This window comes from Brevundimonas sp. LPMIX5 (assembly GCF_003576505.1).
In the GTDB taxonomy this organism is placed as follows: Bacteria; Pseudomonadota; Alphaproteobacteria; order Caulobacterales; family Caulobacteraceae; genus Brevundimonas; species Brevundimonas naejangsanensis.
Genome location: NZ_QWTZ01000014.1, coordinates 106855 through 163445, shown reverse-complemented (window position 1 = coordinate 163445; position 56591 = coordinate 106855). Strand labels below are relative to the sequence as shown.

Annotated in this window: 52 protein-coding genes, 2 tRNA genes and 1 other RNA gene (2 of these 55 only partly in view); 19 read left to right on the top strand and 36 right to left on the bottom strand. The window is 67.5% G+C overall.

Annotated elements, in window-relative coordinates:
* From D1604_RS13075 to murC, 3 genes are all read right to left on the bottom strand, one after another.
* Positions 1 to 458: the 5' end (the start) of a D-alanine--D-alanine ligase gene (locus D1604_RS13075; protein ID WP_024354774.1), read on the bottom strand. 481 nt of this gene lie to the left of the window's left edge; 458 of the gene's 939 nt are visible here — the first part of the coding sequence; it begins with the start codon at positions 456 to 458; its stop codon lies off the left edge, out of view.
* 289 nt (positions 459 to 747) lie between these two features.
* Complete coding sequence (murB, locus tag D1604_RS13070) at positions 748 to 1656, bottom strand: UDP-N-acetylmuramate dehydrogenase (protein ID WP_119413652.1); 909 nt, start codon at positions 1654 to 1656, stop codon at positions 748 to 750.
* 153 nt (positions 1657 to 1809) lie between these two features.
* A complete protein-coding gene (gene murC / locus D1604_RS13065) occupies positions 1810 to 3255 on the bottom strand; it encodes a UDP-N-acetylmuramate--L-alanine ligase (RefSeq protein WP_119413651.1) in 1446 nt (481 codons plus the stop codon).
* Positions 3256 to 3401: 146 nt separating this feature from the next.
* Here murC and D1604_RS13060 point away from each other — a divergent pair, with 146 nt between their 5' ends.
* The 4 genes from D1604_RS13060 to D1604_RS13045 all read left to right on the top strand — a co-directional run bounded on the left by D1604_RS13060 (position 3402) and on the right by D1604_RS13045 (position 10118).
* On the top strand, positions 3402 to 5483 hold the full coding sequence (locus D1604_RS13060) for a catalase (protein WP_119413650.1): 2082 nt from the start codon (positions 3402 to 3404) through the stop codon (positions 5481 to 5483).
* Positions 5484 to 5607: 124 nt separating this feature from the next.
* Positions 5608 to 6687, top strand: a complete 1080-nt coding sequence (locus D1604_RS13055) for a site-specific DNA-methyltransferase (RefSeq protein ID WP_119413649.1) — start codon at positions 5608 to 5610, stop codon at positions 6685 to 6687.
* Between the two features lie 100 nt (positions 6688 to 6787).
* Positions 6788 to 7879, top strand: a complete 1092-nt coding sequence (locus tag D1604_RS13050) for a glycosyltransferase family 4 protein (RefSeq protein WP_024354779.1) — start codon at positions 6788 to 6790, stop codon at positions 7877 to 7879.
* A gap of 91 nt (positions 7880 to 7970) precedes the next feature.
* Positions 7971 to 10118, top strand: a complete 2148-nt coding sequence (locus tag D1604_RS13045; RefSeq protein ID WP_119413648.1) for an amylo-alpha-1,6-glucosidase — start codon at positions 7971 to 7973, stop codon at positions 10116 to 10118.
* On the opposite strand, the gene mutY is transcribed toward D1604_RS13045, so the two are convergent.
* Positions 10115 to 11137, bottom strand: coding sequence for an A/G-specific adenine glycosylase (mutY, locus tag D1604_RS13040; RefSeq protein WP_119413647.1), 1023 nt, complete (start codon positions 11135 to 11137; stop codon positions 10115 to 10117). The two genes, D1604_RS13045 and mutY, sit on opposite strands and share 4 nt — an antisense overlap.
* A gap of 21 nt (positions 11138 to 11158) precedes the next feature.
* Between mutY and D1604_RS13035 the strand changes: the two genes are divergently transcribed.
* The 5 genes from D1604_RS13035 (at position 11159) to smc (ending at position 17198) form a co-directional block, all read left to right on the top strand.
* Positions 11159 to 11716 (top strand): DUF721 domain-containing protein, encoded by a 558-nt coding sequence (locus tag D1604_RS13035; RefSeq protein ID WP_119413646.1) that lies wholly within the window; start codon positions 11159 to 11161, stop codon positions 11714 to 11716.
* Between the two features lie 104 nt (positions 11717 to 11820).
* Entirely contained in the window at positions 11821 to 12456 is a 636-nt protein-coding gene (locus D1604_RS13030) for a thioredoxin domain-containing protein (RefSeq protein ID WP_024354783.1), read from the top strand.
* 24 nt (positions 12457 to 12480) lie between these two features.
* Positions 12481 to 13083, top strand: coding sequence for a thioredoxin domain-containing protein (locus D1604_RS13025; RefSeq protein WP_119413645.1), 603 nt, complete (start codon positions 12481 to 12483; stop codon positions 13081 to 13083).
* A gap of 7 nt (positions 13084 to 13090) precedes the next feature.
* A complete protein-coding gene (locus tag D1604_RS13020) occupies positions 13091 to 13747 on the top strand; it encodes a DsbA family protein (protein WP_119413644.1) in 657 nt (218 codons plus the stop codon).
* A 10-nt stretch (positions 13748 to 13757) separates the two neighbouring features.
* Positions 13758 to 17198, top strand: a complete 3441-nt coding sequence (smc, locus tag D1604_RS13015) for a chromosome segregation protein SMC (RefSeq protein WP_119413643.1) — start codon at positions 13758 to 13760, stop codon at positions 17196 to 17198.
* 43 nt (positions 17199 to 17241) lie between these two features.
* On the opposite strand, the gene D1604_RS13010 is transcribed toward smc, so the two are convergent.
* Positions 17242 to 18102, bottom strand: a complete 861-nt coding sequence (locus tag D1604_RS13010) for a WecB/TagA/CpsF family glycosyltransferase (RefSeq protein ID WP_119413642.1) — start codon at positions 18100 to 18102, stop codon at positions 17242 to 17244.
* Between the two features lie 85 nt (positions 18103 to 18187).
* On the opposite strand from D1604_RS13010, the gene D1604_RS13005 reads away from it, so the two are divergent.
* Positions 18188 to 18634: a hypothetical protein gene (locus D1604_RS13005; protein ID WP_119413641.1), complete on the top strand. Its 447-nt coding sequence runs from the start codon at positions 18188 to 18190 to the stop codon at positions 18632 to 18634.
* Between the two features lie 16 nt (positions 18635 to 18650).
* Here D1604_RS13005 and D1604_RS13000 read toward each other — a convergent pair whose 3' ends face one another.
* From D1604_RS13000 to D1604_RS12925, 16 genes are all read right to left on the bottom strand, one after another.
* Entirely contained in the window at positions 18651 to 19778 is a 1128-nt protein-coding gene (locus D1604_RS13000) for a mechanosensitive ion channel family protein (RefSeq protein WP_119413640.1), read from the bottom strand.
* 63 nt (positions 19779 to 19841) lie between these two features.
* Positions 19842 to 20927, bottom strand: a complete 1086-nt coding sequence (murG, locus tag D1604_RS12995; RefSeq protein ID WP_119413639.1) for an undecaprenyldiphospho-muramoylpentapeptide beta-N-acetylglucosaminyltransferase — start codon at positions 20925 to 20927, stop codon at positions 19842 to 19844.
* A 14-nt stretch (positions 20928 to 20941) separates the two neighbouring features.
* A complete protein-coding gene (gene ftsW / locus D1604_RS12990) occupies positions 20942 to 22123 on the bottom strand; it encodes a putative lipid II flippase FtsW (protein WP_024354789.1) in 1182 nt (393 codons plus the stop codon).
* A complete protein-coding gene (locus tag D1604_RS12985) occupies positions 22120 to 23649 on the bottom strand; it encodes a Mur ligase family protein (protein WP_119413638.1) in 1530 nt (509 codons plus the stop codon). The genes ftsW and D1604_RS12985 overlap by 4 nt, the downstream gene beginning before the upstream one ends.
* Positions 23650 to 23653: 4 nt before the next feature.
* Complete coding sequence (gene mraY, locus D1604_RS12980; protein ID WP_024354791.1) at positions 23654 to 24763, bottom strand: phospho-N-acetylmuramoyl-pentapeptide-transferase; 1110 nt, start codon at positions 24761 to 24763, stop codon at positions 23654 to 23656.
* A gap of 12 nt (positions 24764 to 24775) precedes the next feature.
* On the bottom strand, positions 24776 to 26218 hold the full coding sequence (locus D1604_RS12975; RefSeq protein ID WP_119413637.1) for a UDP-N-acetylmuramoyl-tripeptide--D-alanyl-D-alanine ligase: 1443 nt from the start codon (positions 26216 to 26218) through the stop codon (positions 24776 to 24778).
* Entirely contained in the window at positions 26211 to 27683 is a 1473-nt protein-coding gene (locus tag D1604_RS12970) for a UDP-N-acetylmuramoyl-L-alanyl-D-glutamate--2,6-diaminopimelate ligase (protein ID WP_119413636.1), read from the bottom strand. Before D1604_RS12970 ends, D1604_RS12975 begins: the two co-directional genes overlap by 8 nt.
* On the bottom strand, positions 27680 to 29458 hold the full coding sequence (locus D1604_RS12965) for a peptidoglycan D,D-transpeptidase FtsI family protein (protein WP_119413635.1): 1779 nt from the start codon (positions 29456 to 29458) through the stop codon (positions 27680 to 27682). Before D1604_RS12965 ends, D1604_RS12970 begins: the two co-directional genes overlap by 4 nt.
* The gene (gene ftsL / locus D1604_RS12960; RefSeq protein WP_119413634.1) at positions 29455 to 29850 is read right to left on the bottom strand and encodes a cell division protein FtsL; all 396 of its coding nucleotides are present in this window, start codon (positions 29848 to 29850) and stop codon (positions 29455 to 29457) included. Before ftsL ends, D1604_RS12965 begins: the two co-directional genes overlap by 4 nt.
* A complete protein-coding gene (gene rsmH / locus D1604_RS12955) occupies positions 29847 to 30809 on the bottom strand; it encodes a 16S rRNA (cytosine(1402)-N(4))-methyltransferase RsmH (protein ID WP_119413633.1) in 963 nt (320 codons plus the stop codon). Before rsmH ends, ftsL begins: the two co-directional genes overlap by 4 nt.
* On the bottom strand, positions 30806 to 31282 hold the full coding sequence (locus D1604_RS12950; RefSeq protein WP_087138949.1) for a division/cell wall cluster transcriptional repressor MraZ: 477 nt from the start codon (positions 31280 to 31282) through the stop codon (positions 30806 to 30808). Before D1604_RS12950 ends, rsmH begins: the two co-directional genes overlap by 4 nt.
* Before the next feature lie 337 nt (positions 31283 to 31619).
* Positions 31620 to 31998: RNase P RNA component class A (gene rnpB / locus D1604_RS12945), an RNA gene on the bottom strand.
* Between the two features lie 264 nt (positions 31999 to 32262).
* A complete protein-coding gene (locus D1604_RS12940) occupies positions 32263 to 33024 on the bottom strand; it encodes an N-acetylmuramoyl-L-alanine amidase (RefSeq protein WP_119413632.1) in 762 nt (253 codons plus the stop codon).
* 10 nt (positions 33025 to 33034) lie between these two features.
* Positions 33035 to 33358, bottom strand: a complete 324-nt coding sequence (locus tag D1604_RS12935) for a hypothetical protein (protein WP_233552086.1) — start codon at positions 33356 to 33358, stop codon at positions 33035 to 33037.
* Between the two features lie 119 nt (positions 33359 to 33477).
* Complete coding sequence (gene sppA, locus D1604_RS12930) at positions 33478 to 35277, bottom strand: signal peptide peptidase SppA (RefSeq protein WP_119413630.1); 1800 nt, start codon at positions 35275 to 35277, stop codon at positions 33478 to 33480.
* Positions 35278 to 35605: 328 nt separating this feature from the next.
* Positions 35606 to 36364, bottom strand: a complete 759-nt coding sequence (locus D1604_RS12925) for an SIMPL domain-containing protein (RefSeq protein ID WP_119413629.1) — start codon at positions 36362 to 36364, stop codon at positions 35606 to 35608.
* 190 nt (positions 36365 to 36554) lie between these two features.
* On the opposite strand from D1604_RS12925, the gene D1604_RS12920 reads away from it, so the two are divergent.
* Together D1604_RS12920 and D1604_RS12915 are read left to right on the top strand one after the other, a co-directional pair.
* A tRNA-Ile gene (locus D1604_RS12920) sits at positions 36555 to 36630 on the top strand.
* Positions 36631 to 36710: 80 nt separating this feature from the next.
* On the top strand, positions 36711 to 37376 hold the full coding sequence (locus D1604_RS12915) for a ribonuclease HII (protein ID WP_119413628.1): 666 nt from the start codon (positions 36711 to 36713) through the stop codon (positions 37374 to 37376).
* 18 nt (positions 37377 to 37394) lie between these two features.
* Here the strand turns inward: D1604_RS12915 and D1604_RS16045 are convergent, their stop codons facing one another.
* From D1604_RS16045 to D1604_RS15770, 7 genes are all read right to left on the bottom strand, one after another.
* Positions 37395 to 37517: a hypothetical protein gene (locus tag D1604_RS16045; RefSeq protein ID WP_255413964.1), complete on the bottom strand. Its 123-nt coding sequence runs from the start codon at positions 37515 to 37517 to the stop codon at positions 37395 to 37397.
* Positions 37518 to 37706: 189 nt separating this feature from the next.
* Entirely contained in the window at positions 37707 to 38747 is a 1041-nt protein-coding gene (locus D1604_RS12910) for a DNA adenine methylase (protein WP_119413627.1), read from the bottom strand.
* A 9-nt stretch (positions 38748 to 38756) separates the two neighbouring features.
* Entirely contained in the window at positions 38757 to 40223 is a 1467-nt protein-coding gene (gene pyk, locus D1604_RS12905; protein WP_024354804.1) for a pyruvate kinase, read from the bottom strand.
* Between the two features lie 138 nt (positions 40224 to 40361).
* A complete protein-coding gene (locus tag D1604_RS12900) occupies positions 40362 to 42095 on the bottom strand; it encodes an alkaline phosphatase family protein (protein ID WP_306460738.1) in 1734 nt (577 codons plus the stop codon).
* A 71-nt stretch (positions 42096 to 42166) separates the two neighbouring features.
* Positions 42167 to 42298 (bottom strand): putative transporter small subunit, encoded by a 132-nt coding sequence (locus D1604_RS15955; protein ID WP_003169726.1) that lies wholly within the window; start codon positions 42296 to 42298, stop codon positions 42167 to 42169.
* Between the two features lie 12 nt (positions 42299 to 42310).
* Positions 42311 to 44011: a sodium:solute symporter family protein gene (locus D1604_RS12895; protein WP_119413625.1), complete on the bottom strand. Its 1701-nt coding sequence runs from the start codon at positions 44009 to 44011 to the stop codon at positions 42311 to 42313.
* Positions 44012 to 44583: 572 nt separating this feature from the next.
* A tRNA-Leu gene (locus tag D1604_RS15770) sits at positions 44584 to 44698 on the bottom strand.
* Positions 44699 to 44829: 131 nt separating this feature from the next.
* Here D1604_RS15770 and D1604_RS15765 point away from each other — a divergent pair.
* The 5 genes from D1604_RS15765 to D1604_RS12870 all read left to right on the top strand — a co-directional run bounded on the left by D1604_RS15765 (position 44830) and on the right by D1604_RS12870 (position 46425).
* Positions 44830 to 44991 carry a hypothetical protein gene (locus tag D1604_RS15765; protein ID WP_158584942.1) on the top strand — a complete coding sequence of 54 codons (162 nt, stop codon included), beginning with the start codon at positions 44830 to 44832 and terminating at the stop codon, positions 44989 to 44991.
* 29 nt (positions 44992 to 45020) lie between these two features.
* Positions 45021 to 45167, top strand: coding sequence for a hypothetical protein (locus D1604_RS12890; protein WP_158584941.1), 147 nt, complete (start codon positions 45021 to 45023; stop codon positions 45165 to 45167).
* Between the two features lie 322 nt (positions 45168 to 45489).
* Positions 45490 to 45762, top strand: coding sequence for a hypothetical protein (locus D1604_RS12880; protein WP_119413622.1), 273 nt, complete (start codon positions 45490 to 45492; stop codon positions 45760 to 45762).
* 122 nt (positions 45763 to 45884) lie between these two features.
* Positions 45885 to 46058: a hypothetical protein gene (locus D1604_RS15760; RefSeq protein ID WP_155802421.1), complete on the top strand. Its 174-nt coding sequence runs from the start codon at positions 45885 to 45887 to the stop codon at positions 46056 to 46058.
* A 73-nt stretch (positions 46059 to 46131) separates the two neighbouring features.
* Positions 46132 to 46425: a hypothetical protein gene (locus D1604_RS12870; RefSeq protein WP_119413621.1), complete on the top strand. Its 294-nt coding sequence runs from the start codon at positions 46132 to 46134 to the stop codon at positions 46423 to 46425.
* Positions 46426 to 46494: 69 nt separating this feature from the next.
* Here the strand turns inward: D1604_RS12870 and D1604_RS12865 are convergent, their stop codons facing one another.
* Positions 46495 to 46992 (bottom strand): YciE/YciF ferroxidase family protein, encoded by a 498-nt coding sequence (locus D1604_RS12865; protein ID WP_119413620.1) that lies wholly within the window; start codon positions 46990 to 46992, stop codon positions 46495 to 46497.
* Positions 46993 to 47650: 658 nt separating this feature from the next.
* On the opposite strand from D1604_RS12865, the gene D1604_RS12860 reads away from it, so the two are divergent.
* Positions 47651 to 48205, top strand: coding sequence for a hypothetical protein (locus tag D1604_RS12860; RefSeq protein WP_119413619.1), 555 nt, complete (start codon positions 47651 to 47653; stop codon positions 48203 to 48205).
* 159 nt (positions 48206 to 48364) lie between these two features.
* Here the strand turns inward: D1604_RS12860 and D1604_RS12855 are convergent, their stop codons facing one another.
* Both D1604_RS12855 and D1604_RS12850 read right to left on the bottom strand, forming a co-directional pair.
* Positions 48365 to 48595 (bottom strand): hypothetical protein, encoded by a 231-nt coding sequence (locus tag D1604_RS12855; protein WP_147399927.1) that lies wholly within the window; start codon positions 48593 to 48595, stop codon positions 48365 to 48367.
* Positions 48596 to 48922: 327 nt separating this feature from the next.
* Positions 48923 to 49360 (bottom strand): M15 family metallopeptidase, encoded by a 438-nt coding sequence (locus D1604_RS12850; protein ID WP_119413617.1) that lies wholly within the window; start codon positions 49358 to 49360, stop codon positions 48923 to 48925.
* 514 nt (positions 49361 to 49874) lie between these two features.
* Here D1604_RS12850 and D1604_RS12845 point away from each other — a divergent pair.
* Positions 49875 to 50063, top strand: coding sequence for a hypothetical protein (locus D1604_RS12845; RefSeq protein ID WP_003164070.1), 189 nt, complete (start codon positions 49875 to 49877; stop codon positions 50061 to 50063).
* A gap of 136 nt (positions 50064 to 50199) precedes the next feature.
* Here the strand turns inward: D1604_RS12845 and D1604_RS12840 are convergent, their stop codons facing one another.
* The 5 genes from D1604_RS12840 to D1604_RS12825 form a co-directional block, all read right to left on the bottom strand.
* Positions 50200 to 50712, bottom strand: coding sequence for a hypothetical protein (locus D1604_RS12840; protein WP_119413616.1), 513 nt, complete (start codon positions 50710 to 50712; stop codon positions 50200 to 50202).
* On the bottom strand, positions 50709 to 51044 hold the full coding sequence (locus tag D1604_RS12835; protein ID WP_233552085.1) for a hypothetical protein: 336 nt from the start codon (positions 51042 to 51044) through the stop codon (positions 50709 to 50711). Before D1604_RS12835 ends, D1604_RS12840 begins: the two co-directional genes overlap by 4 nt.
* A gap of 80 nt (positions 51045 to 51124) precedes the next feature.
* On the bottom strand, positions 51125 to 51499 hold the full coding sequence (locus D1604_RS15675; protein WP_147399925.1) for a hypothetical protein: 375 nt from the start codon (positions 51497 to 51499) through the stop codon (positions 51125 to 51127).
* A gap of 25 nt (positions 51500 to 51524) precedes the next feature.
* Positions 51525 to 51767, bottom strand: coding sequence for a hypothetical protein (locus D1604_RS12830; RefSeq protein ID WP_119413615.1), 243 nt, complete (start codon positions 51765 to 51767; stop codon positions 51525 to 51527).
* 24 nt (positions 51768 to 51791) lie between these two features.
* Positions 51792 to 56591 carry the 3' portion of a coiled-coil domain-containing protein gene (locus tag D1604_RS12825; RefSeq protein ID WP_119413614.1) on the bottom strand. 177 nt of this gene lie beyond the right edge of the window, so 4800 of the gene's 4977 nt are visible here — the last part of the coding sequence; the start codon falls outside the window, past its right edge — the gene reads right to left on this strand; it ends in the stop codon at positions 51792 to 51794.

Below are 56591 nucleotides of genomic sequence, written 5' to 3'. Positions count from 1 at the left end.
ACCAGGAAGACGCCGACGGACGAGCCTTCGGCGTTCGGCTTGACCACATAGGGCGGGTCAATGACGTGACGCGACGCCACCTCGTGCCGGTCGAACAGGCCGCCGCCGGGCACGATGACGCCCGCCGCGTGCAGAACGGCCTTGGACTTGTCCTTGTCCATCGCCAGGGCGGAGGCAAGGACGCCGGAATGGGTATAGGGCAGCCTCAGCGTCTCGAGGATGCCCTGGACGCAGCCGTCCTCGCCCCATTTACCGTGCAGGGCGTTGAAGACGACGTCTGGTTTCAACGCCGTCAGCACCTGGGCCAGATCGCGCCCGGCGTCGACGCGCGTGACCTTGGCCGCCTGCCCTTCCAGAGCATCCGCGCAGCCGCGGCCCGAGGACAGCGAGACCTCGCGTTCCGACGACAGGCCGCCCATCAGGACGGCGACATGGAGGGTGTTCAGGGGCGCACGCATGGCAACATCCGAAGACTAGCCCGTCCCTATGCCCTGAATACGGTTAACCGGTTGGAAACGATACGGGTCGCTGGAAGGAAATTCGCAAGATTTCCACCCTCTCCCTATGGGAGAGGGCTTGAGCCTCCAAGAGCGCAGCGATTGGAAAAGGCGAAAGGGTGAGGGTTCGCGGCGACAGAAAGAAACGCGGCGGCTTACGCCGACTGACGGGACAAACCCCTCACCCTTTCGCGCAAGAACGATCGCCTTCGGCTCTCGTGCGCTCAAGCCCTCTCCCGCCGGGAGAGGGTTATTTGCGCCCGATCCGACGGATTTCCCAGTTCAACTGCACGCCCGTCTTCGCCAGCACGTCGGCGCGGACAGCTTCGCCCAGCCCTTCGATGTCGGCCGCCGTGGCCTCGCCGGGGTTGATCATGAAGTTGGAGTGCAGTTCGCTGAACTTGGCGCCGCCTCCGGTGACGGCGTGCAGCTTGCCGCGCCAGCCCGCGTCGTCGACCAGCTTCCATGAGGAATGGCCGTCCGGGTTCTTGAAGGTCGAGCCGCCGGTCTTTTCGCGGATCGGCTGGGTCTTCTCGCGACGCTCGGTGATCTCGCTGATGCGGGCGGCGACGGCCTCGGGCGCGTCGGGCGTGCCGCGATAGGTCGCCTCGATCCAGATGATGTCGGCCGGGGCGTTGGAGTGCCGGTAAGTGTAGCGGAAGTCGGCCAGGGCCAGGTCGACCCGCTCGCCCCTGCGGTTCAGGCCCCAGGCGGACACCAGCACGTCCTTCGTCTCCGCGCCGTAGCAGCCCGCGTTCATCGTCAGGGCGCCGCCGATGGAGCCGGGGATGCCCGCATAGAACTCCAGCCCAGCGATGCCCGCCTTGGCCGAGGCGCGCGCCACCATGCTGTCCAGCGCGCCCGCGCCCGCCGTGACGGTGTCGCCCTCGGTCGTCACCTGGCCCCAGGCGCGGCCCGCCAGCCGGATCACCACGCCCTCGACCCCGCCGTCGCGCACGATCAGGTTGGAGCCGACGCCAATCGCCGTCACCGGCACGTCCTCGGGCAGGGCCTTCAGGAAGGCGGCCAGATCTTCGGCGTCCGCCGGAATGAACAAGGCGTCGGCCGCGCCGCCGACACGGAACCAAGTGTAAGGCCCCAGCGGCTCGTTCAGCAGCAGCTTGCCGCGCACGGCGGGGAGGTTATCGCGCCAGGACATATTCGTTTCCGCTCATCCCGGCGGACGCCGGGACCCAGTGCTTTGGCTGCATCCAGCCGTTTTGACGTTCAACCCGATGTAGGGCGGCAAGGCTTCGTCGTGAAGCTCTCACTCGATCCCGGGCGTCCGCCGGGATGAGTGGGAGCGTGAGATTCAGCCCAGCGCCTCCAGCTGCGCCGGCAGGGCGTAGGCCCAGCTGGTGATATCGCCCGCGCCCAGCAGGACGACCAGATCGCCCGGCTTCGCCTCTTCGCGGATGACGCGCGGCAGGGCGGCGGCGTTCTCCAGCGCGGCGACGTGGCGGTGGCCGTAGCGGCGGACGCCCTCAACCAGGGCGTGCTTGTCGACACCCTCGATCGGCTGTTCGCCCGCCGGATAGACATCGGCGACCAGCACGCTGTCCGCGTCCGAGAAACAGGTCGAGAAATCCTGCATCAGATCGCGCAGGCGGGTGTAGCGATGCGGCTGGACCACGGCGATGACGCGGCCGGGATTGTCCGCGTTGTGGACCACCTGACGTGCGGCCTTCAGCACGGCGGCGATCTCAACCGGGTGGTGGCCGTAGTCGTCGATGACCCGCACGCCATGGGCCACGCCCGTGGTGGTGAAGCGGCGCTTGACCCCGCCGAAACCGGCGAGTCCTGAGCGGATGGCATCCTCGTCCACCCCGATCTCGCGCGCCACGGCGATGGCGGCCAGGGCGTTGGAGACATTGTGCCAGCCCGCCATGGGGAGATGCAGGTCCTCGATGCGCGCAGGCTCTTCCAGAGCATCCATGCCCTGACGCTGGATCACCACGTCGAAGCGCGATCCGTCCGGGTCCATCCGCACATTGTCGGCGCGGACCATGGCCTGCGGATTGAGGCCGTAGGTGACCAGACGGCGATTGTCGATCTGGGCCGCCAGCTTCTGCACCTCAGGGTGATCGAGGCAGACCACGCCGAAGCCATAGAAGGGAATGTCCTCGATGAAGTCGCAGAAGGCCTTCTTCACCGCATCGAAGTCGCCGTAGTGGTCCAGGTGCTCCGGGTCGATGTTGGTGATGATGGCGACCGTGCATTTCAGGCGCAGGAAGGAGCCGTCGCTCTCGTCCGCCTCGACCACCATCCAGTCGCCGTCGCCGACCTTGGCGTTGGTGCCATAGGCGTTGATGATGCCGCCGTTGACCACCGTCGGGTCCAGCGACCCGGCGTCCAGCAGGGCCGCCACCATGGAGGTCGTCGTCGTCTTGCCGTGGGTGCCGCCGACGCCGATCGAGAACTGCAGCCGCATCAGCTCGGCCAGCATCTCGGCCCGGCGCACCAGAGGGATGCGGCGTTCGCGCGCCACCGCCAGCTCGGGGTTGGTCGCCTTGACCGCCGTGGAATAGACCACCGCCGAAACGCCCTCGGTCACATGGGCGGCGTCGTGGCCGATGTAGATGCGGGCGCCCAGTTTCTCGAGCCGCTCGGTGTTGGCGCTGGCCTTGGCGTCCGAGCCCTGCACCTGATAGCCGATCTTCAGCATGATCTCGGCGATGCCGCTCATGCCGATGCCGCCGATGCCGACGAAGTGGACGGGCCCAAGGGCGAACGGAACGGGGCGAAGACGACGGATCATGCACGCCTCATAGCCGCACCGTCGCCGACTGCGAAGACGCCCAGGACGCCTGCGCGGCATTATATGTAAAATCGGCTAGACACGGCACCCAATTGCGCAGACCGAACGTTCGTTGCTCGCCACTGACGGCTAGGAGGAGCGACGCGGTGCCCGAAAAATCGACAAACCAGGACATCATCGGCCAAGGCGGGGAGTTGCATCAGCAGGCCTCGACGCCCCAGGCGCGGCTGACCACCAACCACGGGACGCCGATCAGCGACAACCAGAACTCGCTGAAGGCCGGGCCGCGCGGGCCGACACTGCTCGAAGACTTCATCCTGCGCGAGAAGATCCAGCATTTCGACCACGAGCGCATTCCCGAACGCATCGTCCACGCGCGCGGCTCGGCCGCGCACGGCGTGTTCGAGCTGACCGAGAGCCTCGAACAATACACCACAGCCAGGATCCTCACCGAGGTCGGCGAGAAAACCGAACTGTTCGCCCGCTTCTCGACCGTGGCGGGCGGCGCGGGTTCGATCGACACGCCACGCGACGTGCGCGGCTTTGCGGTGAAGTTCTACACCAAGGAGGGGAACTGGGACCTGGTGGGCAACAACATCCCGGTCTTCTTCATCCAGGACGCGATCAAGTTCCCCGACCTGATCCACGCCGTGAAGATGGAGGCGGACCGCGGCTATCCGCAGGCCGCGTCCGCCCACGACACCTTCTGGGACTTCGTCGGCCTGATGCCCGAGACCACCCACACGGTGATGTGGGCCATGTCGGATAGGGCCATCCCGCGCTCCTTGCGCATGATGGAAGGTTTCGGCGTCAACACCTTCCGCCTGGTCAACGCCAAGGGCGAGTCGCACTTCGTCAAATTCCACTGGCGGCCCAAGCTGGGAACGCAGGCGACCTGCTGGGACGAGGCGGTGAAGATCGCCGGGGCGGATCCCGACTTCCACCGCCGCGACCTGTTCGACGCCATCGACCAGGGCGACTTCCCCGAGTGGGACTTCGCGGTGCAGGTGCTGACACAGGCCGAAGCCGACGCCCTGCCCTTCGACATCCTGGATGCGACCAAGATCATCCCGGAGGAAATCCATCCGCTCAAGGTCATCGGGCGCATGACGTTGAACCGGAACCCCGACAACTTCTTTGCTGAAACGGAGCAGGCCGCCTTCCTGCCGACCAACATCGTGCCGGGCATCGACTTCTCGGACGACCCGCTGCTGCAGGGGCGGCTGTTCTCCTATCAGGACACCCAGCTGTCGCGGCTGGGCACGGTGAATTTCCACCAGATTCCGATCAACCAGGCCAAGGGCTGCCCCTTCCAAAACTTCCAGCGCGACGGCCATATGCAGACCCAGGTCCCGACCGGCCGCGCCAACTATGAGCCCAACAGCCTGGCTCAGGCGGGAGAGGACGGCGGCCCCCGCGCCGACGCCGAGGGCGGCTTCACCAGCTTCCGCGAGCCGGTGGAGAAAGAGAAGGTGCGGCTGCGCTCCGAGACCTTCGCCGACCACTACAGCCAGCCTCGGCTGTTCTTCGCCAGCCTGGCGGCGCCGGAACAGGCCCACCTGGCTTCGGCCATCGTGTTCGAATTGTCGAAGGTCTCGCTGGAACACGTGCGGAACCGCGTGATGGGCAATCTGCGCAACGTCGATGAAGACCTCGCCAAACGAGTCGCCGAGGGCCTGGGCATGGCTCTGCCCGAAAAGACCCCAGCGGCGGCCGAGCCGATCGACCTGGACCCGTCGCCCGCCGTGCGTCTGATCGGCAAATACCCGGACAGCCTGAAGGGGCGGAAGGTCGGCGTCCTGGTCACCGACGGCGCCGACGGCGCCGTGGTCAAGGCGGTGCAGGACGCGGCCAAGGCGGCCGGCGCAGCGGTGGAGATCATCGCGCCCAAGCGCGGAGGGGCCAAGCTGAAGGACGGCTCTACGCTGAAGGCGGATCATCAGTTGGCGGGCGCGCCCTCGGTGCTGTTCGACGCGGTGGCCCTGGTGCTGTCGGCCGACGGCTGCAAGCAGTTGCTGACCGAAGGCGCAGCCATCGACTTCGCCAAGGACGCCTTCGGCCACTTGAAGGCCATCGGTCATACGCCCGAAGCCCAACCCCTGCTCGACAAGGCCGGAGTCGAGGGGGACGCCGGCGTGATCGACCTCTCGACCGGCGCCGACGCCTTCATCAAGCCCGCAGCCACACGCCAGTGGGACCGTGAGCCCAAGGTCCGCACCCTGGCTTGACGCCATGAAATGGGGCGGCCGCCGCGCGCCGCCCCATTTCCTTCGCCTCTTCTGAATCTTGGTTACTCTGCCTTAACCGTAAGGATTCACCATAAGCGCCTCATCTGTCCGGGGCCGCTTATCCATGTCCGAGTTGAAGACCGACGTCATCCTGCGTGGCGACTGCATTGAGGTGCTGAAGGGCCTGCCGGACAAGTCGGTGGACATGGTCTTCGCCGACCCGCCCTATAATCTGCAGTTGGGCGGCGACCTGCTGCGTCCCGACAACTCCAAGGTCGACGCGGTCGACGACGACTGGGACAAGTTCGACAGCTTCGCCGCCTATGACGCCTTCACCCGCGCCTGGCTGGGCGAGTGCCGCCGCGTGCTGAAGGACGAGGGATCGCTCTGGGTCATCGGCAGCTATCACAACATCTTCCGCCTGGGCGCAGCGATGCAGGACCTGGGCTTCTGGGTGCTGAACGACATCATCTGGCGCAAGTCGAACCCGATGCCGAACTTCAAGGGCACGCGCTTCACCAACGCGCACGAGACCCTGATCTGGGCCGCCAAGTCGCGCGATCAGAAGCGCTACACCTTCAACTACGACGCGCTGAAGGCCTTCAACGAAGACACCCAGATGCGCTCAGACTGGACGCTGGCCCTTTGCACCGGCCACGAGCGGCTGAAGGACGACGACGGAAACAAGGCCCATCCGACCCAGAAGCCCGAGGCCCTGCTGCACCGCGTGCTGCTGTCGGCCAGCCGCGTCGGCGACGTGGTGCTGGACCCCTTCTTCGGCACCGGCACGACGGGGGCGGCGGCCAAGCGTCTGGGCCGCCACTTCATCGGCATCGAGCGCGATGAGACCTACGCCAGGCTGGCTGAAAAGCGCATCAAGGCGGTCATCCCCGCCGCGCCGGAAGACCTGGTCGTCACCGGCTCCAAGAAGACCGAGCCCAAGGTGCCGTTCGGCGCCCTGGTCGAGGCAGGGCTGCTGGCGCCGGGCGACAAGCTGTACTGCCCCAAGGGCGAACGCGAGGCGCGGGTGCGGGCTGACGGTTCGCTGGTGTCCGGCGCCCTGACCGGCTCGATCCACAAGTTGGGTGCCCTCCTGGAAAACGCTCCGGCGTGCAACGGCTGGACCTACTGGCGCTTCAAGACGGACACTGGCCTGCGCCCCATCGACGCCCTGCGCGCCGAGATCCGGGCCGGGATGCAGTAAGCAAGACTGGGGACTATCGTTCCAGCAACGCTGGAACCCCGGAGAACCTGGGCGGATTGAGGTTTCGGCGCCGCGTATCAACGCGGCGCAGGAGCCAGTCATGAAAATTGCTCAAGTCACGCCTTTGTATGAGGCCGTGCCGCCCCGACTTTACGGCGGCACGGAGCGGGTGGTGGCCCACCTGACCGACGCCCTTGTCGACCTTGGCCACGACGTCACCCTGTTCGCCAGCGCCGATGCCCGCACCCGCGCCCGCCTGGTCCCTGTCCGCGATCAGGCCATCCGTCTGGACCCTGCGCCGCTGAAGTCAGATCTCGCGGCGCATATGGGTCAGTTGGCCGAAGTGCTGGACCGCGCCGACAACTTCGACATCATCCACTTCCACACCGACATGATCCACTTTCCCTTCTTCGAGGGCTGGGCTGACAAGACGGTGACAACCCTGCACGGACGGCTGGACCTGAAAGACCTGGCGCCTGTCTATGAGCGTTGGTCGGAGTTCGGCCTGGTGTCCATTTCCGACGATCAACGTCGCCCCCTGCCCCATGTGAACTGGCGCGCCACCGTGCATCACGGCATGCCCGGCGACCTCTATCGATTCTCGCCCCGTTCGCAGGGCTATCTGGCCTTCCTGGGCCGCATCTCGCCGGAAAAGCGGCCGGATCGCGCCATAGAGATCGCCGCCCGGCTGAACAAACCGCTGAAGATCGCAGCCAAGGTCGACGCGGCCGACCGCGTCTATTGGGAGACGGTGATCGAGCCGCTGGTGCGAGACAATCCTCTGGTCGAGTTCGTCGGCGAGATCGGCGATGCGGACAAATCGGCCTTCCTCGGCGGCGCCGAGGCGCTGCTGTTCCCCATCGACTGGCCCGAGCCCTTCGGCCTAGTGATGATCGAGGCCATGGCCTGCGGCACGCCGGTCGTGGCCTTCGCCTGTGGTTCAACGCCTGAAATCATCGAGGACGGCGTCACCGGCTTTCTGGTCTCGACAATGGAGGAGGCGGTCGCCGCAACCGCCAAGGCGTTTCAACTGAACCGCGAAGAAATCCGCAGCCGTTTCGACCTGCGCTTCTCGGCTACGGCGATGGCGCGTCGCTATCTGGACGTCTACGGCGGGATTCTGGCGCGACGACCCTTTGCTGCGCCTATGCGGGTTCTGGAGGAAGAGAAGACCTTCGCCGCCCTGGCCTGACGAGCCTCGCCGTTTTCATCTGAACTGAATTGCGACCCCGACCGTTCGCTTCGAACCAGGCGGGGGAGCTGAACCGCAAGCGGAGACGCTTATGGACGACGCCTATTCGGTCCAGGCCACGGCCGCCGACACCAATGATCAGGACGGGCTTGAGACCCTGATGGCCCTGAAGGACGGCGACGCCTTCCTGGTCGCCGATCACTGGGGGGATGTAAAGGCGGGCGCCGACGGCCTGTTCGAGCGGGACACGCGGCTGCTGTCGCGCTTCGTCCTGACGGTCGGACGGACGCGGCCGTCGCGGCTCAGTTCAGGCGTGACCAAGGACAATGTCTTCTTCACCTGCCACTCGACCAACCGGCCCCTGCCGCCGATGGGCGGGCGCTCGGCCCCGGCGGGGGTGCTGCATCTGGAGCGGCGGCGCTTCATATGGGACCGGAGGCTGTTCGAACGGGTGCGGATGGTCAACCACGGCGTCGAGGACATCCTGCTGCCGCTGACGTTCGAGTTCGACGCCGACTTCGTCGACATCTTTCAGGTGCGCGGCACGCCGAGAAGCAAGCGCGGCGAAATCCATCCGCCGGTGATCGACGGCCGGCGCGTCACCTTCAGCTATACGGGGCTGGACGGGGTGAAACGCACCAGCTGCCTGGCCTTTTCCGAGCCGCCCGCCCGCCTCAGCGCCAATCGGGCCGAGTTCATGTTCAGCCTGCCGCGCGGGCGCAGCCTGGACCTGTTCATCGAATGCGGTCTGGACGCCTGCGACCAGCCGGACGAGACGCGCTGGCGCTGGCACGGCATTCTGGCGCGACTGGCCATGCGGCGGCGGCTGCGCAGGGGCGCGATCGTCGAGGGCGGACGCAACCAGGGCTTCAACGACTGGCTGCGGCAGTCGCGCGCCGATATCGCCCTTCTGGTCACCGACCTGCCGACCGGCCCCTATCCTTACGCCGGGACGCCGTGGTTCTCGACCCCGTTCGGCCGCGACGGCATCATCACCGCCTGGCAGATGCTGTGGATCGACCCCGGCCTGGCCAAGGGGGTGCTGACCTATCTGGCTTCGCGTCAGGCGACCGAGACCAACGCCTTCATGGACTCCGCCCCCGGCAAGATCATGCACGAGACGCGCGGCGGCGAGATGAGCGTGCTGGGAGAGGTTCCCTTCGGCCTCTACTACGGCGGGGTGGACACCACCTGCCTGTTCATCGCCCTGGCCGGCGCCTACGCCAGACGCACCAACGACTATGAGACGATCCGCGTCCTGTGGCCCAATCTGATCGCGGCGGCGGGCTGGATGAACGACTACGGCGACAGCAACGGCGACGGGTTGATCGACTACGCCCGCGCGGCCGACACCGGCCTGTCGAACCAGGGCTGGAAGGATTCCGAAGATTCCATCTTCCACGCCGACGGCCGCTTTCCCAAGGGGCCGATCGCCCTTCTGGAAGTCCAAGGCTACGCTTTCGCCGCCTGGAAGGCTCTGGCCGAAATGGGCGCCGTCCTCGGCGACGGCCGCGCCGACGAATGGGCGAACCGGGCCGAGGCGCTGCGCGCCCTGGTCGAGGAGCGCTACTGGATGGAGGACGAGGGCTTCTACGCCATCGCCCTGGACGGCGACGGCGAGCAGTGCCGGGCCATAGGCTCCAACGCCGGGCACCTGCTGTTCACGGGCCTGCCCTCGCACGAGCGGGCGCGGCGGGTGACGCGGCGGATGCTGACGGCCGAGTTCCGCTCAGGCTGGGGCCTGCGGACCCTGGCCAAGGGGCAGGCCCGCTTCAACCCGATGAGCTATCACAACGGCTCAGTCTGGCCGCACGACACAGCGCTGGCTGCGGCCGGCATGGCGCGTTACGGCGAGCGGCATGCGGTGGCCATGCTGCTGGGCGAGATCTACGGCTCGGCCGCCCATTTCCAGATGCGCCTGCCCGAACTGTTCTGCGGCTTCGTGCGCGAAACGGGCGAGCCGCCCATCGCCTATCCGGTCGCCTGCCTGCCGCAGGCCTGGGCGGCCGGGTCGGTCTTTCTGATGATGCAGTCGGTGCTGGGCCTGAGCATCGACGCCGCCGAGGGGCTGGTCGAGGTCAACAATCCCGCCCTGCCCGCCGGGCTGGACCGACTGTCGATCACGCGGCTGAAGGTCGGCGACGGGGTGATCGACCTGCACTTCCAACGCCTGAACGGCCATGTGGTGGTCATGCCGCGCGAACGCAGCGGGACGGTGAATCTGAGGGCGACGGGCTAGGCGGCGCCCAGAGCCCGCTCCAGCGCCTTCCTGAACACGGTCGGCAGGGCTTTGGCCGCCTCGTCCGCCGGGGTCCATGAGAAATCGCCCTCGCCCGTCGCCACATGCACCTCCAGCGTCAGGCTGAAGTGAGTGAAGACGTGCTCGACCGATCCGGCCGCGCGCCAGTCGCCTGCGGTCGGAGGGGCGAAATCCGGCGCCGCGCTCCAGTCCGAGGTCGGCAGGCCCGCCATGCCGCCCAGCAGCCCCCTGTCCGGCCGCCGCACCAGGGCGACTCGGCCCGCGCCATCCGTCAACACATAGGCGTAACCGCGCCGATGCGGCCGCTCGGCCTTCTTCGTCTTCAGGGGATAGCGTTCAGGCGTCCCCGTCTTGAGCGCCTCGCAGCCGAAGGCGAGCGGACACTGATCGCACAGCGGCGACCGGGGCCGACATACGCCCGAGCCCAGATCCATCAGCGCCTGCGCCCAGTCGCCCGGCCGGTGCTCGTCCACGAACAGGGCCGCCAGCCGCCGCAGTTCGGGCCGCGCGGCGGGCAAAGGGGTCTCGACTGCGAACAGGCGGCTCATCACCCGCTCGACATTGCCGTCGACGACATTGGCGGGCTGGTCGAAGGCGATGGCGGCCACGGCCGCGGCGGTGTAGGCGCCGACTCCCGGCAGGGCCAGAAACTCAGCCTCGGTCTGCGGAAAGACGCCGCCGTATTCGGCCGCCACGGCGCGGGCGCAGGCCAGAAGGTTTCGCGCCCGGGCGTAGTAGCCCAGCCCCGCCCAGGCGGCCATCAACTCCGCGTCTTCGACCGCAGCCAGGTCGGCCACCGTCGGCCAGCGCGTCGTGAACCGCTCGAAATAGGGCGCGGCGTGCGGCACCGTCGTCTGCTGCAGCATCACCTCGGACAGCCAGACGCGATAGGGATCGGTCTTCGTCTTAGCCCCCGGCGGCGCGCGCCACGGCAGGCTGCGCGCATGGGCGTCGTACCAATCAAGCAGGGCGGCGCGGAGAGAGGGGACGTCGGTCATCGGTCACGCTATATAGGACGAATGCGTCGTCCCCTGCCCACCGAAAGCGAAGCGCGCGAAATCCTGGCTCGACGCCGGACGCGCCCGCCGTTGCGCCCGCCGCCCCCTGCGGGCCGGTCGCTGGCGCCGCTGATCAAGAAGCTGGACGCCCAGTTCGGGCGCGGCGCCTCGGCGCTGGAGCCGCGCTGGGTCGAGATCGTCGGCGAACGTCTGGCCCGCGTCACTCGCCCGCAGAAGCTGACCAAGGGACGCGGCAATGCGGGCGGAACGCTGGAGTTGCGCGTCGCAGGCCCCGCCGCCCTGCTGGTCCAGCACCAGTCGGCTGATATCATCCAGCGGGTGAACCTGTTTCTGGGCGCAGGTTCGGTCGAGAAACTGCGCATCGCCCAAGGGCCGGTGAAGCCCCTGCCTGCCGAGGGCGCCAGGCCCCGCCCGCGCGGCCGCGCTGTCCTGCCGCCCCTGCCCGCCGCGATGGAAGCGGAGCTGAACGCCTCGGTCGAGGCGGCTCCCGACGGGCTGAAGGCGGCGCTGGGCAAGCTGGGGCGCGCCGTGCTGTCGCAGCCCCCGCGCAAAGAGTGACGTTGACAAACCTTCGCCACCGGCGTTCTCGACATTCAGACGTTTTCGCTCGCGCGCGAGAATCGCGCGACGGTTCCGCATCTCATTTCTGACAAGGACCTCCAATGGCCCCGACCTTCAAATACGCCGCCATGAGCCGCCGCGCCGCCCTGTCCGCCGCCGCCCTGGCCTCGATGGCCGTGCTGGCCGGTTGTTCGGGCGGCGGCGCCGGGGGCGAAGTCGCGGGCGACATGGCCCAGGGCGCGCCCGAAGGCGCCAAGGTCACCGTCGTGGAATACGCCTCGATCACCTGCGGCCACTGCGCCGTCTGGAATGAGGAGGTCTATCCCGAGTTCAAGACCAAATACATCGACACCAAGAAGGTCCGCTACGTCTTCCGCGAATTCCCGACGCCGCCGCAGGACATCGCCGTCGCGGGCTTCCTGATCGCCCGCTGCGCCGGTCCGGACAAGTATTTCGACGTCGTTCACGACATCATGGCCAGCCAGAAGGAATGGCTGGCGGGCGTGGCGCCGCGCACCACCCTGTTCCGCGCCGGTCAGGCGGCGGGCCTCAGCGAGCAGCAGATCAACGACTGCATCCGCGACAAGGCCGCCATCGATGCGATGGAGAAGCGCATTCAGGCCGGCATCAGCGCCGGCGTGACCGGCACGCCCTACTTCACGGTCAACGGCGTGAACGTGGCCGACAGCTCCCTGTCCGGCCTGTCCGAGGCCATCGACGCGGCGCTGGCGAAGTAAACGTCCAAACGGAGGGGGGCGGACATGATGAAGCGTTCAACGATCGTCGGCATGGCGGTCATGGCCCTGATCCTGTCCGCCTGCGGCCAGGGCGGCGGCGGCAAGGCGGCGGCCGAAGGCGACATGGCGATCGGCGCCGCCGAAGGGGCCAAGGTCACGGTGGTCGAGTACGCCTCGACCACCTGCGCCGGTTGCGCCGCCTGGAACGAACAGGTCTGGCCTGATTTCAAGGCCAAATACGTCGATACTCAAAAAGTCCGCTTCGTCTTCCGCGAATATCCGACACACCCTCAGGACGTGGCCGTCGCGGGCTTCCTGATCGCCCGCTGCGCCGGTGAGGACAAATATTTCGAGGTGATCGACCACCTCATGCGATCACAGGCCGATATGCACAGCGGCGCCGCCCCGCGCGACCTCCTGCTGCGCACGGCGCAAGCCGCCGGTCTCAGCGAGGCTGAGTTCAAGACCTGCACCTCTGACAAGGCCGCCATCGCCGCCCTTGAGCAGCGGATCAGACAGGCGTCAGCGGCCGGCGTGACCGGCACGCCGACCTTCATGGTCAACGGCCAGATCGTGAATGACAAATCACTGTCGGGCCTGTCAGCCCACATCGATCCCCTGCTATAAACCGCTCATGACCCGTCACATCCTGCCTCTCATTTCGGCCTTGGCGATTGCCGGCCTGAGCGCCGCTCCGGCCGCCGCACTGGACCTGGTCCGCAAGTCCGCCGCATCCTCGTCCTCCGCGCAGGCGGCGGTTCCGGCCGTGACGACGGCCGACCGGGTGATGGGCCGCGCCGACGCCCCGGTGACGGTGATCGAGTACGCCTCCTTCACCTGCAACCACTGCGCCGACTGGACCAATGAGGTGCTGCCCCAGTTCAAGGCCCGCTATATCGACACCGGCAAGGCAAGGCTGGTGTTCCGCGACATGCCCACGGCCCCGGCCCAGATCGCCTCGACGGCGGCGGGCATCGGGCGGTGCGCCGCACCGGACCGCTTTTTCGACGTGGCCCGCGCCTTCATGAGCGGTCAGGCCGCCGCCTTCGAAAAAGGCGACGCCCGCGAATGGTTCATGAACGCCATCGCCGCCAGCGGCCGCACGCAGGAACAGATCGAGACCTGTCTGAAGGCCCCCGCCACCAGCCAGGCCCTGCAGGCCGAGGTAGAGGGCGCCGTGGCCGCAGGCGTTACGGGCACCCCCTCCTTCTTCGTCAACGGCAAGCGGGTCGAAGACCATTCGCTGGAGGCCCTGTCAGCGGCCATCGACCCGTTGATCCGGGCGCGCTGACGCCGACGCGATGCAGTTCCAGCGCCTCCGGCTCGTCGGCTTCAAATCCTTCGTCGACCCGGCCGAGGTGCAGATCGAGGCCGGGCTGACCGGCATCGTCGGGCCGAACGGCTGCGGCAAGTCGAACGTGCTGGAAAGCCTGCGCTGGGTCATGGGCGCCAACTCGGCCAAAGCCATGCGCGGCCAGGGCATGGAGGACGTGATCTTCGCCGGCGCCGCAGGCCGCCCGCCGCGCAACCACGCCGAAGTCCAGCTGACCATCGACAATGCCAGCAAGCGCGCGCCCCAACCCTTTACCGACAGCCCCATGCTGGAGGTCTCGCGCCGGATCGAGCGCGGTCGCGGCTCGACCTATCGCATCAACGGCAAGGAGGTGCGGGCGCGCGACGTGCAGCTGCTGTTCGCCGACGCCTCGACCGGCGCCAACAGCCCGGCCCTGGTGCGTCAGGGCCAGATCAGCGAACTGATCGCCGCCAAGCCGCAGAACCGCCGCCGCATCCTCGAAGAAGCCGGGGGCGTGGCGGGCCTGCACACGCGGCGTCACGAGGCCGAACTGCGGCTACGGGCCGCCGAGACCAACCTCGACCGGCTGGACGACATCGGCAAGGAGCTGGAGTCGACGCTGAACCGGCTGAAGCGCGAGGCGCGTCAGGCAGAGAAGTACAAGAAGATCTCGGCCGAGATCCGCGCGCTTCAGGCGGCCCTGCTCTACGTCCGCTGGACGGATGCGAAAACGGCGGCCGAAACGGCGGCGGCCGAACTGCGCGAGGCTGACCGGCTGGCAGCCGAAACGACCACGGCGGCGGCGGCGGCCCAGACGGCGGCCCTGAACGCCCAAGAGGGCCTGAAGCCCGCGCGCGAGGAAGACGCGGTCGCCACCGCCCTGCTGAACCGCGCCATCATAGAGCGCGACCGGCTGGACATGGCCGAACAGGCCGCGCGAGCCGAGGTCGACCGCCTGAAGGCCGAGGTCGCCCGCATCGAGGCCGACCGCGTACGCGAGGACGGCATGGCCGCCGACGCCGGGCGCGAGCTGGAACGGCTGGACCGCGAGCTGGAGAAGCTGAAGGCCGAGATCGCCGCCGCCCCCGAACGCGGCCCGGAACTGGAACGCGCCCTGCTGGAGGCCGAAGACGCGCGCAAGGCCGCCGACGCCGAGGTCGAGCGGCTGGCCGGGACGCTGGCCGCCGTCGAGGCCCGCGCCAACGCCGAAAGCGCCAGAAAGCGCGACGCCGAGGCCCGGCTGGCGCGGGTGAAGGGCCAGCACGAACAGGCTAGGCGCGAACGCGAGGCCCTCGGCCCGCTGGAGACGCCCGAGATCGAAACGGCCAAGGCAGCGCTGGAGACGGCGCAGGCCGACCTCGCCGCCGCGCGCGAAGCCGTCGAGGCCGCCGAGGCGAAACGCAGCGACATCGCTCGCGCCGAGCAGGAAGCGCGCACCGCCGCCCGCGCCGCCGAGGACCGGCTAGGCCGTCTGCAGACCGAGGCGCGCGGGCTGGCGCAACTGCTGGTCACGGGCAAGCGCGAGCATCCCCCAGCGCTGGATCAGGTGTCGGCGGCCAAGGGGTATGAGGCCGCGCTGGCGGCGGCGCTGGGCGATGATCTGGACGCCGCGCTGGACGCCCGCGCCCCGGCGCACTGGGCAGGCGCAGACGCGACGCCGCCGGACTGGCCGCAAGGCGTCGAGCCCCTGTCCGCCCATGTGACGGCGCCGGATCAACTGGCGGCGCGTCTGGCCTTCTGCGGCGTTGCCCCGCGCGAGCGCATCGCCGAACTGGCCCGCGCCCTGCCGCGCGGGGCGCGCCTGACCACGGTCGAGGGCGACCTCTATCGCTGGGACGGCTTCGTCAGCCGGGCCGAGGCGCCCCGCCCCGCCGCCGTGCGTCTGGCCCAGCGCACCCGCCTGTCGGAACTGGAAGCCGAGATCGACCTCGGCAAGCCCGCGCTGGAGACGGCGCAAGGGTCGCTGAAGGCAGCGGGCGAAGCCTTCCGCGCCGCCGAGGAGGAGGTGAAGGCCGCGCGCCTGCGCCCCTTCACGTTGGACAAACAGGTGGTCTCGGCGCGTGACCGGCTGGAATCCCTGATGCGCGATCAGGCCCGCAAGGAGGCCCGCGCCCAGTCGCTGGACGAGACGGTCGCCCGGCTGAACGGCGAGGTGCAAGAGGCCGAGGCCGCCTTCGCCGAAGCCAGTTCGGTGGAGTCGTCCTCCGACGTCGTCGTCGGCCTGCGTCAGGAACTGACCGAGGCGCGCGGCGGGGCCGAACGCGCCCGGCTGGCGGCGCAGGCCGCCCGCTCGACCCGCGATGAGGAAGCCCGCGACCGCGCCATGCGCGAACAGCGGCTGGGCAGCCTGACCCGCGCCCGCGAGGGCTGGGTCACGCGATCCAGCGACAGCGCCTCCCGCCTCAAGACGCTGGAGCGCGACGCCGAGAAGGCGCAGGCCGCCCTGACGAAGGCCGAGGCCGCCCCCGCCGGTTTCGCGGATCAGCGCAACGCCCTGATGGACTCTCTGGCCGAGGCCGAGAAGCGCAAGCAGGCGGCGACCGACGCCGTGGCTGTCGCCGAGGCGGGCGCTCAGGAGGCCGACCGCGCCGCCCGCGCGGCCGAAACGGCCGCGTCTCAGGCCCGCGAAAGCCGGGCGGGCCTTTCCGCTCGCGCCGAGGCGGCAGCCGAAAAGCTGGCCGAGAGCGCGGCCAACATCCGCGAGACGGCGCAGATGTCGCCCGAGGAACTGGGCCGCAAACTGACCGACGACGCCATCGCCCGCCCGCCCGACGCGGCGGGGGCCGAGAGCCTGCTTTACGGCCTTGAGCGCGAGCGCGAGGCGCTGGGCGCCGTCAACCTGCGCGCCGAGGAAGAGGCGGCCGAATACGGCGACCGGCTCAGCGCCATGAAGACCGAGCGCATCGACCTGACGCAGGCGATCGCGAAACTCAGAGACGGCATCGACGAACTGAACGCCGAAGGACGCGAGCGGCTGATCGCCGCCTTCGACGTCATCAACACCAACTTCAAGACCCTGTTCGAGGCCCTGTTCGGCGGCGGCCAGGCCGAGCTGAAGCTGGTCGAGAGCGACGACCCGCTGGAGGCGGGGCTGGAAATCTACGCCTGCCCGCCCGGCAAGCGGCTGTCGGTCATGAGCCTGATGAGCGGCGGCGAGCAGGCGCTGACGGCGGCGGCGCTGATCTTCGGCGTCTTCCTGGCCAATCCGGCGCCGGTCTGCGTGCTGGACGAGGTGGACGCGCCGCTGGACGACGCCAACGTCGACCGCTTCTGCCGGATGCTGCACGAGATGCGCAGCCGCACCGACACCCGCTTCATCGTCATCACCCACAACCCGGTGACCATGAGCCGGATGGACCGCCTGTACGGCGTCACCATGCCCGAACGCGGCATGAGCCAGTTGGTCAGCGTCGACCTGCAACAGGCCGAGGAGATCGTCACGGCGTGATCTGAGGCGGGCCTCTCCTCCCCATTTCATGGGGAGGAAAAGCTCAGCGCTTTCGGCGCCGCATGGCTGCGCGCACGTCGGCCAGGGCGGGTCCGATCAGGAACCACGGCTCGATGCAGTAGCGCGCAAACAGCCGCTTCGGATCGGCGAACAGGCGGAACAGCCATTCGACGCCCAGCCGCCCCATCCAGCGCGGCGCAGCCCTCTGCACCCCGGCCTCATAGTCGAAGGCGGCGCCCACCGGCAGGATCGGAACCGCTGGCAGGGAGGCCAGATTGTCCGCGATCCACAGCTCCTGACGCGGCATCCCCATGCCGACGAACAGTACGTGCGGGGCGAAATCCCTGATCGCCGCCAGAACCGCCGTATTGCCCAGAGATCCCGGAGTGGCGTCGAAATAGCCGCTGAGCCCCTTCACCGTCGCGCGCGGGTAGCGGGCCGTCAGGCGACCTGCCGCCTCTTCGGCCACGCCGTCGGCGCCGCCGACATAGAGGACGCGCCAGCCCTTGCGGTCGGCCAGGCTCCAGAAATGATCGCGCCAGTCCAGATAGGTGCAGCGGTGCTGCGGCCGCGCGGGATGGCCCAGCAAACGCGCGAAATGGATCAGCGGCGTCGAGTCCAGCTCGATCAGATCGGCCGCCTCGTACAGGCGCCGCATCCCCGGCGTACGCCGGATCAGGTAGAGGCTGTGCAGATTGTGGTTGGCGACGACGCTCTGCACGCCCGCGTCCACGCTGCGCTCCAGATGCAGCAGCACCTCTTCGGGGCGGACCAGATCGACCGGCTCGCCCAGCAGGATGATCCGCTCGTCCGGACGCCGCGTCCGGCGAAACGGCGCCCGCTGCCGACGGCGGCGGTCAGGCGGGGGACCGGAGGGGTCAAAACCATGCGGCGCGTGATACATGACGGCTGTCTAGCCTGGCCGTTTCAACATCGGGTATGCGGACAGGGTTAATCCAAACCGAACACCGGCGCACCTCGGAGCAAGCATGCTGACCATCCCCACGCCGCCGCCCGCCGTCGAAGCCGCGCCGCCGCCGCTGTTGGCCTTTACCAGCAGCAACCGGTTCGCCGTCTTCGCTGATCTGGCGTCGATCAGGCCGGAGCCCGACGAGGGTGCCTCTGTCGTGCGGATGCGGTCGCTGCAGATCAGCCGCGAGGACATGCTGATCGGCGGCGTGGCCTATGTCGGCGGCTGGTCGTGGTGGCGGTTCGACTGCGCCGCCTGGACGGCCGACCGGCTGGATTTCGCGTCGCTGCGCGCGGACGGGACCGAAGGCCCTGTCACGCCCGAGAAGGCGCCGCCGGCCCCGATCACGCCGGGTCAGGATGCTGCGGCGCTGGCCGCTGCGGCGTGCGGAAAGGCTGTTCCGGCGGTGGAAGCGACATCGACAGCGGCGGCGGTGTGGATCGGCCGCGCGCGGCTGGCGCCCTAAGACCGCCCCCTGATCGTCATGGCGCTTCCGGCTTCAGGCGCAGGGCGCCGCGCTCCTCGCGATCCAGATCGACGCGGTCGCGCGGCAGGGCCTCGCGGCATTCGTCGCGCATGAAGGCCAGCATCTTCTCACGCACCTCGGCGCGCAGATCGAAGGCGACCGACGCGTTGCGCGCACTGGTCAGGCAGCGGATCTGGGCCGTGCGTTCGGTGATGTCCGTCACCTGAAGGGCCACGACGTCGCCGTCCCAATGCGGCGAGGCGTGGGCGATCTGCTCCAGCTTGACGCGCAGCCGCTCGATCGGCGCCTCATAGTCGACGTAGAGGAAGACCACGCCGATGAGGCGCGAATCCTCGCGCGTCCAGTTCTGGAACGGCTTCTGGATGAAATAGGTCAGCGGCAGCACCATGCGCCGCCAGTCCCAAAGCTTGACCACCACATAGGTCGAGGTGATCTCCTCGACCCGGCCCCACTCGCCCTCGACGATCACGGCGTCGTCCAGCCGGATCGGCTGGGAGGTGGCGATCTGGATGCCCGCGATCAGATTGGTCAGGAAGGGCTGCAGCGCCAGACCGGCGACGATGCCGACCACCCCGGCCGAGGCCAGCAGCGACAGCCCCCACTGCTTGACCCCCGGAATGGTCAGCAACGCCAGCCCCAGCGTCACCAGGCCGATCAATATGGCGGCGACCCGTTGCAGGATGCGCGTCTGGGTGACGTGCTTGCGGGCGTAGAGGTTGTCCTCCGCCTCCATGTTGAACTTCTTCAGGTGGACGATGGCGCCCATGTCCACCGCCCCGGCCAGCATCCAGCCGGACACCAGGATGAAGCAGAACAGCAGGGTCCGGCGTATGAACAGCGACGGCTCGGGCGCCAGGGGCGACACCGTGACGGCCAGCGCCAGGGCGATGATCATCACCGCCAGCCGCACCTTCAGCCGGGCGCGCTTCAGCATCCCCTTCCAGAAGGCGTCGCGGTTGCGCACCGCCAGCCTCAGCAGGGCGAAGACAACCTGATTGGCGGCCCAGCCGATGAAGACGAAGGCGACCGTGATGATCGAAATCACCGCCCACTTCGGCAGCCAGTGAAACTGACGCCAGAGGGCGAAGACGGTGTTGGTCAGGTCGATGACGAACTGGGGCATGGAGGAAGGTTAGACGCGCGAAACAGCTACGTCACCCGCTTCCCTCTCCCGCCGGGAGAGGGTTCAGGCCGCCGCCTGCTCCACCAGATCGGCCAGCCGCTGCGCGGCGTCGGGAATAGCCACCGAACGAGCCGCAGCCGACATGGCCGCCAACGCCAAAGGATCGGGCAGAATGGCGGTCAGGGCGGTCGTCAGCGCCTCAACGGTCAGGTCGTCCTCGGCGATCACCTTCGCCGCGCCCGCCTCGGCCAACGCGCGCGCATTCAGCGTCTGATGGTCGTCCATCGCGATTTTCAGCGGGATCAGCACCGACGGCAGGGCCGCCACCGCCAGCTCCGAACAGGTCGAAGCGCCCGCCCGCCCGATCACCAGATGCGCCTTGGACAACCGGTCGGCCATGTCGCGGAAGAAGGGGGCGACCTCGGCCTCGATCCCGGCGTCGAGGTAGATCTGGCGCGCGGCCTCCAGCGTCTCGGGCCGCGACTGCTGCTGCACCTTCAGCCGGTTGCGGATGGCCTCGGGCAGGGCCGCCAGCGCGCGCGGCGTGGTCTCGGACAGGATGCGGGCGCCCTGACTGCCGCCCGTCACCAGCACATGGATCGGGCCGCCCTCGACCGGCGCGGCGTAGGCCCGGTCGAACAGGGCGCGGATGTCCGGCCGCACCGGGTTGCCGACAAGGCGCGCGCGGGCGCCGACCCTGGCCGGGGCGCGCCACAGCGTCGGAAAGGCCGCCGCCACCGTGCCGACGGTCGAGGCCAGCATCCGGTTGGTGCGGCCCAGGACGGCGTTCTGTTCATGGATCACCGTCGGCCGCCGCGTCGCCACCGCCGCGACCAGGGCGGGCGCCGAGGGATAGCCGCCGAACCCGACCACCACATCCGCCCCCAGTTGGTCGAAGGCGGCCTTGGCCTGCCCCACGCCTTTCAGGATAGCGACGCCCGCCTTCAGCAGGCCGATCGGCCCGCGCCCCGTCGCCGCGTCCAGCGCCAGACGCTCTTCAGCCGGAAAGGCGTGGGCGTACTGCTCGCCGCGCTTGTCGGTGGCCAGCACCACGCGCCAGCCGCGCGCCGCCATCTCGCGAGCCAGCGCCTCTGCAGGGAACATATGGCCGCCGGTGCCCCCGGCGGCGACGACGCAGACCTTGGTCATGAGCGATACTCTCTTTACGGCAGCAGGCGACGGCGCGGGGCCACGTTCGACCCCAGTTCATAGGCGCCCGGACGACGCCGGGTCAGGGCCAGCGCAAACCCCATCGTCAGCCCCATGGCCATCATGGACGACCCGCCATAGCTGATGAAGGGCAGCGTCATCCCCTTGGTCGGGATCAGGTTCAGGTTCACCGCCACATTGATGCAGGCCTGAAGCCCGATCAGCATGAACAGCCCCGCCGCCGCCGTCTGTTCGAAGGAGTCGTTCAGCTTCATCGCCTTGCGCATCCCGCGAATGACGATGAAGGCGTATAGGCCGATCATGATCAGCGACAGCACCAGGCCGAACTCCTCAGCCCCCACCGAATAGATGAAGTCGGTGTGCAGGTCAGGAACGTGGCGCTTCATCACCCCTTCGCCAATGCCGCGCCCGACCAGGCCGCCGGCGCGGATCGCCTCGGAGGCGCGGTCGATCTGGTGGGTGTCGGTCGTCTCGGGCGACAGGAAGCGGCTCAGGCGGTCACGCATGTGGCTGAACATGAAATACAGCGACACCACCCCGCCGGCGCCAACCGCCGCCAGCGCCGCCACCCACTTCAGCGGCACCCCGGCCATGAAGAAGACGGCCATGAAGGTGGTGGTGACCAGCAGGGTCTGGCCGATGTCCGGCTGGATCAGCAGCAGGCCCACCGTCAACGCCCACATGCCGAAGGCGATGCTGACGCCCGGCACGCCCTCGCCCTTCTGAGCCTCGGCGAACATCCAGGCGGCGAAGACGATCAGGCCGGGCTTGGCGAACTCGGACGGCTGAAGGCTGAACGGCCCCAGATTGATCCAGCGCGCCGCCCCCTTCACCGTATCGCCGATGAACGGCAGGGCCGCCATGACCACGATGGCGCAGAACAGGGCCAGCACCGCGATCCGCCGCACGCCGCGCGGCGACAGCAGCGACGCGCCCAGCATCACGCACAGCCCCATGGTCGAAAAGACCATCATCCGCCACGAGTAATGGAAGGGATCGCGGATCGATTCATCAGCCAGAATGGCCGCCGGGCTTGAGGCGAAACTCAGCGCCACCCCCAGCGCCATCAGCGTCAGCGCGGCGCCCAGCAGGCCGCGATCGACCGTCCAGAACCAGCGCGCCACCATGCTCTGGTCGTTGCGCGAGAAGGGGTGGCTGTAGCTGTTATGGGTCATGCGGCAGACTCCGGCCTGGCGCCCAGGCTCAGGACGGCGGCGCGGAACGCCTCGCCCCGGACCTCGAAATCAGGAAACTGGTCGAAGCTGGCGCAGGCGGGCGACAGCAGGACGACCTGCTCGCCTCCAGCCGCAGCGGCGTCGGCGGCGGCCAGCTCGACGGCCCGCTCCATCGTATGGGCGACGACGTGTGGGGTATCGCCCAACGTCCCGGCGAAGGCGTCCGCCGCCTCTCCGATCAGATAGGCCTTGGCCACGCGCGGGAAGAGGTCGCGCAAGGCGTCGATGCCGCCCTCCTTGGCCCTCCCGCCCGCAATCCAGAAAACGGCAGGGTAGGAGGCCAGCGCCTGACGCGCGGCGTCCGCGTTGGTGGCCTTGGAGTCGTTGATGAAACGCACGTCGCCGAGGCGGCCCACGGCCTCCATCCGGTGCGACAGGCCGGGGAAGGTCAGCAGGCCCTCGACCGCCGCCTCATGCGACACGCCCAGCGCCCGCGCTGCGGCATAGGCGAAGGCGGCGTTCTGGGCGTTATGGCGGCCGGGCAGCGAGCGGGCGGCGGAGAGGTCGGCCAGCACTTCGCTACCAGCCATCAACACGCCCGCCGCCGCCGAATACCCTTCTCCCCTCGGGGGAGAAGGTGGGCCGCGAAGCGGCTCGGATGAGGGGGATGCCAGATACGACGGCGCCTCTTCGGCATGAGATGCGACAGGGGATACGTCCCCCTCATCCGTCTTGCTCTGCAAGCCACCTTCTCCCCCGAGGGGAGAAGGAAGGGACACGACCGTCTCTACGCGCCGCCCCTGCGCCCGCAGGTCGGCTGCGACCGCACGGCCCCACTCTTCGTCCACGCCGACCAGCGCCAGCGCCTCGCCATCCTGCGCCTGGAAGATCCGGCGCTTGGCGGCGACGTAGCCTTCCATACCGCCGTGGCGGTCCAGGTGGTCCGGCGACACATTGGTCAGGATCGCCACGTCCGGCGCGAAACGGGTCGTCAGGTCCAGTTGATAGGACGACACCTCGATCACATAGACCGCATCCGCCGTCGGCTCGGGCAGAGCCAGAACCCCGATGCCGATATTGCCGCCGATGTGGACGCTAAGGCCCGCCTGCTTCAGCACCCAGCCGATCAGGGCGGTGGTGGTCGACTTGCCGTTGGTGCCGGTGATGGCGACCACGCGCGGCCGTTCCCCTTGCGGCAGGGCGGCCAGCGCCCGCGCGAACAGCTCCACATCTCCTATGACCGGCACGCCCGCCTCATGGGCGCGCTCAACGGTCCAGTGCGGCTTGGGGTGGGTCAGCGGCGCGCCGGGCGACAGCACCAGGGCAGCGAACCCGGACCAGTCGGCGCGCGTCAGATCCTCTACGAGGAAGCCCTCGGCCTCGGCCTGCATCCGGCCTGAGACGCCGTCGTCCCACAGCACGGGGATCGCGCCCCCGGCCTGAAGCGCGCGCGCCGCCGTGATCCCCGACCGCCCCAGGCCGAAGACCGCAACGCGACGCCCCTCGAAGCCGGGAACGGGGATCATCGGATCAGCGCAGCTTCAGCGTGGCCAGACCGGCCAGGGCCAGCATGGCGGCGACGATCCAGAAGCGGATCACCACGGTGGATTCGGGCCAGCCCATCTTCTCGAAATGGTGGTGGATCGGCGCCATCAGGAAGATGCGCTTGCCCGTCAGCTTGAAGTAGCCGACCTGGATCATCACCGAGGCGGCCTCGACCACGAACAGGCCGCCGACGATGCCCAGCACCAGCTCGTGCTTGGTCGCCACGGCCATGGAGCCGAGCGCGCCGCCCAGGGCCAGGGAGCCGGTGTCGCCCATGAAGATCTTGGCCGGCGGCGCATTGTACCACAGGAAGCCCATGCCCCCGCCGATGATGGCGGCGCAGAAGATGGCCAGCTCGCCCGCGCCGGGCACGTGGTGGACCTGCAGATAGTCCGCGAACAGGAAGTTGCCGACCAGATAGGAGATGATGCCGAAAGCGCCCGCCGCCATCATCACCGGCACGATGGCCAGGCCGTCCAGACCATCCGTCAGGTTCACCGCATTGGAAAAGCCGATGATCGTGAAGGCGGCGAAAGCCACATAGAACCAGCCGATGTTCAGCAGCACCGCCTTCAGGAAGGGGAAGGCGATCGATGTCTCCAGCCCCGGCGAGGTCGGCGACTGGGTCATCCACAGCACGGTCAACACGCCGGCGATGACGGCCACGACCGTCTGGGCCAGCAGCTTCTGCTTCGACGTCAGCCCGGCCGAGGTCTGCTTCGTCACCTTGGCGTAGTCGTCGATGAAGCCCAGCACGCCGAAGGCCGCCGTCACGCCCGAGACGATCCAGATATAGGGGTTGGTCAGGTCGCCCCACAGCAGCACGGCCACGCCGATGCCCGCCAGGATCATCAGCCCGCCCATCGTGGGCGTGCCGACCTTGGACAGGTGGGACACCGGGCCGTCGTCGCGGATCGGCTGGCCCCGGCCCTGCTTGGCGCGGATCCAGTTGATGAAGCGGCTGCCCATCGCGACCGCCACGATCATCGAGGTCGCCATCGCCAGCGCCACGCGCACTGTCTGATACTGGATCAGGTGCAGCAGCGGATATTCCTGAGCGACGTCCGCGTAATAGAGATAGAGCAGATAGAACATTCTTGGGTGACCCTATCGCGTCGCGCGCGGCGCGCCGCTGCTTGAGGGGTTGTTGCCTTGTTCGGTCACGCCGAGATTTGCAAGCGCTACAGCAACCAGCGAGGCCTTCGATCCGTTCGAGCCCTTGACCATGACCACGTCGCCGGGCTGGATCAGGGTCGCGGCCTCGGCGGCCAGTTCGGCGGCGGTCTCGCGCAATTGCCCGCGCAGCGCAGGCGGCAGGGCCTCATGCAGCAGGCGCATCTGCGGCCCTGCCGTATGCACCACGTCCAGACCAGCGGCGACGATGGCGGGGGCAAGCCCTTCGTGAAGAGCCCGGCTGTGCTCGCCCAGCTCCAGCATGTCGGTCAGCACGACGACGCGGCGCCCGCCCTGCCCCACCGGCTTGGCGCCCAGGCTGACGAAGCCCGCCTTCATCGACAGCGGATTGGCGTTGTAGCTCTCGTCGATCAGGGTGAAGGCGCCGCCGGTGATGGCGACCGTCTTCATCTGCCCGCGCCCGGCCAGCGGCTGGAAGCCCGCGAGGGCCTGAAGCGCCGTTTCCAGCGACACGTCCAGCGCCTGCAGCATCAGGATGACGCACAGGCTGTTCAGCCCCCAGTGCACGCCCGATTGAGCGAGGCGATATTCGATGCGCTGTCCGTCCAGCTCAGCCGTGACGGTCGCGCCCTCGCTATCAGCCACAAACTCCAGCAGGCGCGCGCCACAGCCTGCATCATGGCCGAAGGTCCGCACCACGGCCCCGGCGTCCAGCGCCCCCTGACGCACAATGTCAGCGTGGGCGTCGGCGGCGTTGACCACGGCGATCCCGCCCGGCGCCAGCCCCTCGAAGATGGCGGCCTTCTCGCGCGCCACGCCCGCCTCGCCGTCGGCGAAGGCTTCGATATGCACCGGCCCGACCGTGGTGACGGAGGCGGCGTGCGGGCGCACAAAGGCCGACAGCGGCCCGATCTCGCCCGGATGGTTCATGCCGATCTCGAACACGGCGCGGTCCGTGCCCTGAGGCATGCGCGCCAGCGTCAACGGCACGCCGATATGGTTGTTGTAGCTCTTGATCGAGGCGTGGCTTGATCCCGCCAGATCAAGGCCCGCCTTGATCGCCTGGGTCACGCTGGTCTTGCCGACGCTGCCGGTGACGGCGCCGCGCAGACGGGCGCGGTCGCGCGCGGCGACGCCCAGCGCCTCCAGCCCCCTCAGGGAGTCGGGAACCAGAACATAAGGCCCGCCCTCGACCGGCCGGTCGACCAGCGCAACCGTCGCGCCCGCCGCAAAGGCGGCCGCGGCGAACTCATGCCCGTCGCGCGCGCCGTGCAGGGCCAGGAACAGGTCGCCCGGCGCGATCTCGCGGCTGTTGTAGGTCAGGCCCGAGATCGAGGCGTCGGGTCCATGAAGCCGTCCTCCGGTCGCCGAGGCGATCGCTTCGGCGGTCCAGAGCGGCGTGCGTGCGTCAGGCATGGTCTTTCAGGGCTTCGGTCGCTTCGGCGGCGTCGTCGAAGGGATGCACGACCCCGCCGACGATCTGACCCTGTTCATGCCCTTTTCCGGCGATCACGACCACATCTCCTTCGCGCATCAGGGAGACGGCGTGGCGAATGGCCTCGCGGCGGTCGCCGATCTCCAGCGCGTCGGGGCAGCCTGCGCGGACCTGAGCGCGGATGGCGACGGGGTCTTCGGAACGCGGGTTGTCGTCGGTGACGATGGCCATATCGGCCAGACGCCCGGCGATCTCGCCCATCAGCGGACGCTTGGCCCGGTCGCGGTCGCCGCCCGCGCCGAAGACGACGATCAGGCGGCCCGTCGCGTGCGGACGCAGGGCGTTCAGCACCGTCTCCAGCCCGTCGGGGGTGTGGGCGTAGTCGACATAGACCTCGCCGCCGCGCCCAGCTTCGCCGGGGATGCGTTGCAGGCGGCCCTGCGCGCCCTGGATAAGCTCCAGCGCCGGGATGACGCGATCAGGGTCTTCGCCGCCCGCGATGCACAGGCCCGCCGCCACCAGAGCGTTGGACGCCTGGAACGCGCCCGCCAGCGGCAGTAGGACGTCATGCACCCGGCCGCGCACGTCGAGTGTCAGACGCTGGCCCTCCGGCGTCGCCCGGCGCGCCAGCAGGGTCAGGTCGCGCCCGCGCTCGCCCACGCCCATCACGCCCAGCCCCGCCATGATCGAAGCCGAGGCGAAGGCCGAATAGGCGTCGGAATCCGCGTTCAGAACCGCCGTGCGCCCGCGCGGCAGCAGGGCCTCGAACAGGCGCATCTTGGCGGCGCGGTACTCGTCCATCGTGCCGTGATAGTCGAGGTGATCCTGCGTAAGATTGGTGAAGCCCGCCGCCTTGATCGCCACCCCGTCCAGACGCCGCTGGTCGATGCCGTGGGACGAGGCCTCCAGCGCAAGGTGCGTGACCTCCTTGCGGGCCAGTTCGGCCAGCAGACGGGCGGCCTCGGCGGCGTCGGGGCTGGTCAGGCCGGGGCCGGTCAGGGCGTAGGTTTTGTCGCCCTTCTGGCCGACGACGCCCAGGGTTCCCATGCTGGCCGACTTCAGGCCCATGCCCGCCCAGATCTGACGGCAGAAGTTGGCGACCGAGGTCTTGCCGTTGGTGCCGGTCACGGCGACGCAGGTGCGCGGCTGGGCGCCGTAGAAGGCGCGCGCGGCGATGGCGTAGGCCCGGTGCACATCGCCCGATCCGACCAGAACCGGCGCCGCGCCTTCCGGCGTGTCAGACGGCGCCAGCACGGCGGCGGCGCCTTTCGCCAGGGCCTGCGGAATGAAGGCGCGGCCGTCGGCCTGCGTCCCCGGCAGGGCGACGAACAGGGCACCGGGCACGACCTGACGGCTGTCGGCGGTGACGGCGGTGATCTCGGGATCCGAGGTCACGTCGCGGCGCAGCAGTTCGGAAAGGCGCAGGTGGGCGCTGGGAAGGCTCATCGGCCGTCGCCCTCCACGTCCTGAAACTCGGGAATCTTTTCGCCCAGCGCGGTGGACCAGCGGTCGGCCTTGCGCTCGACGCCCAGAAAGCCCGCGATGCGGTTGGCGATGCGACCCACGGCGGGCGCGGCGACATAGCCGCCGGTGCGCGGATAGACGCCCGGCTCATCCATCAGGACGAAGACGGTGTACCGCTTGGCGTCCACCGGCCCGTCGGCGGGGAAGACCCCGGCGAAGGAGCCGACGGCCACCGCCGGATTATAGCGGCCGTTGACCAGCTTGTTGGCCGAGCCCGTCTTGCCGCCCATGCGCAGGCCCGGCGCATCGGCGAACCGGCCGGAACCGCGCGTGACGTTGCGGCGCATCAGGTCCAGCATGGTCGCCGAGGTCTCGGGCGAGACGACCTGATGCGTCTGGGCGTTCGGACGGCCGCCCTTGCGCAGGGTCGGCGCCACATAGCGCCCGCCGTTGCTCAGCGCCCCATAGGCCGCCACATACTGAATCGGCGTGACCATGACTCCATAGCCGAAGGACAGCGACGCCAGGGTGCTGTCGTCCCACTTGCGCACCTTGGGCGGGGCGGCCGATTCCTTCAGCTCGATCGGGGCGGCGTCCAGCAGGCCCAGACGGCGGAAATAGTCGCGCATCACATCGCCGCCCATCTCGACCGCCAGTCGCGAGGTGCCGATGTTGGACGAATGCAGATAGACCTCCTCCAGTGTCAGCACCTTGTTGGTGGCGTGGAAGTCGGTGATGCGGCGCTTGCCGATCTGCAGCGCCTGAGAGGCGTCGAACAGGGTGTTCATGTCGGCCCGGCCGGTGTCGATCCCGGCGGCGACGGTGAAGCTCTTGAACACCGAACCCATCTCATAGTGGGCTGAAACGACGCGGTTCAGCGTGGCCTCTTCCGGCGCGGCGTTGCGGCGGTTGGCGTCATAGGTCGGCCACGAGGCCATCGCCAGAATCTCGCCCGTCTGCACGTCGGCGACGACGGCGACGGCGCCCTTGACCTTATGTTCCTCGGCGGCGATCGCCAGCTCGTTCTCGACCACGCCCTGAACCCGCAGGTCGATCGACAGAGGGAAGTCCTCTCCCGCGACGCCCGCCGCGCGGATTTCCTGATTGAAGGCCAGTTCGGCGCCCGCAACGCCCTCGCCGCCCGTATCCGAACGACCGATCAGATGCACGGCCGAGCTGCCCAGCGGATAGACGCGGCGGTCCTCCGGCTCGAACGTCACTCCGCCCAGCGCCAGCGCATGGACCGCGCGGCGCTCCGACGGCGTCAGGCCGGTCACCACGATCAGGCGGCGCTCGCCGCTCATCACCTTGTCCAGACGCTTGGCCGGGATGCGCGGCAGGGCGCGGCGCAGCTGCGCCTTGGCGGCCGGTATGTCCCAGACCTCGCGCGGGTCGATATAGAGGCCGTAGTGGGTGATGTTGGTCGCCAGCAGCTGGCCGTTGCGGTCCACCAGATCGGCGCGCGTCAGGGCGCCGGGATGGAAACCCGCCCCCGCCCCGCCGCGCGGCGTCAGCAGGGCGGCGTGCGCAGCGCCCACGGCCAGACAGGCGAACACGCCGCAGAAGGCCGCCATGATCAGGAAGATGCGGACGCGGGTGTCTTCTTCCGGGCGGGCGTCGGCGCGGGCGCGCTCGAACGAATGCTCCAGGTTCCACACCAGAGAGGCGACCCAGCGCCCCCAGGCCGAGACGGCCCCGCCGAAGGTCGCCTGCGGGCGGCCGCGATAGCCCATGCCGTGATGGTCATGCACGCTCATTGCACGGCCTCCACAGCGGCGGCGGCCGCGGCAGACGCCGGTTCGACCGGCTTCTCGGCCGGCGGCGGCGCGATTTCGGGCAGGGTCGCCTCGCCCGCCTGCTTCTTCACATCGACGGGCCCCAGACCGATCTCGCGCGACAGGGCCTCCAGACGGGCGGGCTGCTCCAGCCGCGTGACCTCGGCGCGCAACAGGCGGACCCGCTCGCGGTTTTCACGGATGTCGCGCTCGATGCGGCTGATCTCGGCGCTTTCGCGGGCGGCGGCCGCCTTGGCGATATAGACCGAGAAGACCAGCGCCAGCACGCAGGCCACGCCGATGATCTCGACGCAGCGCACGCCGCGCACCTTCCACTCGAACAGGCGTTTGACGGGGGCGGGCATGGCGATCATGCGGCCCTCCCCTTCATCGCGCCCCAGGCCGGGGCGTCGGTCCGAACCGCCGCGCGGATCTTGGCCGAGCGGGCGCGGGGGTTGGCGGCCAGTTCGGCCTCGCCCGCCTCGCGCGCGCCCTTGAACAGCAGGTCGAAGCTGGGCTTGCGCGTCTCGACCGCCACCGGCGCATGGCGCGATCCGCCCGGCGCATTGCCGGTGCGCTCGGTCAGGAAGGCCTTTACGATGCGGTCTTCCAGCGAGTGGAAGGTGACGACGACCAGCCGGCCGCCGGGCGCCAGCGTCGCCTCGGCCGCCTCCAGCCCGCGCTCCAGCTCGCCCAACTCATCGTTGACGGCGATGCGCAGGGCCTGAAACACGCGGGTCGCCGGATGGATGGCGGCGCCGCGACGCCCGCCCAGAGCCTTCTCCACCACCTCGGCCAGATCGAGCGTGCGGGTGAAGAGCTGTTCGACCCGGCGACGCAGGATGGCGGTGGCGACCCGGCCCGACTGGCGCTCGTCGCCGTACAGCTTGAAGATATGGGCCAGCGGCCCGTGGTCCCAGGTGTTGACGATGTCGGCGGCGGTTTCGCCCTCATCCGACATCCGCATGTCCAGCGGCCCGTCGCGCATGAAGGAAAAGCCGCGCTCGGCCTGATCCAGTTGCATGGACGAGACGCCGATATCGAAGACGGCGCCGTCCAGCTTCGCCTTGCCGCTCTCCTCAAACGCCTCGGCCAGACCGGAGAACGGCGTGCGGATCAGTTGGAAACGATCGGGGAAGTCGCGCGCCACAGCCTCGGCGAAAGGCTGCACCGTCGGGTCGCGATCCAGCGCCACCACATCCGCGCCGCGCTCCAGAATGGCGCGCGTATAGCCGCCCGCGCCGAAGGTGGCGTCGATAACGACGTCGCCCGCCTTGGGCGCCAGCGCCTCGATCACTTCAGCCAGCAGGACAGGCGCGTGCGGAGAGGTCATGCCGCCCCTCCCGTCTTCGCCGCAGCAGCCTGACGCCGCATCTCGCCGAACTGCTTCAGGCCCTCGCGCGCCATGCGGCGTTGCTCGGCGCGGTGCGCGGCCCACTTGTCCTTGTTCCAGATCTGGAAGCGCTCGCCGACGCCGTAGATGACGACCGTGTCGGACAGATCGACCTCGGCGCACAGATGTTCCGGCAGGGTGATGCGCCCGCCCGAGTCATAGGCCAGCGGCTTTTGCTCGCCGAAGATCGAGGCTTCCAGCGCCGAGCGGTAGGGATCGCCGAAAGGCAGGCTTTCGATCACTGCGCGGTACTCGGCGAACAGCTTGTCCCCGCCCGCTTCCAGACAGTCGGCTTCGATGGAGGGGAAGCAGAATACGCCATGCTCGGCGCCGTTCTCAGCCGTGCGGAATTCCTGAGGGATCAGGAGACGGCGCTTGCCGTCCAGCTGCTTCTCGTAGGTCGAGAGAAACACGCCCTGCCCAATCGAACCCTGCGGCCCGTCCCTGAAATCCGTTGAAGAAAACCCACGCGTCGGGCGTTCGGCCCCTACTCATGAGCCATTGGGATAGCATGGGACAGAATGGGCCTCAATGGGATTAGTTGACGCCCTTTAACCTAATTTGCGGTTCGTTCGGCGCGTCGAGGACTGTAAAATCAGAACATACACAGAACAAAATGAGTATTCACAGGCTGTGGACGGGTTCTAACGCCTTGATTTCAACGGAATGGTTAACGGCCAAGACCTCTCCCGCCGGGAGAGGGTCGGCGTTAATGCCCTCAAGCAGCGCGAAGCGCGTTAGGGCAAGTATAAAGCCAGACGGCCTGTAAGCCGGGTTCTGTTCCGCCCGAAAGCGGCGACGATCATTCCTCTGGGCCGCCCATTGCTGGACAGCTCTCGCGACCTACCCGGACATCTGGGGCGGTGAACCCTGCGGAGCGAGCCCCGCGCGATGTCCCTATTTGGTCTTGCTCCAGGCGGGGCTTGCCATGCCGTCGACGTTGCCGCCGACGCGGTGGGCTCTTACCCCACCCTTTCACCCTTCCCTGAGCCGAAGCCCAGGCGGTTTGCTTTCTGTGGCGCTATCCCTCGGGTCACCCCGGGCGGGCGTTACCCGCCGCCTTTTCACCGTGGAGCCCGGACTTTCCTCGACAGGGGCAAGCCCCCGCCGCGACCGCCCGGCCGTCTGGCGAGCGCTAGATGCGCGCGAATGGGCGCAAGGTCAATGTGAGACGAACAGTCCCTCTCCCGATGGGAGAGGGCTTGAGCCTCCAAGAGCGTCAGCGATTGGCGAAGGCGAAAGGGTGAGGGTTCGCGGGTGGAGTCGGCCTACGGGCCGTCGCGCCACGGCTTACGCCGACTGACAGGACAAGCCCCTCACCGTTTCGCGCAAAGAACGATCGCTTCGCTCTCGTGCGCTCAAGCCCTCTCCCGCCGGGAGAGGGTCATATTCCCTAATCCAGCACGCCCGTCACGCTCTCGACCGAGGCCAGTTGCAGCAACCCCACCAGCCGCGCGCGCGTCTCGCCGTCAGCCACGCCGTCCACCCGGTCGGGCCGCCAGTGGCGCTGGAAGGCTTCGACCGTCAGGCGAGTCTCGTCGTCATAGGCGCCGCCAGACTGCACCGCATAGCCCAGCCGGTGCAGGCCTGAACGCAGGACGATGACGCCCAGCCCCTCGTCGCCCGGCGACAGGGGCGCGCCCAGGGCGCCGATACGCTCGGGCGCCGGGTCGAACCACAGGCCGTGCCCGGCCTCGGCCAGACGCTTCCACGGGAAGAGCTCGCCGGGATCCTGTTTGCGCTCGGGCGCCATGTCGGAATGGCCGATGATGCGGGCGTCGGGGATGGACCAGCGGGTGCGGATGTCCGCCGCGAGGGCGATCACCGCCTCGATCTGCGGCTCGGGGAACAGACGATAGCCGAACTCATGGCCCGGATTGACGATCTCGATGCCGATGGAGGCGGCGTTGACGTCGGTCTCGCCCTGCCAGGCGCCTCGCCCGGCGTGCCAGGCCCGGCGCTCTTCGGCCACCAGACGCAGGATGGAGCCGTCCTCATCGACGACGTAGTGGGCCGAGACCTTGGCCTCCGGGTCACGCAGGCGGGCGATCGCCGCCTCGGCGGTCTGCATGCCGGTATAGTGCAGCACCAGCATGTCCGGCGGGCCGCGCCGGGCGTCGAAGTTTGGAGAAGGCGCGTCGGTGTAGGCGGTCATGAGGGGCCGATCAGCGCCCTTCCTTTTCCCAGCCGTAGGTCACCCAGGTGTCGCCGACTTTACGCGCGTCGATGACGCCATCGTCGCGACGGCGACGAGCGGTCATGGCGCGGCGGGCGCGCAGGGCGAAACCGGCGAAGAAGACCAGAACCCCGCCGACAATGGCGATCATGGCGACGGCGGCGGCGGTGAAGACGGCCAGCAGGGCGCCCACGGTCACGGCCAATGCCGTGGCGATCAGCCCCGCCGCCCAAACGAAGGGCGCCAGCAGGCCGGAACCGGGCCGACGGCGCGCGTTGAAACCCAGCGGGCCCATCGGGTCGGAGTTGATCATGAACTCAAAGCCTCTCTCAGCGTCCTGATGAACGCCTGAAGCGCAATGTCGGTCCATCGACCTGAACGGTCAATGCACTGCGACATCACGCGTCAGTCACATTCGCGATCGCCAGGCCGTCAGAAGGCCGGTTGGTCCGCCAGAACCACGGCGCCGCGGCTGCGCATCCGGTCGACCTCGACGCGGTTCAGCATGGCCTGGGCGGCCGGATCGCCCATCACCTGACCGACCTTGACCATGGCGTCTGCCGCCTGGCCCGAGGCGCCGAAGGCCGTGGCGATGGCCTCCCACGGCGACTGGGGCTGCGGGAAGCGCTTGAAGCGGACGCTTTCAGCTGCCGGAATCTTGGCCAGTTCACGCGCCTTGGCCACAGCCTCTTCCAGACCGCCGAGTTGATCGACCAGACCCAGGCCGTGCGCCTGGGCGCCGGTCCAGACGCGGCCCTTGGCGATCTCGCGCACGCGCTCGACCGGCAGCTTGCGGCCCTTGGCCACCCGGGCGACGAACTCTTCGTAGATGCGGTCCATCGAGGCGGCGAAGGCCGCGCGCTGACCCTGATCGAAGCCCTGCACCGGCGAGAAGGCGTCGGCGTAGTCGCCGCCGACCGACAGGCCGCGCATGTCGACGCCGAAACGGCCCAGCGCATCGGCCAGCACGAACTTGCCGCCGAAGACGCCGATCGAGCCGGTCAGGGTCGAGGGCTGGGCCACGATCCAGTCGGCCTCGGAGCTGATCCAGTAACCGCCCGACGCCGCATAGGCGCCCATCGACACCACCACCGGCTTGCCCGCCGCCTTGGCCGCGCGCACGGCGGCCAGAACCTGCTCCGACGCTTCCGGCGAGCCGCCCGGCGAGGAGACGCGGAAGACGATGGCCTTCACGTCCTTGTCCTCGATCGCCTGATAGATGGCCTTGGCGGTGTCGTCCGAGCGGATGCTGGTCCCGCCGCCGAAGGGCGAATCGTTGGAGCCGCGGCCGGTCATGATGGCGCCCTCGCCGCCGACGATGGCGATGGCCGACTTTGCCGAGCCCGAGCCCGAGGTCGTGCGCGTTCCCTTCATCGAGGCGTATTCGCCGAACTTGACGATCTTGGCGTTCTTGCCCGCCTTTTCCTTGGCGGCGGCCTCGGCTTCCTCGACCTGGCCGATCTTGTCGACCAGCTTCAGCGACAGGGCCTGATCAGCCGAATAGGGGCCGGCCTCGATGACGGCCTTCAGGGCCTCGGGCGTGGTCTTGCGGTCGCGGGCGACATTGGCGACGGCGCTGTCGTAGATGGAGCCCATCCAGGCCAGCATGGCCTCGCGGTGCGGGGCGGTGAAGTCGCTCTGCGTATATTCGTTGACGGCGTTCTTATACTCATAGCGCTGTTCGAAGTCGGCCTTGACGCCATACTTCTGGAAGGCGCGGCCCAGGAAGACGCTGTCCGCCGCCAGACCCACGGCCTGGAAGTTCGCCGTGTTCTGCAACCACAGCTGATCGGCGCTGGAGGCGACCATATAGCTGGACATGACCGCGCCCACCGGCATGAAGCCCTGACTGTGGGCGATCACCGTCTTGCCCGAAGCGCGGAAGCGGGCGATCGCCTGACGCACCTCATCGGCCGAGGCGGGCGTCATGCCGGCTTCGGGCGCGCGCAGCAGCAGCACCTTGACGTTGTCGTCGGCCGCCGCCTGAGCCAGCACGTCCACGACCTGAACCACCGACAGGCTAGGGCCGCTGAAGGCCGCGAAGGGGTTGGTCGGCGTCTGGTCGGTCAGGCCGCTGCGCAGGTCCAGTTCCAGCACAGTGTGCGCGGGCGTCGAAGGCTTGGACGCGCCGGCCGCCATGGCGAAGAAGATCAGCGCCACCACGGGCAGAACGACGAAGAAGGCCACAAGCCCGGCGAAGACGCCCAGCATGGTGAGGAAGAACTGCTTCATGGGAAGGCGGGCGTCCAGGATCGCGGCCAGAGGCGGCCAAGCGTGAGGATAGAGGCCGCGCCCGCCGCGTCAAATGAACGGACGGTAATGAACGCATCAAAAACCCTCTCCTGTTGGGAGAGGACTTGAGCGCACGAGAGCGTCAGCGATCGTTCTTGCGCGAAAGGGTGAGGGTTCGCGGGTGAAGTCGGCGTCAGCCGTGGCGCGACGGCTCACGCCGACTGATGTGACAAGCCCCTCACCCTTTCGCCTGCTCCAATCGCCTTCGGCTCCTGGAGGCTCAAGCCCTCTCCCGCCGGGAGAGGGTTCAAGTCATATCGAAGTGACATCACCGCCCGATATCGTAGGTCCCGCTGATGTCGATGCGGACCGACAGTTCTCCGGCCGAAACCGGGGTCGAGGCGCCGGCGTCCATCGAGGCGGCGCGGGCGTACATGGCCTGCGGGCGCACTTCGGGCACATAGCCGCCGCCTTCGGTCAAGGAGCGCACCTGACCCAGTTGCACGCCCATGGCGTCGGCGTACAGACGCGCCTTGTCCTGCAGGGCGCGCACGGCCAGCACGCGGGCCTGATCCTCGGCCGCCTTAGGATCCTTCAGGCCGAAGCTGATGCCGTCGATCTGGTTGACGCCCGCGCCGACCACGGCGTCGGCGGTCGCGCCGACCTTGGTCAGGTCGTTGATGACCACGGTGACGCGGTTCGAGGCCTGATAGCCGCGCAGTTTGGGCAATTCGTTCTGCTGATAATCATATTGCGCCGACAGGTTCAGGCCCGAGGTCTGGATGTCGCGCTCGGCGATCCCGGCGCGGCGCAGGGCGGCGATGACGCGCGTCATCTGCTGAGCGTTCTGGGCCATGGCCTCCTGGGCCGTCGGGGCCTCGGTCACCACGCCGAAGTTGATCGTGGCCTGATCCGGCGCGACCTTGACCTCGCCATAGGCCGACAGGTTCAGGGCGGGTTGTTGAGCCATGGCGTGCACCTGGATCGGAGAAGCGCCGCCGGGCTGGGATTGAGCAGATACGACGGCCGGCGCCGCCAAGGTCATCAGGGCCGTGCCCAACATCAGGGCGCGTGCGGTGCGGGTCATGGGGAGGTCTCCGTCGAAATCGTTCGGGCGGGCGTGTTCGCCAGCCACGGCCCAACTTAGCCGTTTCAAGCTGAACAAACGCAAAAGGCCCCTGTGCAGGTTCCATTCATCGGCGTGAAAAGCGTGACAGGTCCAAGGCGGCTTTGCAGCCGACGCGCCGCCTGCTAGGCACGGCTTGCGCGCGTTTCGGGGGCGTGTAGCTCAATGGTTAGAGCCGACCGCTCATAACGGTCTGGTTGGGGGTTCGAGTCCCTCCACGCCCACCATTCTCCATGAGGCGCCGCCGCGACCGGCCCTCTGTTTCACAGGCCTTCCGTCCGGCCGGGGTTCGTGGCAGTGGGGCGTGATGACGTCGCCTAAAGCCCCTGCCTCAAAAGCTCCCGGCAAGCCTGATCGCCCCTTCCCCACCCTGTTGCTGGAGCTGGAGGCGCGGGCGACCTGGGACGGTCATGTCTGCGGGGTTGATGAAGCGGGTCGCGGACCGTGGGCCGGGCCGGTGTCGGCGGCGGCGGTGATCCTGAACCCCGACGACCTGCCGCCGGGCATCGACGATTCCAAGGCCCTGACCGAAAAGCGCCGCACGGTGCTGGAGATCGACATCAAGGCGCGCGCCCTGGCCTGGGGCGTCGGCTTCGCTTCGGTCGAGGAGATCGACGAACTGAACATCCTGCACGCGACGGGGCTGGCCATGCGACGGGCAGTCGAGGCCCTGGCCCATCCGCCGGTCCACGCCCTGGTGGACGGCAACTACCGCTTTCCGCTGCCCTGTGCAGTGACCCCGGTGGTCAAGGGCGACAGCCTGTCCCTGTCGATCGCGGCGGCCTCGATCCTGGCCAAGACGGCGCGGGATCGGCTGATGATCGAGATGGATGCGACCTATCCGGGCTACGGCTTCGCCAGCCACAAGGGCTACAACGCGCCCATCCATCAGAAGGCTCTGCAGACGCTGGGCCCCTGCCCCGCGCACCGCCGCAGCTGGGCGCCGATCCGGGCCTTGCTGGAAGCCGCCTGATAGAGCTTCGCTTGCGCTCTAGACCGACAGGGCGCCGCCCAGCATCATCCCCATGAGCCCCGCCACAAGGGCGCCCAGCAGGAAGATGGTCCATCCGTCGAGGCCGCGATCAACGCTGTTGGTCCGCGGAGCCTGAACCACAGGCGCAATCCTGGAGACAGGCGTCCTTCGCCCGAACCTGGCGACGGCTTCCTGTTCTTCAACAGGGCGGCGAGAGATGTCGAAATCACTCTGGGCACGGGGAGAAGCAAACGAACGCATGACAGCCAGAACGACAAGCCGCCTCCTTCGTTCCTTGGGCCTCGACTGAAGAATCTGTCCGGCTTCAGGCTACGCTGCGACCGGCAGAACCACCGGCCGGTCGGTGACGACGAACAGGTGTTCGACGTTCTGCAGCCGCCCGACCGCCCCGACCTTCTCGCCCTTCAGATTATGAATGCCGATGCGGGCGCCGACATAGCGGGGATAGGGGATGTCGACCACCTGAACGTGCCCGCGCGAGGCCAGCATGGCCACCAGATCCTCGCGGCTCAGATAGCCCTCGTCGTTGAAGCTGACGATCAGGTTCGGCGCCTTCAGCCGCTCGATCACCGCCTGCATGGCCGGGCCGATGCCGGGGCGGCTGTTGAAGGCGCTCTTGCGGGTCTTCACGTCGACCCGCTTGCGGGCCACGCCATAGGTCTCGGGCTTGTCCCACAGGACCAGGCTTTCCCAGCAATGGTAGTTGGCCAGATAGGAGTGCTGATTGTACGGCGGGTCCAGATAAACCAGATCGGCCTCAACCTCGGCCGCGACCTCCACCGCGTCGCCACGCGTCGCCACGCACGGTCCCGCAGGCACGCCTGGCAGCAGGTCCGGCAGACGCAGTTCCAGCGGCTTCAGCGCGCGCGGCGCCCATTGCTTCATATAGGCCATCTGCAAGCCCGCCGTGGAATCCACGCGGTCGGCCGCCTCCATCAGGGCGACCAGGACGACGGCCTTCAGGGCCGGCTCCAGTTCCATCGTCTCGATGCGCTCGCGCATGGCGTCGATGCGGGCGCCGTTGTCGGGATGGAAGAAGCGCGCCTCTTCGCAGAAGGTGCGGGTGAACCAGCCGGCCTCGGGTTTCACCATGCGCAGCTCGGCCAGCACGGCCTCAGCCCGCTCGGCCCAGATCTCGCGGTCGGCCTGCACATAGGCTGCGGCCAGGGCGTGGGCATAGGCGTTGTGGTCGTTCGACCAGACGCGGAAACCGTCGCGCTTCAGCCGGTGCCCGACGCGCGCCGTGCCCGAGAACAGGTCGCAGACCATGCCCCCATCAGGCAGGGCGGCCCTCACCGCCCCCGCCACATGGCCCAGAAGCGCCCGCTTTGAGCCGATGTATTTGATCATTCCGTCCCGTCAGGTTCCGCGGGCGCGCCTCGCCCCTTTTACGCCGCGAGGGGCAGAATGGGCCGGAGCATGGGCCAGACGCAACAGATTCGCCGCGCCCGGCGCGCCAAAGGGGGTTCCCGCCAGGATCAGGATGCGCTGACCCGGCTCGGCCAGGCCGTAGAGCATGGCGGCTTCGACCGCGTCATCTGTCAGGCCTTCCAGAGAAATCGGCTGATCGCCCAGCCGCGGCTCCAGCCCCCAGACCAGGGCCAGCCTGCGCGCGGTCTCGGGCTTGGGCGTCAGGGCCAGCACCGGTTGCAGCGGGCGTTCGCGCGACATGCGCCGCGCCGTGCCGCCCAGCGTCGTGAACACCACCATACAGGCGGTCGAGGACGCCTCGGCCGCCTTCCTCGCCGCCGCGACCAGGGCGTCGACATCGTCAATGTCCATGCCCGCGTGATCGGCGTCCATCAGTCCCGGCCACAGGGGGTCGCGCTCCACCCGCTCCATGATGCGGTTCATGATGGTCACCGCTTCCAGCGGATAGTCGCCCGCCGCCGTTTCGGCCGACAGCATCAAGGCGTCGGCGCCCTCATAGACGGCGTTGGCGACGTCCGACGCCTCGGCCCGCGTCGGGGCGGGCGAACTGGTCATGGATTCCAGCATCTGGGTGGCGACGATGGCGGGCACGCCGCGCTGACGGGCGGCGCGCAGGATCTTCTTCTGGGCGACCGGCACCTCTTCCGGCTCCATCTCGACGCCCAGATCGCCGCGCGCCACCATGACGCCGTCGCAATAGTCGAGGATGCTCTCCAGATCGTTCAGAGCCTGAGGCTTCTCGATCTTGGCCAGACAGGCGGCCTGACCGTTCACGATGCTCTTCAGTTCGGCCATGTCCTCGGCCTTCTGCACGAAGCTGAGGGCCACCCAGTCGACGCCGAGACGTAGCGCAAAGGCCAGGTCTTCGCGGTCCTTGGGCGTCAGGGCCGAGACCGGCACCACCGCCTCGGGCACGGCCACCCCCTTGCGGTCCGACAGTTTGGATCCGCTCTCGACCGTGACGTCGCACCATTCGTCGGTGCGCTCGCCCACGCGCAGGCGCACCCGGCCGTCGTCGATCAGCAACAGCATGCCGGGTCGCAGGGCGCGGAAGATTTCGGGGTGCGGCATCTGCACCCGCGTCTCGTCGCCCAACGCCGGGTTCAGGTCGAAACGCATCCTGTGCCCCGGCCTCACCTCGATCTCGACGTCGGCGAAACGGCCCAGCCGCAGCTTGGGACCCTGCAGGTCGGCCAGCACGCCCAGCGGCCGCTTCAGCGCCATTTCGGCCCCGCGCACGGCTTTCAGGGCGGCGGCGTGATCGTCGTGCGAGCCGTGGCTGAAGTTCAGGCGAAAGACGTCAACCCCCGCCTGGGCCAGCGCCTTGACGGTTCCCGGCGCGCGGCTGGCGGGTCCGAGTGTCGCGACGATGCGCGCGCGGCGGGCTCTTTGCATGAACGGGTTTCCTCGTATGGCTCTGACGGCCGACGCCTCCCCTCAGAAGCGCTTCTCAAGCCCTTGTGCCAATGAAACGCGAGAGGCGTAAGAGCGCCTCCCGCCGTGGAAACACGAGTTTATGTCGACCCGCGCGGTCTATTTCGTCTCGCAGCGGCCCTTGGCGAACTGAGGCAGGTCCATGCAGCGGCCGTCGATCGGGGCGTCGGGCTGGACGCCGATCAGATTGGCCAGGGTCGGGGCGATGTCGATGGTGCGCATGGGCAGGAAACGCTCCTGTCCTTCCGCGCCCGGCCACCAGAAGACGATCGGCACGCGGCGGTCGTAGTCCCAGGGCGAACCGTGGCTGGAGATGGCCCCGCCGACGCGGCCTTGGCCGGTCAGGCCCGGCTGCCAGGCGCGCAGGATGTCGGGCGAACGGCCCGCTACGGCCGACAGGCGCAGGCGCTCGCGCACCGTCAGCTCTTCGGGGTTGTCGGAGGCGGGGATCGGCTCGGCCAGAAGTTCGTCGCGCGAGACCGCCATCGCCACCTGCGGCTCGGTGTTCAGGAGTTCGATCGCGGCGGCCAGCACCTGCGAACGCAGCGGCTCGGCCAGCGACCTGCGATCCTTGTCGACGATGACGAAGCCGCCCGCCGAGGACACGACCGGGTCCGCGTCCAGACCGAAACGGGCCTTCAGCGCCGCATTGACGCGCGGTTGCAGGGCGCGGTCGACCCGGCCCGCATTGGGATAGCCCTCGACCGCCGACCGTTCGGGGAAGTCCGAACCGCCGTGGTCAGCCGTCAGCGCCACGATCACCCCGCCGGGGATGGTCGACAGCCGGTCGAGGAAGGCGCCCAGCGCGGCATCCAGACGCAGCATCTGCTCGCACATTTCAGGGCCCTGCGTGCCGAAGCCGTGGCCGATCCGGTCGGTGGCCGACAGGCTGACGCCCAGCATGTCGGTGACGCCGCGACGGCCCAGTTGCTGCGTCTCCAGCAGTTCGATCGCGCCTTCCAGAGTCAGCTCGTCCAGCACCGGCGAGTTGTCGAAGCGGTCGTTCACCGGCGGCAGTTTGGAGTCGAAGGTCTGGCCCGCGATGGTCCATTGTCCTTCCAGACGGCGGCAGGCCTCGTTGGTATAGGTCCAGCTGGGCGTGGCGCGGCTGAAACGCTCGACCATGCGGGCGTTGATCGCCGCCACCGGGGCCAGCCGCGCCTGCGCGGACTGGCCCGGCTCGACATAGGTGGTGAAGCCGAAGCCGTCGGTCAGCCAGAAGGCGCCGTCCGCCCTGTGCCCGGCCAGGTTGATGGCCCCGCGATCCTTGCCCGACACGCCATAGACGCGGCTTTCCGGGCTGACGGCCTTGAGCCAGTCGCCCAGGGTCGAGGCGCTCAACTGCGCCGGGCCGACCGGGCCGTTGTCGGTGTTCTTGCCGTGAGCCAGGGCATTCTGCGGCGCGGCGAGGCAGTAGGTCTCCTGCCCCGTGGTGGTGTCGATCCAGTCGTTGGCCGGAATGCCGCTGTGGGTCGGATGCATCCCGGTCAGGACGGTCGAGTGACCGGCGCAGGTCACCGTCACGCCGTGGGTCTGATAGCCGTTGATCGAGACCATGCCCTGATCGGCCAGGGTCTTGAGCCCGCCGGTGAACTGGCTGCGATACTGGTTGAACAGATTGGCGCTGAGCTGGTCCACGACGATGGTGACGATCAACGAGGGCGAGGCCCGCTCCCCAGCGGAGGCCGCCGCCTGGGCTGGCGTCGGTCGGGGCGCCTCCGCCGCCTGTGCAGTTCCGCTCATGGCGACAAGCCCGAGAGTCAGGCCAAGGGCGGAGGCGAGAAGGCGGCTGCGGATCATCAGGAACTCCAGGCGAAGCAGAATGTCTTCCACCCCTAGCCGTCTGCAATGACGGGTCCAAGACAGCCAGGGCATGAAAAAGGGGGCCGCAGCCCCCTTCGACATCAGATCATCGGCTCGCCGCGCCGGTGCGCGTCCAACCATTCCTTGAAGAAGGCGCGGGCGATGAAGGCCAGCACGCCCGCGACGATGACGGGCCACATCAGGACATAGGCCGTCAGCCAGAAAGGGGTCATTGCGATCTCCTGTTAGCGGGTTTGAGGGATTTGCGAGCCCGAGCGGGCGGGGACGGCGGCAGAGGCGGCGGCGGGTTCGGCTTCCTCCACATCGAAGTCGCCGGTCATTCGGGCGATGCGCGAGAAGTCGAAGCCGTCCTGATTGGACAGCGACATGGCGGTGCAGACCACGGTGCTGACGGCATAGGCGATCAGCGAGCCGCTCAGCACGGCGTAGTCATGCAGGAAGCCGATGGCGAAGGGCGCCACGGCCACGGCGGCGATGAAGCCCACGATCCGCGCCGCGCGCGCGCCGAAGAAGCCGAAGGTCATCAGACCCGCGACCACGCCGACCCCGACCACGGCGATGACGTCGAAGACATAGCCGACGGCGCCGTCCATCGGGATCCAGCCGAACCGCACCGGGAAGAAGATCGCCAGCGCCGCCAGCACCGAGACGGTGAAGGCCTTGTTGGTCACCTTTTCCCAATAGAAGCTGGCGATGACGGGGAAGACCAGCGCGCCCCAGATGGCGCCGACCAGGACCAGCAGGTCCAGGATGTTCATCCGCGCTCCGGCGAAATACAGGGCCGCGCCGGTGGCGATGACCATCGTCGCGCGGCCGATGGTCAGCATCAGGCGCGGATCCGCCTTGCGCTTGCCCGCACGGCCGTAAATGTCGGCCATCATGATCGACGACAGGGCCGACAGATCGGAATCCGCCGTCGAGGCCAGCGAGCCGATGATCATGATGAAGAAGACGCTGAGCAGCACCGGCCCGAAATAGGTCCCGGCCAGTTGCGGGATCAGGTTGTTGAGGTCCCCCTCCATGGGGTTGATCCCGGCGTAGAGGGCCACGACGCCCAGCATGCCGATACCGATGATGGTGGCGCCGTAACCGACCGTGGCGGTGATGAAGGTCGGCTTGATCAGGTCCTCGCGCACGGCGAACAGGCGCTGGGCGATGGTCTGGTTGCCGATGGCGTAGGCCAGAACGGCGGCGATATAGGGCGCGCCCTGGTTCAGGAAGGCGTCGGACGAGAAGAAGCTGGTCTGCTGCGGCGTCAGGTTGGACGCGCCTTCGATGAAGACGCTCGGCCCGCCCATGGCGAAGAAGATGGCCGGAATGACCACAACCACGGCGCCGAGCATGGCGCAGACCTGAATGAAGTCGGTCAGCACCGAAGCGCGGAACCCTGACCACAGCGTGTAAAGCAGCACCCCGCCGGCGATGACGACGATGCCCTGGCTGAAGCTGAAGGGCGACAGCATGGAGATCAGGGCGCCGCCGGCGATGAAGTTGGAGGTCAGACTGATGACGCTGCCCAGGACGTTGGACCCCGCCAGCATCAGCTGGCTGGAGCGGCCGTGCCGGGCGTACATGACCTCAGCCAGCGTATGGGCGCGCGGCGCCACAGCGCGGATGCGGCGGCCGTAGGGGTAGATGAACAGGATCATCAGCGCCCCCCACAGCCCATAATGGATCGGCCCCGATATGCCGTAGACGTAACCCGAGGTGGCCGAGGCGTACATCGACGCAGCCCAGATCCATGTCGCCGTCATCGAGGCCGCCGAGACGCCCAGACCGATGCCGTTCCCGGCCGTCATATAGGCGTCGGCGTTTTCCTTGCGTCGGCTGATCCGCAAGGAGATCAGCATGGTCAGGCCGAAGAACAGCACCAGCAGGCCGATCGTCAGCGGCCCGCCCAATTGTTGAAGTTGTAAGTCGTCCACGCGCGCCAGCGCTCCTGTCTCTTTTCGCTTCCGGCGAGCCCCCGGCCCGCCTTACGCGCAGCCGCAAAGACGCCGCCGCGCTCCAGGCGCAGGCAGACGGGATGTCACGGTTGCGTTCGCGCCCGACGGAACGCCAGGCGCAATGTTCAGCGCGTCCAACGCGCTAGCGCGGCTCGATGCTCCGAACCACGATCAAACGACCATAGTACATTAACAGCTAAGCCGAGATAAAGTTTTTGTGCAATGCGGTAGACTTGACAGAATTTTGGTCGAAATGAAACCCGCCGCAAGGATTCTTTGAATCACGAATGAGCAAGTCGATTTGCGAATTAGAACCGGATTTACAAGACTTACTAGTATGAAACTTATAAAGAAAAAGACGTCATTAGCTTTAAGTTTGCCTGAACTGATGCATCAACATTCATGTATTCATTGCAATCGAAATCTTTCGTTCTCGAACGGAACGTGAGGAAGCGGCTGCCCAAACAAAAACGCCTGCGTTTGGAAACGCAGGCGCTGCAGCCGTCCAGAGACCCCAATCCCGGGGTCGCCGGATCAGGACCGGCCATTCATGGTGCGAGCGGCGGGAATCGAACCCGCACGACCGAGGTCGAGCGATTTTAAGTCGCCAAGGCCTTTAGGGATTTCAATCGCATATCAGGAACGCGGCGCTCTCCCGGCGCTCGCACGAATTTTAGCTCTCTCGAAGAGCCGGATCGGTTGACCTCCCCTGATGAGAACAAAGGCGGAACAATTGACTCGCCATCCCCCAACTTCATGCATAGGAGTCCGCCTCGGGTCGGTGCTTGAGGATGATGATGGATACGAAAACCCTTGGCCCCGATGAGGCCTTTGCGCGCGATTTGGAAAAGCTGGATCGCGATCTCGAACAGCGCGAGCGATCGGATATCCCCCAGCCGACCGTCGATCTGGTTGCCGGTTTGGTCGCGGGGATGCGGCTTGTGGGGCGGCCGCAATGAGTGATCGGGACAAAGAGCTAGCCGCGCTGATGCTGCAACTGACCGGCCTGGACCTTCACAGCGCAGACGGCCGGGCCGGGGTGGGCGCTCTCCTTCGCGAGATCGAGACGAAGGCGCCGGGGACATTGGCGCGTCTGCGCACGGCGTGCGCTGCAAGGGGCGCGACGGCGCACTAAGACATGCCTCGCGAGTACGATGACACGGTCGCGGTGGATGACATCGCGCCTTGCGACCAGATGGAACTGGTATGCGCCTGCGGGCACAAGGTGGGCCCGGCGTGGGCTCTGTGGTCGAAGCAGGCCAGGCGCACGCCGATTAAGGACCTGCGGCCGTCGCTCAGGTGCCGATCCTGCGGCCTGCGAGGCCCAGGCGTGAAGATCAGCAGCTACGCCGGCGGCGGCGCCGGGATGCGTGTTATCTGGCGCTGGCCGCGTGACTGACCATGGGTATGAACCCCGGCTCCAACAACTCGACGCGACTCAGCTACACCGCCTCGCCATGACGCCAGACCAACTGAACGACGCCCTCGACGCCATGGCCGCAGCCGCTGGCGATGATCCCAACCTCTTGCCCGGCCTGATCACGGTCGAGAGCGGTCACTGGGTGAATGTGCTGTCAGCCGTTCGAGCAACCTGCACAGCCCTTCACGACGGCCTGCGCCATCGGGACATCATGATCCACGTCGGATCCCAACAGGAAACGAAGCTGCTCACGCGGGTGGAGGCAGGAGAACGCGGCGCGCCCTATCGCGATCTGGCGCCTCGTAGCTGACGCAGGGAACCCAGCACCGCTTCACGACCTTTAAGCGACCTGCTCAGGAGGTCGTTATGGTCGTCAGTTCACGCGCCACCCTGCGCGATCAGGCCGGGGTGAAACTCGTTCGGATAGAGCGCTTGGCCAAGCAGCAGCGCGAGATTTCCTTTCGGCTGTCGTCGCATCGAGACGGCAGTAAGCGCCTGATCATGGATGAGGCCGAGGCGCATCGTGCTTTCGCGCGCGAAGTCGCCGCGTCTCTTCAGGACCCGGTCGTCCTTGGCCTAATCGAGCGCGGGGTCCTCCAGAACTAAACGCGCCGCCCCTTGAAGCTCTGCCAGCGCCGACCAAATAGCGCTCGCTTCAACCTTCACTGGAGATGCTTCGATGCAAACTGTCGTAGTGGAACCCTTTGGAGACGTCTGGTCCGTCCGCGTGAACGACACCGAGCCACAACTATTCACGCGCGGGCGGGAGGCTGAGAGCGCCGCCAAAAAGATCGCGGAGACGCTGGCCGCAGCGGGGGATCACGTCGAGCTTCATTTGTATTTGCGCGACGGCCAGCTCGCCGCGCGCTTCGTGTGCCTTCCGCCGATTTCCGAGGAGGATGGCCCCCTATTGGTGGGCGGCAGCTTGCTCGCGCGACCGGCTCAGAAACGCGGCGCCGACGTTCCCGCATAAACGAATAACGCCCCGCCACCCGGTGAGGGCGACGGGGCGTACAGCGGAGCCTGAGGGGCATTGTCGCCCTTATGCTGCAGAGAGCGCCTCGGCGTTGACGGCGGCATCGGCGATGCTCGTCAAATCTTCGTCCGTCTGCGACTCTTCCTGCAGCGTCTCATCCAGAAGAGCGGCGGCGTCCTTGAGGTCCAGTACAAGCGCCCATCGTTTCAGCGTGCCGTAACGGGTGATTTCGTAATGCTCTACCGCCTGGGCCGCAGCTAGAAGGCCGGCATCAAGGGCGGGCGTGTCCTTATATTCCTCCATGATCTCATCCCCCTCAGCGAGGATGCCCTCGATGGCGTCGCACGTCTTTCCGCGTGCGGCCTTGCCGATGATCTCGAACACCTGCTGCAGGCGCTCGATCTGGCCTTCAGTCTGATCTTTGTGTTTCTCGAAGGCGGCTTTCAACTCCGGCGACTGCGCGGCACGAGCCATCTTCGGCAACGACTTCAGGATTTTACGCTCGGCGTAATAGATGTCCCTGAGGGTGTCGTGAAAGAGGTTGTCGAGGGTCTTGTCAGCCATTTGGTCCTCCTGGTTGGCGGGAGGAAAAGGGCCTCTCTCGAACCTTGTTCCATATGCTCACGCTGACGGGACCTAAAACCCACGCCTGTTAAGCCGCGATATACCAGAGCGATCGATGCTGGAGGGGCTGCTAATCATTGCAGTTGCGGGGCTGATTAAGCCAGCCTGAGGCAGCATCAATCAGCAAAAAAGCCCGCCCTCCGAAGAGAGCGGCCGTGACGCGTTGCCGGACGACGTGCCCCGCTCGTAGAGCGGTCTAAACTGGAACAAATGGGGTGATGGAGAATTCCTCTGGCCAGGAGGAAAGTCGTTGTTATATGACGAGGCTTGTATAGGTCGCCGGGGGGGCGAATTTGACGACCGCGCCGACACATGCGCCAGCCTTGACGCTCGAGGCGAAGAACAAATCTGCTCAGGTCACGATTTCGGGGACCGACAGCGGATGGGATCGCTTTCTCGGTTTTTGGGAACGGTGCTATCGGTTTACCCTGGAATGGCTTGGTGCACACCCTGTCTTAGCGGTCATCACACTGGCTGCGCTCCTGTTCTGGCGATGGCAGGCTTCGCAAACCAAGGTTGCGCTTGCCGCGCAAAAGACAGAGTATCAAAAGGCTCGCGCGGCAGCGAAGGCCTCGCCTCAAAAAGGGCGGGGTCGTAGATGATTGTCGGAAACATGACGCTGTTTGATTTCATCCCCGTGGCCGTACTTGCCACTTTGATGGGAATGGCCGTCTTACAACGGCAGGTGTCCCGTACGGCTCAGAAAACTCGGCTCGTCCTTGCGCGGAAAGGCGAGGCCTTTTTAGCCAGGACAGACGTGCCGTCCGAACTTCGGCAAGATGTTGAACGCTGGCTCGAGGACCCTTTCCCGTGTAATTGCTTCTTGGGCTTCTTGTTGCTCCCGGTGCTCCCGATAGCTATTTGGATCAGCCTAGCAAACGGAAAGAATAATCGCCGCTACTTCGCTGCAATGGGCGCTTCGCACGAGGCGAGGGCATCTTATCTCGAGTTGAGGAGCATTATGCGAAAGCTTCAACTCGCGAACCATCCGATCATGACACCCTTGAGTGACTTGGTCGTAACGCTCTCGCTCGTTGTAGCGACACCTTTTCTTCTGCTGTCCCACAAGGCATCCGAGGCGTCGCTTGATCGCGACGGCGCGACTGTGACGATAGATGAGTTTTGGTCGCACTTGCCCAAGCTCGCGAAGTGAGTTGAACGACACAGCCGAGCCAGTCGCCTTGGTAACGGGCGGCTCGGCTGCTGGTCTCGACGCCTTGCAATCAGGGATCGCATCCCCATTTAGGTTGCGAGCCTAGGCTCATTAGGCCCGTCTGAGTCCCAATGTGGCAGACGGGTTTTCTTATGCCCGTCAGCCAGGCCTGGGCGACAGTTCAGGCGGCGGCGGACAACTCAGCCCCTTCATGCCGTTGTCGGCCGCCCATCGGCATAGCCGCCCGACCGCATCCCAGCCGCGCTCGCCCCAACCCTCAATGGCGATGTCATGGGCTATGCCCGCCGCATCGCTGCGCACCGCTTCAGGCGGCATGATCGGCTTGGCCTCAACGGCCAGATCGGCACTCGGCGGGTAGATCAGCGTCACGCGTTCCCTGCTCGCGCAGCCGGTGGCAAGCAAGAGCGACGCGGCCAGCAGTGGGGCGGGCATCAGGGATCGCAGAGACAGCATCGGTTCGTTCCTTTTCCAGTCGATTGTTGATCTTGAGATCGGTCAGCCGCTGATCGGCCGCCCGATCGCTGGCCGCCGCGTCCGTCGCGCGCGCCTGGGCGTTGGCGGCCTGGACGGCGCGGTCTTGTCTGGCGCGCTCACGCCCGCCCGCCGTAGCGGACCACCAGATGAGCACGATCATAAGCAGCAGACAGGTCGCCGCGGCCGCCCAACCGGCGGCGGTCAGGGTGCGGAATGCTTCCCTCATAGCACCAGCTCGAAATGAGGGCTGTCGGTCTCGCCCCGCTCACGCGGCTTGCCGTTGCGGTTCCAGTCTGCGCCCCAGCGGATCGGAACGCCCAGCTCGGCCGACGCCGCGAACATGGCCTTGGCGATGGCGTCGAACTTCGGGAACCGCACGGGCCCTTCCCAGTCCACCGGAAACGGGATCAGATCGACGGCGTGGCCATAGCTGGTCTTGGCATTGACGAAGTGGTCGCTGGTCAGCGTCCACGTTACGACCTGGCCAGGCTTTGTGCGCCCCTGCGCATAAAGCTCGCGCTGGCGCTGGGGCGTCCGAACGCCCTCCAGCACGGAGAAGTCGACGGACGATAGCTCGATGGCGCGCTCGACTACTCGGATGAGATCCGGGTGAACGCCAGTGAGCCGGGCGCGCGACTGCGCACCAAGGCGAAAGGCCATGATGGTCTCCAGTTCAGATTGTAAAAACTCCCCGTTCCCTCTATGTCAACGAACGCGGGTCTCTTGGGACGGGTAGGTGGAAAAGGCTGTGATCCTGCGAGTACGGCGCGCCGGAGGGCCCGAGCCCCGCGTCTGGTATGAGTACGCGCCTATCGTCCATGGCAGACCCAGACGGAGAGCCGATCACATGATGGCGTCGCCCGAAACAGCCGCCCTCCGCGCTCGAAAGTATGGATTTGAGCCTACCGATGACGTCCTCGATTATGACGTCGAGCAGGGCCGCATCATCACCAAATGATTTGGCTCTGCTTTGGAGGCGAAACATGCCGAGGCGGCGCCACAGAAGAACCGGACGGATCACAGAGGTGGTTTTGATCGCACTATGCGCGGCGATATTCGGTGTGCTCTTGTGGATGGCTGTGGGCTGAATCCTGGCAAGCCACAAGCAACTATAACCGAGAGCGCTGCGTTCAGACTCGCCTGACAGGGGAGGTCTGGAATGAGGCAAACGTCAGTGATCGAGCGCGCCTTGGAGTTGGCCGACAGCGGCAACTTCCGCATTCCCAGCGAAGTGCGCAGGGCTCTTTTGCGGGAAGGCTACACGCAGTCAGATTTGTTCGGGCTGGAAGGCAAGGCCACGTGGCAACAGCTTCGGGAACGGTGCGGGAGCGCCGCCAAGCAGAAGGCCGACAATCACAGCTGATGGCCGATTAGCAACCAAATCCTGCACAGCCTGTTGACCTGATATGACTGGACTTGGTGGATACCTGCTTGCGGCGCTCGACAGCCTCTTCAAACGACTGACCGGGAACGAGCGCCTGCTCTAGCGACCGGGACCGTTACGCCGCCGTAAGCAGCACGGCCACGATGATCAGGATTACGAGACCAGCCCCGGCCATCATGCACAGGCGCACGCAGCGGCACGGCTCCCGCTCGCTGGCGGGTCGTCCGTGGGGTTCAGGCGGCAGGGCGAAGGCCATCTCCGCCACGACCTGATCAGACACGCCCCGGCGGACAGCGAAGCCCAGCAGCCGCTCCGTCCACGGCGGCGGCGCCCGATCCCGCATCACCCATTCCAGCAGGACGAGCGAGAGGCCAAGCACGACGAAGGCGGATGCCGGGACAAGGGCGCTCATGTGCTGAACCGCAAAGGCCCGGCCGGGGAAGACGAACGACAGGCCCCGCGCCACCAGAATGAGCGTCGAGGCGAAGAAGAAGCCCCGAACTGCCCAATGGGCCGTGATCTTGGTGTGATAGGTGGGCCCGAGCAGGCGGAACACCTGGCTCAGCACCGCCCCGGCCGACAGGAAAACAAGCCCCGTCGCCAGAACCATCCAGTCGTGAGCGGTCATCGCTGTGTCTCCTTCAGAACCGCGTGAAGCGCCGCATAGGTCAGGCGCTTGGTGAAGCCGAAGAAGCCGCGAGGGTCGTTCGCCGCGATCCAGCCCAAGGTCATCGCCACCCCGCGCATGTCGAGCGCGGGAACGACGGCGATCAGGCTGGGCGTGAACGCTTCGGCCAGAATGGGACCGGCCACGACGCCGAGCCCCAGATGCAGCCACGCCTTGCGCTGGGCCAGCGGATTGCCGGCCTTGGCGGAATAGGCGGTGACCAGACCGACGGCGCCGAAAAGCACGCCGCCGCACAGGCCCCAGAACGCGGGGAAATCCCTCGGGTCGAGCATCCGCCCCTCCAAGAATGTCGGCCATAGGTGAGAGGCAGCCGACGCCTAGAGCGCGGGCTTGAGGGGACGAACCGGGTTCGTCAGGCTTTGGCGCGCGGGCTTTCGGCCCACCCGGCGTCGGTGATGCAGATGCTGGTGGGTGTCTGGCACGTATCGCCATAGGTCGCCGCCGACACCGACGAAAACTCCGAAGCCGTAGCGACGCGCGCGTTGGCTATCGCATCCTCTGGGCGCGTAACAGCTCGGTCGGGACAGCCAGAGGCCCGGGCAGCAGAGGTGCTCGCCGCCCTGGCGCTGGCGATTGCGGCCTCTGAACGTGCGTAGGCGGCATGTGCGCGGACACCGGCGATTTCACCTTCGAGGCGGCGAATACGACGCCAGATCATGGCGGTGTTTAGTGAGATTGCGAGCAGGGATAAGCTCGACACGAATATCGCAAGCGAAGTGATGTTCATTGCTGTTCTCCTTTGTGGTGGTTCGTCAGGCTTCCGGCTCTGCCGGGGCCTCGGGCTCTTCTTCCGTCTCGGGCTCAGGCGCGCACAGCACCTTGGCGTTGACCATGGCGAGCAGGCGCACCTGAGCCAGTTCGGCGGTCAGGCCATCGGGATAGAGGCCGTCCGCCTGCCCCTGCTCGATCAGGTCGAGGATTTCACAGAGCTTCTGGCCCACGGCGTCCTGGTGGACGCGGCGCGCGGCGAGGTGGTCTTCTAGGGTGGTGGTCATCCTTCAGTCTCCGTTATTGAGCGATTACAGTGAACGAAGGGCAGTGACATCGACCTGCCCAGCAGCGTTGCTCACATTGACGGTTCCGGGCGCGTCCGCGCGCCAGTCGACCCCGTAGGTTACGGCGCCGCTCTTTGTGGCCGAGCCCAGCATGGGCTTTGCGTCGAACGTGCCGGTCTCCGAGTTGGCGAGGAAGGGCACGGCCGCGCCTATGTTCGCCTTTCCGGCAGCATTCTGTTCCCAAAGCTGAAGGAACCCGCCGACCGTGGTAGCGCCCCCTGGGGAGATCATGAACAGCGACGGCGTGACGTTGGCCTGAATAATGTTCCCGGCCGCCGCGTTGGAAACCGATCCTGATGCGAGCAGCGCGTAGGACGCGCCCGACGTGGATCGCCCCGAGAAGTTGATGATCTTGCGCCCAGACGAATCGCCGCCAAGCACGGCAGTCCCGCGATAGACTTCGCCGTCCGTCCCAAAGGAGAAGTAACCGTTGGTGCGGCTCATGCTCGCCAGGGCGACGGTGTTGGGGCCAAACCAGAGGATGACCTGAGAACCAGATATCCCGAAGCCGGGGCCGATGGTCAGCCGACGTCCGGCGATATCAACGCTGACCGGCGCGCCGAAATAGGCCTCGCCGTTGATCAGTTCCAGGGCAGTGACGATCTGGTCGCCCACTACGTTGCGCAGGAACAGCTTGGTCGCGGCGAACGCAATCTCGGTTCCGCCAGGCTCAGCCAGCGCCTTGATGTAGGCCGGGTTGCCGTCAAAGGCGAGGATCAGCTCAAAGGCGGCCTGTCCCAACCGGGTGAGCGCATCCACCGAGGCCGAAAGAGCCAAGGACGCCTGCGCTTCAACCTGCTGTACCCGCCCAGCCTCAATCTCGGCCGACGTCGGCGCGCGCACATTGACGCGTTGCCACCGGAGGTTTTTCGCGCCCCCAGGCCCTCCGCTCAGGCTCGAGAAGTTGTTGAACAGGTGGAGGCGCACCCCGCTGGGGTTGTCGGCTGCCGTGGGCAGAGCGACCAGCTTCGCGCCCGTATAGGTCTGCCCCACGACCCCGACACCGTGTTCATCAAACAGGTGGACGCGGGCAATCTTATCGCCACCACCCTGTAGCACCGTGGCCTGAAGCCCTGCGGTCCTGAACGATCCGCTATGCAGCAGCACCTCATATTCGACCACGACGTGGGTGATCGGCCCTGGCGCGACGAAGCGCGACGACCCCAACAGGACGCCGCTATCTCCGCCATCGGAAGAGTTCACCTCTAGGCAGACGCCGTAACGCGCCGACGCGGTATTTCTCGCCGTGGTGCCGCCAGTAAAGATTGAGGCTCCGGGAGGAAGAGACCCGGTCGCCCAGTCCAGCCAAGTGGGGTTTTTGTGGTAGCCGACGCCCTGACCGACCTGCGCGGCCAGGTTGGCGGCCAGTTGCGCCGAGGCAGCGGAAGCGCTGGCGCTGGACGACTGAGCCACTGCCGTGGCGGCGGCGGCCTGGGCGTCGTTGCGGGCAGCTACGGCAGTGCCGGAGGCAGTCGAGGCCGTGGCGGCAGAACCAGACGCATCCGAAGCCGACGACGCTGCCTGATTGCGGTAGGCCAGCGCCTCGCCAGCTCTGGTTGCGGCGGTTGTTGCTGCCCCCTCAGCCGCCGTCGCCTTCTCGCCCGCCGTTGTGGCGGAGGCGGCGGCATTGCTGGCCGAGGTTGAGGCCGATGAAGCAGACGATTGCGCCGCATCCTTGGCCGCGTTCGCCGCGACCTGCGACGCCTGCGCTGCCGAAGCCGAGTTGTCCGCTTCCGTCGCCTTGGTGTTGGCAGTGGATGCAGACCCCGCAGCCGCCGACGCAGACCCAGCAGCAGCGTCCCGGCTGTTCGCTGCGTTTGTGGCGCTGCTGCTGGCGTTCGCCGCCGATCCCGCCGCGTCGTCGCGGCTGCTGGCGGCCTGCGTCGCTGCTGTCTGGGCCTGCCCGCGCGCCGTCTCGGCTTGGTTCTTGGCCGTGGTGGCCGCCGAGGCTGACTGACTCGCCGCCGTCTCGCTGGCCGCCGCGCTCGACGCTGATGTAGCGGCGGCGCTGGCTGATCCAGCCGCGTTGACGCTCTCGGTGATATCGTGGACTGAGAAAGCCGTGATCCGCATTTGAGCGCCGGGTTCATTTGAGGTGCCCGCTGCATTCAGGTTCGGGGTGCACCCCAGCGACAACCACTCGGGGCCAGAGCTGATGCTTGTGGCGCCCGCCACCGTGACGCCGCAGGCGATACGGGCGCTAACCTCCGCGCTCGCGCCCGGCGCGACTGGGGTCAGGGCCAGCCAAGAGTTGCTGTTGAGGTTGACGTTGCTCGCATCGAACCGGGCCACGCCGATGCGAACGCTGGCGGCGAGTGATCCGGCGGGGACTGCGGCTCTAAGCCTGATTTCGATGACCTTGCCGTGGACCCACCTGACCCGCTGTTTGGGTCCAGCTGACGATGCGGAGCCCGTAGGCGCGACATAGGCCCCGCCGATTACACGTCCTGCTGGCAGGCTGGGGCGAGACGCCGGCTCTCCTGCCGATGCCAAATCGGTCCACAGGTCTGCACTGATGGCGTTAGGAATCCCAGCGATAGCCGCGCCCACTGCCCCATCGCGCGCCGCTGTCGCCGTGACTGACGACGCCTGAGACGCTGCCGCGCTCACACCGGCCGCATCAGCAGAAGCCGAAGCTTGGTTCTTGGCCGTCACGGCGGCATTGGACGCGGCCTGAGCGTCATTCTTGGCCGTGGCGGCGATCCCTGCCTGAGTGGTCGCGGTCGATGCTGCTCCGGTCGCCGTCGTCGCGCTGTTGGCCGCTGAGGTTTGGGCCGTCTCCGCGCCCGCCCGTGCGGTTTCCGCTGCGGTCTTCGCGGTCTGCGCGGCGCTGGCCGAGTTTTCCGCACCTGCCTTAGCGATGAGCGCGTCAGCCTTTGCCTGGGTGGCCACAGCTTCCGACGCCGCCGCAGCCGCCGCCGAAGTCGCCGCGCTGGCCGTGTCGCCGTAGACCTCTTCCAGGGCTTCCACAGCCTGACGGTTCTGATCCGCCAGCTCAGCCGTGTTCGTCAGCCTGTCCAGCACATCCTGAACCGGCTCGCGATTCAGGTGGGTGGTGTCGTCGGACACCAGCCCCGGCACTGTGATCGGGCCATAGAAGCGCCGCTCGGAGAAGTTCTCCCCGCGCAGGTAACTGGCAGCGATCCAGATCATCGCGCCCGGATCGGCCTGCACAGGGATCGAGGTGACGGTCGGTGGCCAGATGCCCGCTGACTGCCACGCGGCGTCGACGGGCGGCGGCGTATTCGGGTCAACGCCGACCGGGACCACCCACCACTCGAAGTGGACCGCAGTAGCTGTGCCGTTGCTGACCTCACCGACGATGTCGATGATCGGAACCTGCACGCCGCTCTCGCCCGGCGGGCGTGGCACGATGGTCCAGTCGCCCGGCAGCGGACCCGTGACTTCCGTCGGGTCAGGAACCGTCAGGCCGGGATACTCCGGCATGGTTGTGGTCTTGCCCAGCGCCAGCGGGTGCTTGCTGTCCGTCTCAGAGCGGAAGGCGATGCGCACCTCGCCCACCCTCGCGTCGTAGGACCGGCCAAGCACCAGCATCTTCACGCCGTCGAGCATGAAGCCCGGCTCATCGATGTCGAAGCAGTCGCCCAGCTTCAGCCGGCGCAGGTGCGGCAACAGCGGTATCGTGCCCGAGAAGGGCTCGCGCGCGTCGAGGATGTCATAGGCCGCCAGCTCAGCGCCCTGCTTCACCTTGGAGACGAAGCGGTACTTGATCTGGTCGCTGCGCTTGCCGCCGTCTTCCGTTACCAGCGGCGCGAACGACACCGGGTCCATGGGCGCGTGTTTCCACTTGTGCGCCTCCGACATGATCACGGGCGTGATCGTGTTCAGCCGGTTGAAGCGGCTCGCCCCGGTGTCCAGTTCGATGGCGCCGGCCGTATCGCGACGGGTGATGGTGACGATGGAGGGGCGCGGGGCGCCACGGCTGACGCAGCTGATCTTGCCGGCCACTCGCGAGCGCTTGGCCCCGCCGGCTTCCAGCAGTTCATCCAGAACGACGGAGGCGTCCTCGGACGTGTCGGGCCACGCCGCGACAGTCCAGGCGTTCGCATCTGCGATGTTGGCCGCCTCGACGAAGGCCGGCAGGTCCACGCCCTGAAGCGAAGCGCCGATGCCGCCGACGACCTGGCCGTTTTCGACCATGCCCAGCGCCCAGTTCAGGGCGGCGATGATGGCGTTGTCGATGTAGCGATAGGTGGAGCGCACGCCGTAGCGACAGGGGCCAGCCCCACCCGGATAGGTGTCATCGTAGCGAGGGTCGTAGCCGTAGACGCCCTCGAGCACCTGCATCGGCTTCGGCTCGCCGGACGGGTAGACGCTGAACTTGGAGTCCTGCTGAAGCGTCAGCAGGTCGCACGCCTTGCCCGACAGCTTGTAGGCTGCCCCCCACATGGGCATGACCGCGCCGCCGTCGAGGCCGGTCGGCAGGCTCGGGGCGGTGTCCGGCTGCTCGCCCAGCCGCCAAGACCGCCACATCTGGCGGCTGTATTTCCCGATGGCGGTGCCGCCGTTGGAGACGAACGACACCGGCAGTTCGTCAGCCGTAAAGCCCTGGAAAGACTTCACCGGTCCCGCGCCGGAGTAGACGGAGACGATACCCTGCAGGCGGTTGTCCTGGCCGTACTCGTCGCGGTGGACGATCTTCCCGGCCACGCCCATGCGGCCGAACAGGAAGGGGATGCCCTGATCAGGGTTGGACGTCCAATCGCTGGGCGAGCCCGAGGCCGTCGACTTCGGCTTGTCCAG

What these genes read in the sequence shown, in the direction of transcription:
- D1604_RS15765 (WP_158584942.1), top strand. Translation starts at nt 44,830, where the DNA reads ATGGATACGAAAACCCTTGGCCCCGATGAGGCCTTTGCGCGCGATTTG.
- mutY (WP_119413647.1), bottom strand. Translation starts at nt 11,137, where the DNA reads ATGACCGACGTCCCCTCTCTCCGCGCCGCCCTGCTTGATTGGTACGAC.
- murG (WP_119413639.1), bottom strand. Translation starts at nt 20,927, where the DNA reads ATGACCAAGGTCTGCGTCGTCGCCGCCGGGGGCACCGGCGGCCATATG.
- D1604_RS12915 (WP_119413628.1), top strand. Translation starts at nt 36,711, where the DNA reads ATGACGTCGCCTAAAGCCCCTGCCTCAAAAGCTCCCGGCAAGCCTGAT.
- ftsL (WP_119413634.1), bottom strand. Translation starts at nt 29,850, where the DNA reads ATGATCGCCATGCCCGCCCCCGTCAAACGCCTGTTCGAGTGGAAGGTG.
- D1604_RS13045 (WP_119413648.1), top strand. Translation starts at nt 7,971, where the DNA reads ATGGACGACGCCTATTCGGTCCAGGCCACGGCCGCCGACACCAATGAT.
- D1604_RS13020 (WP_119413644.1), top strand. Translation starts at nt 13,091, where the DNA reads ATGACCCGTCACATCCTGCCTCTCATTTCGGCCTTGGCGATTGCCGGC.
- murC (WP_119413651.1), bottom strand. Translation starts at nt 3,255, where the DNA reads ATGATCCGTCGTCTTCGCCCCGTTCCGTTCGCCCTTGGGCCCGTCCAC.
- D1604_RS12970 (WP_119413636.1), bottom strand. Translation starts at nt 27,683, where the DNA reads ATGAGCCTTCCCAGCGCCCACCTGCGCCTTTCCGAACTGCTGCGCCGC.
- D1604_RS12880 (WP_119413622.1), top strand. Translation starts at nt 45,490, where the DNA reads ATGACGCCAGACCAACTGAACGACGCCCTCGACGCCATGGCCGCAGCC.
- mraY (WP_024354791.1), bottom strand. Translation starts at nt 24,763, where the DNA reads ATGTTCTATCTGCTCTATCTCTATTACGCGGACGTCGCTCAGGAATAT.
- D1604_RS13030 (WP_024354783.1), top strand. Translation starts at nt 11,821, where the DNA reads ATGGCCCCGACCTTCAAATACGCCGCCATGAGCCGCCGCGCCGCCCTG.
- D1604_RS15675 (WP_147399925.1), bottom strand. Translation starts at nt 51,499, where the DNA reads ATGAACATCACTTCGCTTGCGATATTCGTGTCGAGCTTATCCCTGCTC.
- D1604_RS13055 (WP_119413649.1), top strand. Translation starts at nt 5,608, where the DNA reads ATGTCCGAGTTGAAGACCGACGTCATCCTGCGTGGCGACTGCATTGAG.
- D1604_RS12890 (WP_158584941.1), top strand. Translation starts at nt 45,021, where the DNA reads ATGCTGCAACTGACCGGCCTGGACCTTCACAGCGCAGACGGCCGGGCC.
- D1604_RS13035 (WP_119413646.1), top strand. Translation starts at nt 11,159, where the DNA reads ATGCGTCGTCCCCTGCCCACCGAAAGCGAAGCGCGCGAAATCCTGGCT.
- D1604_RS12870 (WP_119413621.1), top strand. Translation starts at nt 46,132, where the DNA reads ATGCAAACTGTCGTAGTGGAACCCTTTGGAGACGTCTGGTCCGTCCGC.
- smc (WP_119413643.1), top strand. Translation starts at nt 13,758, where the DNA reads ATGCAGTTCCAGCGCCTCCGGCTCGTCGGCTTCAAATCCTTCGTCGAC.
- D1604_RS12965 (WP_119413635.1), bottom strand. Translation starts at nt 29,458, where the DNA reads ATGAGCGTGCATGACCATCACGGCATGGGCTATCGCGGCCGCCCGCAG.
- D1604_RS12830 (WP_119413615.1), bottom strand. Translation starts at nt 51,767, where the DNA reads ATGACCACCACCCTAGAAGACCACCTCGCCGCGCGCCGCGTCCACCAG.
- D1604_RS12840 (WP_119413616.1), bottom strand. Translation starts at nt 50,712, where the DNA reads ATGACCGCTCACGACTGGATGGTTCTGGCGACGGGGCTTGTTTTCCTG.
- D1604_RS12910 (WP_119413627.1), bottom strand. Translation starts at nt 38,747, where the DNA reads ATGATCAAATACATCGGCTCAAAGCGGGCGCTTCTGGGCCATGTGGCG.
- D1604_RS12860 (WP_119413619.1), top strand. Translation starts at nt 47,651, where the DNA reads ATGATTGTCGGAAACATGACGCTGTTTGATTTCATCCCCGTGGCCGTA.
- D1604_RS12985 (WP_119413638.1), bottom strand. Translation starts at nt 23,649, where the DNA reads ATGATCCCCGTTCCCGGCTTCGAGGGGCGTCGCGTTGCGGTCTTCGGC.
- murB (WP_119413652.1), bottom strand. Translation starts at nt 1,656, where the DNA reads ATGTCCTGGCGCGATAACCTCCCCGCCGTGCGCGGCAAGCTGCTGCTG.
- D1604_RS12865 (WP_119413620.1), bottom strand. Translation starts at nt 46,992, where the DNA reads ATGGCTGACAAGACCCTCGACAACCTCTTTCACGACACCCTCAGGGAC.
- D1604_RS13025 (WP_119413645.1), top strand. Translation starts at nt 12,481, where the DNA reads ATGATGAAGCGTTCAACGATCGTCGGCATGGCGGTCATGGCCCTGATC.
- ftsW (WP_024354789.1), bottom strand. Translation starts at nt 22,123, where the DNA reads ATGACCCATAACAGCTACAGCCACCCCTTCTCGCGCAACGACCAGAGC.
- sppA (WP_119413630.1), bottom strand. Translation starts at nt 35,277, where the DNA reads ATGAAGCAGTTCTTCCTCACCATGCTGGGCGTCTTCGCCGGGCTTGTG.
- D1604_RS13050 (WP_024354779.1), top strand. Translation starts at nt 6,788, where the DNA reads ATGAAAATTGCTCAAGTCACGCCTTTGTATGAGGCCGTGCCGCCCCGA.
- D1604_RS12835 (WP_233552085.1), bottom strand. Translation starts at nt 51,044, where the DNA reads ATGCTCGACCCGAGGGATTTCCCCGCGTTCTGGGGCCTGTGCGGCGGC.
- D1604_RS12925 (WP_119413629.1), bottom strand. Translation starts at nt 36,364, where the DNA reads ATGACCCGCACCGCACGCGCCCTGATGTTGGGCACGGCCCTGATGACC.
- D1604_RS13000 (WP_119413640.1), bottom strand. Translation starts at nt 19,778, where the DNA reads ATGCCCCAGTTCGTCATCGACCTGACCAACACCGTCTTCGCCCTCTGG.
- D1604_RS13010 (WP_119413642.1), bottom strand. Translation starts at nt 18,102, where the DNA reads ATGTATCACGCGCCGCATGGTTTTGACCCCTCCGGTCCCCCGCCTGAC.
- D1604_RS12935 (WP_233552086.1), bottom strand. Translation starts at nt 33,358, where the DNA reads ATGATCAACTCCGACCCGATGGGCCCGCTGGGTTTCAACGCGCGCCGT.
- rsmH (WP_119413633.1), bottom strand. Translation starts at nt 30,809, where the DNA reads ATGACCTCTCCGCACGCGCCTGTCCTGCTGGCTGAAGTGATCGAGGCG.
- D1604_RS12850 (WP_119413617.1), bottom strand. Translation starts at nt 49,360, where the DNA reads ATGGCCTTTCGCCTTGGTGCGCAGTCGCGCGCCCGGCTCACTGGCGTT.
- D1604_RS12940 (WP_119413632.1), bottom strand. Translation starts at nt 33,024, where the DNA reads ATGACCGCCTACACCGACGCGCCTTCTCCAAACTTCGACGCCCGGCGC.
- D1604_RS13005 (WP_119413641.1), top strand. Translation starts at nt 18,188, where the DNA reads ATGCTGACCATCCCCACGCCGCCGCCCGCCGTCGAAGCCGCGCCGCCG.
- pyk (WP_024354804.1), bottom strand. Translation starts at nt 40,223, where the DNA reads ATGCAAAGAGCCCGCCGCGCGCGCATCGTCGCGACACTCGGACCCGCC.
- D1604_RS12975 (WP_119413637.1), bottom strand. Translation starts at nt 26,218, where the DNA reads ATGCCTGACGCACGCACGCCGCTCTGGACCGCCGAAGCGATCGCCTCG.
- D1604_RS15955 (WP_003169726.1), bottom strand. Translation starts at nt 42,298, where the DNA reads ATGACCCCTTTCTGGCTGACGGCCTATGTCCTGATGTGGCCCGTCATC.